At 71.0% G+C, this 57,671-nt stretch carries 48 protein-coding genes and 2 tRNA genes (2 of these 50 only partly in view); 43 read left to right on the forward strand and 7 right to left on the reverse strand.

Annotated features, from left to right (window positions below; genetic code table 11):
• Positions 1–1,959, reverse strand: the 5' portion of a protein-coding gene (locus tag ACF1B9_RS11600) for a glycosyltransferase family 2 protein (protein WP_391740824.1). It extends 81 nt beyond the left edge of the window; the window shows 1,959 of its 2,040 coding nt (coding positions 1–1,959); its start codon is at positions 1,957–1,959; the stop codon falls past the left edge of the window.
• Positions 1,960–2,478: 519 nt separating this feature from the next.
• Between ACF1B9_RS11600 and proB the strand changes: the two genes are divergently transcribed.
• From proB to ACF1B9_RS11625, 5 genes are all read left to right on the forward strand, one after another.
• A complete protein-coding gene (gene proB / locus ACF1B9_RS11605) occupies positions 2,479–3,612 on the forward strand; it encodes a glutamate 5-kinase (RefSeq protein WP_391795902.1) in 1,134 nt (377 codons plus the stop codon).
• Positions 3,613–3,756: 144 nt separating this feature from the next.
• Entirely contained in the window at positions 3,757–4,257 is a 501-nt protein-coding gene (locus ACF1B9_RS11610) for a hypothetical protein (protein ID WP_351079031.1), read from the forward strand.
• Between the two features lie 93 nt (positions 4,258–4,350).
• Positions 4,351–5,634 (forward strand): glutamate-5-semialdehyde dehydrogenase, encoded by a 1,284-nt coding sequence (locus ACF1B9_RS11615; protein ID WP_391740823.1) that lies wholly within the window; start codon positions 4,351–4,353, stop codon positions 5,632–5,634.
• 67 nt (positions 5,635–5,701) lie between these two features.
• Entirely contained in the window at positions 5,702–6,307 is a 606-nt protein-coding gene (locus ACF1B9_RS11620; RefSeq protein ID WP_391740822.1) for a hypothetical protein, read from the forward strand.
• 411 nt (positions 6,308–6,718) lie between these two features.
• On the forward strand, positions 6,719–7,846 hold the full coding sequence (locus tag ACF1B9_RS11625) for a hypothetical protein (RefSeq protein ID WP_391740821.1): 1,128 nt from the start codon (positions 6,719–6,721) through the stop codon (positions 7,844–7,846).
• Here ACF1B9_RS11625 and ACF1B9_RS11630 read toward each other — a convergent pair.
• Complete coding sequence (locus ACF1B9_RS11630) at positions 7,773–8,903, reverse strand: M48 family metallopeptidase (RefSeq protein WP_391740820.1); 1,131 nt, start codon at positions 8,901–8,903, stop codon at positions 7,773–7,775. The two genes, ACF1B9_RS11625 and ACF1B9_RS11630, sit on opposite strands and share 74 nt — an antisense overlap.
• Before the next feature lie 112 nt (positions 8,904–9,015).
• Between ACF1B9_RS11630 and ACF1B9_RS11635 the strand changes: the two genes are divergently transcribed.
• From ACF1B9_RS11635 to ACF1B9_RS11705, 15 genes are all read left to right on the forward strand, one after another.
• Positions 9,016–9,168, forward strand: coding sequence for a hypothetical protein (locus ACF1B9_RS11635; RefSeq protein ID WP_351079044.1), 153 nt, complete (start codon positions 9,016–9,018; stop codon positions 9,166–9,168).
• An 84-nt stretch (positions 9,169–9,252) separates the two neighbouring features.
• Positions 9,253–9,417, forward strand: a complete 165-nt coding sequence (locus ACF1B9_RS11640) for a hypothetical protein (protein WP_391740819.1) — start codon at positions 9,253–9,255, stop codon at positions 9,415–9,417.
• 38 nt (positions 9,418–9,455) lie between these two features.
• Positions 9,456–10,073, forward strand: a complete 618-nt coding sequence (gene nadD / locus ACF1B9_RS11645; RefSeq protein WP_391740818.1) for a nicotinate-nucleotide adenylyltransferase — start codon at positions 9,456–9,458, stop codon at positions 10,071–10,073.
• Positions 10,074–10,092: 19 nt separating this feature from the next.
• On the forward strand, positions 10,093–11,868 hold the full coding sequence (locus ACF1B9_RS11650; RefSeq protein WP_391740817.1) for an LCP family protein: 1,776 nt from the start codon (positions 10,093–10,095) through the stop codon (positions 11,866–11,868).
• 114 nt (positions 11,869–11,982) lie between these two features.
• Positions 11,983–12,414: a ribosome silencing factor gene (gene rsfS / locus ACF1B9_RS11655; protein WP_376210714.1), complete on the forward strand. Its 432-nt coding sequence runs from the start codon at positions 11,983–11,985 to the stop codon at positions 12,412–12,414.
• On the forward strand, positions 12,411–13,064 hold the full coding sequence (locus ACF1B9_RS11660) for a histidine phosphatase family protein (protein ID WP_391741092.1): 654 nt from the start codon (positions 12,411–12,413) through the stop codon (positions 13,062–13,064). The genes rsfS and ACF1B9_RS11660 overlap by 4 nt, the downstream gene beginning before the upstream one ends.
• A 236-nt stretch (positions 13,065–13,300) precedes the next feature.
• Positions 13,301–13,373: transfer RNA gene (locus ACF1B9_RS11665), tRNA-Ala, on the forward strand.
• 765 nt (positions 13,374–14,138) lie between these two features.
• Complete coding sequence (locus ACF1B9_RS11670) at positions 14,139–14,372, forward strand: hypothetical protein (protein WP_073723092.1); 234 nt, start codon at positions 14,139–14,141, stop codon at positions 14,370–14,372.
• A gap of 134 nt (positions 14,373–14,506) precedes the next feature.
• A tRNA-Ala gene (locus ACF1B9_RS11675) sits at positions 14,507–14,579 on the forward strand.
• Positions 14,580–15,077: 498 nt separating this feature from the next.
• Complete coding sequence (leuS, locus tag ACF1B9_RS11680) at positions 15,078–17,951, forward strand: leucine--tRNA ligase (RefSeq protein WP_391740816.1); 2,874 nt, start codon at positions 15,078–15,080, stop codon at positions 17,949–17,951.
• A gap of 199 nt (positions 17,952–18,150) precedes the next feature.
• Positions 18,151–18,906 (forward strand): hypothetical protein, encoded by a 756-nt coding sequence (locus tag ACF1B9_RS11685; RefSeq protein ID WP_391740815.1) that lies wholly within the window; start codon positions 18,151–18,153, stop codon positions 18,904–18,906.
• Positions 18,907–19,042: 136 nt separating this feature from the next.
• Positions 19,043–19,888 (forward strand): DegV family protein, encoded by an 846-nt coding sequence (locus tag ACF1B9_RS11690; RefSeq protein WP_376281614.1) that lies wholly within the window; start codon positions 19,043–19,045, stop codon positions 19,886–19,888.
• Between the two features lie 712 nt (positions 19,889–20,600).
• Positions 20,601–21,254 (forward strand): helix-hairpin-helix domain-containing protein, encoded by a 654-nt coding sequence (locus tag ACF1B9_RS11695; protein WP_391740814.1) that lies wholly within the window; start codon positions 20,601–20,603, stop codon positions 21,252–21,254.
• Positions 21,251–23,851: a ComEC/Rec2 family competence protein gene (locus tag ACF1B9_RS11700; protein WP_391740813.1), complete on the forward strand. Its 2,601-nt coding sequence runs from the start codon at positions 21,251–21,253 to the stop codon at positions 23,849–23,851. The genes ACF1B9_RS11695 and ACF1B9_RS11700 overlap by 4 nt, the downstream gene beginning before the upstream one ends.
• Positions 23,852–24,125: 274 nt before the next feature.
• Positions 24,126–25,010 carry a YceI family protein gene (locus ACF1B9_RS11705; protein ID WP_391740812.1) on the forward strand — a complete coding sequence of 295 codons (885 nt, stop codon included), beginning with the start codon at positions 24,126–24,128 and terminating at the stop codon, positions 25,008–25,010.
• A gap of 32 nt (positions 25,011–25,042) precedes the next feature.
• On the opposite strand, the gene ACF1B9_RS11710 is transcribed toward ACF1B9_RS11705, so the two are convergent.
• Positions 25,043–25,288 (reverse strand): hypothetical protein, encoded by a 246-nt coding sequence (locus ACF1B9_RS11710; protein WP_351079066.1) that lies wholly within the window; start codon positions 25,286–25,288, stop codon positions 25,043–25,045.
• Between the two features lie 288 nt (positions 25,289–25,576).
• Here ACF1B9_RS11710 and holA point away from each other — a divergent pair, with 288 nt between their 5' ends.
• Complete coding sequence (gene holA, locus ACF1B9_RS11715; RefSeq protein ID WP_391740811.1) at positions 25,577–26,563, forward strand: DNA polymerase III subunit delta; 987 nt, start codon at positions 25,577–25,579, stop codon at positions 26,561–26,563.
• A 339-nt stretch (positions 26,564–26,902) separates the two neighbouring features.
• Here holA and rpsT read toward each other — a convergent pair whose 3' ends face one another.
• Entirely contained in the window at positions 26,903–27,169 is a 267-nt protein-coding gene (gene rpsT / locus ACF1B9_RS11720; protein WP_124717766.1) for a 30S ribosomal protein S20, read from the reverse strand.
• 216 nt (positions 27,170–27,385) lie between these two features.
• Between rpsT and lepA the strand changes: the two genes are divergently transcribed.
• From lepA to hemW, 4 genes are all read left to right on the forward strand, one after another.
• Entirely contained in the window at positions 27,386–29,260 is a 1,875-nt protein-coding gene (gene lepA / locus ACF1B9_RS11725) for a translation elongation factor 4 (protein WP_391740810.1), read from the forward strand.
• 371 nt (positions 29,261–29,631) lie between these two features.
• Positions 29,632–31,521, forward strand: a complete 1,890-nt coding sequence (locus ACF1B9_RS11730; RefSeq protein WP_391795903.1) for an AMP-dependent synthetase/ligase — start codon at positions 29,632–29,634, stop codon at positions 31,519–31,521.
• A 210-nt stretch (positions 31,522–31,731) separates the two neighbouring features.
• On the forward strand, positions 31,732–33,663 hold the full coding sequence (locus tag ACF1B9_RS11735; RefSeq protein WP_391741090.1) for a SpoIIE family protein phosphatase: 1,932 nt from the start codon (positions 31,732–31,734) through the stop codon (positions 33,661–33,663).
• Between the two features lie 170 nt (positions 33,664–33,833).
• Positions 33,834–35,066: a radical SAM family heme chaperone HemW gene (hemW, locus tag ACF1B9_RS11740; protein WP_391740808.1), complete on the forward strand. Its 1,233-nt coding sequence runs from the start codon at positions 33,834–33,836 to the stop codon at positions 35,064–35,066.
• Positions 35,067–35,132: 66 nt separating this feature from the next.
• Here the strand turns inward: hemW and ACF1B9_RS11745 are convergent, their stop codons facing one another.
• A complete protein-coding gene (locus ACF1B9_RS11745; protein WP_391740807.1) occupies positions 35,133–35,954 on the reverse strand; it encodes a DUF3097 domain-containing protein in 822 nt (273 codons plus the stop codon).
• A gap of 25 nt (positions 35,955–35,979) precedes the next feature.
• Positions 35,980–36,702, reverse strand: coding sequence for an MBL fold metallo-hydrolase (locus ACF1B9_RS11750; protein ID WP_391740806.1), 723 nt, complete (start codon positions 36,700–36,702; stop codon positions 35,980–35,982).
• A 198-nt stretch (positions 36,703–36,900) separates the two neighbouring features.
• On the opposite strand from ACF1B9_RS11750, the gene hrcA reads away from it, so the two are divergent.
• From hrcA to ACF1B9_RS11795, 9 genes are all read left to right on the forward strand, one after another.
• On the forward strand, positions 36,901–37,917 hold the full coding sequence (gene hrcA, locus ACF1B9_RS11755; RefSeq protein WP_376210749.1) for a heat-inducible transcriptional repressor HrcA: 1,017 nt from the start codon (positions 36,901–36,903) through the stop codon (positions 37,915–37,917).
• Positions 37,918–39,054 carry a molecular chaperone DnaJ gene (dnaJ, locus tag ACF1B9_RS11760; protein ID WP_391740805.1) on the forward strand — a complete coding sequence of 379 codons (1,137 nt, stop codon included), beginning with the start codon at positions 37,918–37,920 and terminating at the stop codon, positions 39,052–39,054.
• Positions 39,055–39,178: 124 nt separating this feature from the next.
• The gene (locus ACF1B9_RS11765; RefSeq protein WP_391740804.1) at positions 39,179–40,255 is read left to right on the forward strand and encodes a nitronate monooxygenase; all 1,077 of its coding nucleotides are present in this window, start codon (positions 39,179–39,181) and stop codon (positions 40,253–40,255) included.
• Positions 40,252–40,998: a 16S rRNA (uracil(1498)-N(3))-methyltransferase gene (locus ACF1B9_RS11770; RefSeq protein ID WP_391740803.1), complete on the forward strand. Its 747-nt coding sequence runs from the start codon at positions 40,252–40,254 to the stop codon at positions 40,996–40,998. Before ACF1B9_RS11765 ends, ACF1B9_RS11770 begins: the two co-directional genes overlap by 4 nt.
• A gap of 116 nt (positions 40,999–41,114) precedes the next feature.
• Positions 41,115–41,648: a hypothetical protein gene (locus ACF1B9_RS11775; protein ID WP_391740802.1), complete on the forward strand. Its 534-nt coding sequence runs from the start codon at positions 41,115–41,117 to the stop codon at positions 41,646–41,648.
• Positions 41,649–41,728: 80 nt separating this feature from the next.
• Positions 41,729–44,995, forward strand: a complete 3,267-nt coding sequence (locus tag ACF1B9_RS11780) for a S41 family peptidase (RefSeq protein WP_391740801.1) — start codon at positions 41,729–41,731, stop codon at positions 44,993–44,995.
• 143 nt (positions 44,996–45,138) lie between these two features.
• Positions 45,139–45,498, forward strand: a complete 360-nt coding sequence (locus ACF1B9_RS11785) for a histidine triad nucleotide-binding protein (protein WP_391740800.1) — start codon at positions 45,139–45,141, stop codon at positions 45,496–45,498.
• 18 nt (positions 45,499–45,516) lie between these two features.
• Positions 45,517–46,425, forward strand: coding sequence for a ribonuclease Z (locus tag ACF1B9_RS11790; RefSeq protein WP_391740799.1), 909 nt, complete (start codon positions 45,517–45,519; stop codon positions 46,423–46,425).
• A gap of 90 nt (positions 46,426–46,515) precedes the next feature.
• Positions 46,516–47,508, forward strand: a complete 993-nt coding sequence (locus tag ACF1B9_RS11795; protein WP_391740798.1) for an adenosine deaminase — start codon at positions 46,516–46,518, stop codon at positions 47,506–47,508.
• On the opposite strand, the gene ACF1B9_RS11800 is transcribed toward ACF1B9_RS11795, so the two are convergent.
• Positions 47,472–48,830: an MFS transporter gene (locus ACF1B9_RS11800; protein ID WP_391740797.1), complete on the reverse strand. Its 1,359-nt coding sequence runs from the start codon at positions 48,828–48,830 to the stop codon at positions 47,472–47,474. The two genes, ACF1B9_RS11795 and ACF1B9_RS11800, sit on opposite strands and share 37 nt — an antisense overlap.
• A 339-nt stretch (positions 48,831–49,169) precedes the next feature.
• On the opposite strand from ACF1B9_RS11800, the gene ACF1B9_RS11805 reads away from it, so the two are divergent.
• The 9 genes from ACF1B9_RS11805 to ACF1B9_RS11845 form a co-directional block, all read left to right on the forward strand.
• Positions 49,170–50,294, forward strand: a complete 1,125-nt coding sequence (locus ACF1B9_RS11805; protein WP_391740796.1) for a carbohydrate kinase family protein — start codon at positions 49,170–49,172, stop codon at positions 50,292–50,294.
• Between the two features lie 141 nt (positions 50,295–50,435).
• Positions 50,436–51,464, forward strand: coding sequence for a PhoH family protein (locus ACF1B9_RS11810; protein WP_391740795.1), 1,029 nt, complete (start codon positions 50,436–50,438; stop codon positions 51,462–51,464).
• A 12-nt stretch (positions 51,465–51,476) separates the two neighbouring features.
• A complete protein-coding gene (gene ybeY, locus ACF1B9_RS11815) occupies positions 51,477–51,974 on the forward strand; it encodes an rRNA maturation RNase YbeY (RefSeq protein WP_351079104.1) in 498 nt (165 codons plus the stop codon).
• Positions 51,971–53,263: a hemolysin family protein gene (locus tag ACF1B9_RS11820; protein ID WP_391740794.1), complete on the forward strand. Its 1,293-nt coding sequence runs from the start codon at positions 51,971–51,973 to the stop codon at positions 53,261–53,263. Before ybeY ends, ACF1B9_RS11820 begins: the two co-directional genes overlap by 4 nt.
• The gene (locus tag ACF1B9_RS11825; RefSeq protein WP_391740793.1) at positions 53,260–53,613 is read left to right on the forward strand and encodes an MmcQ/YjbR family DNA-binding protein; all 354 of its coding nucleotides are present in this window, start codon (positions 53,260–53,262) and stop codon (positions 53,611–53,613) included. The genes ACF1B9_RS11820 and ACF1B9_RS11825 overlap by 4 nt, the downstream gene beginning before the upstream one ends.
• Positions 53,614–53,701: 88 nt before the next feature.
• Complete coding sequence (locus ACF1B9_RS11830) at positions 53,702–54,055, forward strand: cytidine deaminase (protein ID WP_391740792.1); 354 nt, start codon at positions 53,702–53,704, stop codon at positions 54,053–54,055.
• Between the two features lie 306 nt (positions 54,056–54,361).
• Positions 54,362–55,654 (forward strand): beta-xylosidase, encoded by a 1,293-nt coding sequence (locus ACF1B9_RS11835; RefSeq protein WP_391740791.1) that lies wholly within the window; start codon positions 54,362–54,364, stop codon positions 55,652–55,654.
• Positions 55,655–55,737: 83 nt separating this feature from the next.
• On the forward strand, positions 55,738–56,682 hold the full coding sequence (locus ACF1B9_RS11840; protein WP_391741089.1) for a WxL protein peptidoglycan domain-containing protein: 945 nt from the start codon (positions 55,738–55,740) through the stop codon (positions 56,680–56,682).
• 62 nt (positions 56,683–56,744) lie between these two features.
• On the forward strand, positions 56,745–57,671 hold the 5' portion of the coding sequence (locus ACF1B9_RS11845; protein ID WP_361440290.1) for a GTPase Era. The gene runs 102 nt beyond the window's last position; 927 of the gene's 1,029 nt are visible here — the first part of the coding sequence; the start codon lies at positions 56,745–56,747; the stop codon falls past the right edge of the window.

Below are 57,671 nucleotides of genomic sequence, written 5' to 3' on the forward strand. Positions count from 1 at the left end.
GGCACGCAGTGCCCGGCGGAGCCTGGCCTTCCTGCGCTTGGTGGTGATCCCGAGCATGATCCCGGGTTCGACCGCGGGCAGCTCGGAGGCGACGCCGACCCGGCCGCCCCTGCCGACGGTGACGTCACAGAGGTGCAACGGGGGGTTCTTGTCGCCGTCCAGCCGCACCGAGAGCTTCCAGGTGCCGGGCCGGACGCCGGGCGCTCGGTCGGGCACGGTGAGATGGGCCCGGCCCTCGGTGGGACGCAGCACGGTGCGCAGCTGGTGCGAGGTCCCGTCCGCCCCGTCCGCCGGGCTCAGCACGAGCGTGGTCGTGGAGGGCTTGGTGGTGGGGGTCGTGAAGAGGTCCAGCCGGAGCTCGGTGCGGCCACCGGGGGTCCGCCGGAGCGGACGGCCTTCGAGGTGGTCGGCCAGCTTCTTGCTGCGCCGGGCGACATCGAGGGTGAGGTTGCCGTGCGGGTCGGTGAAGTACGGGATCACCGCGCGGGCCGGGGAGCCCAGCGAGGCCGGCACACAGGCCGCGTCCACCTCCGGCGCCCGGTCGGCTCCGAGCCGGGCCTTGCGGACCAGTCCGAGGCCGCGCAGCGGCACCCACACGTCCCAGAAGCCGCGCGATACGCGGCCGCGCCCGTTGACCGCCTCCGAGGAGATCTGGCCGCTGCCGTGCAGGACGACCTCGCAGACGTCGTCGCCGAGCTCCTCGACCCGGGCCGTGAAGGTCGCGGGGCAGGACCACTCCACGGCCGTTTCGCGGTTGCGCATCGCCAGTTCGGCGGAGAACCCGTCCATGTCGTCGGTGACGTCCAGGAGTTCGCCGTCCGGCAGCAGGCCCTCGGTGATGTCGGGGTGCAGGAAGTAGCGCCCGTCGCGGCGCAGCAGGGTCAGCGGGGCCTGGTCGTCGCCGTGGACCAGTCGGCCGCTGAGGGTGAGGGTGATCCTGCCGTTCGGCTGCCAGGCGAAGTCCTCCAGGCGGGCCGCAGCCTTGACGGACGCGGCGAAGCGGGAGATCCGGACGAGGCCCTGGCGGTCGTTGTCGCGCAGCAGCGTGGAGCGCAGCCGGAGCACCGGGCCGAGCCCGTTGTGCACACCGTCGTCCATGAAGTCCGCGGCCAGGCCCTGGACGGCGTCGCACATCTCGTCGAGGTAGTCCGGCTCGTACTTGAGGACCGCGGGCTCGCTGAGGCGGCCGAGCATCTCGACGCGGTAGAAGCGGCGCAGCAGCCTGTCCCGGAACTCACCGGGCTCGGTGTTGTCCACGACGACGTCGAGGACCTCACGGAGGTTGCCGTAGTAGCCGGACGGGACGATCTTCGCGGAGCCGGCGTTCTGGCCGTCGTCCCGCCGGGAGTAGTAGTAGCAGGTGTAGCTGCCGAGGATCGAGACGACCTTGGCGGGGAAGTACGCCTGCATCATGTAGAGCTGGTCCTCGAGCCGGCGCTTGCCCTCGGGGTAGGCGATGCCGTTCTCGCGGAGGAACTCCGTACGGAACATCTTGTGCGGGGTGAGGCTGTCGTACAGGGGCGCGTCGTGCAGGGTGCACTTCTCGCGGTCCTTCTTGAAGACGCCGTGCGGCACGCCGCGGAAGTTGCTGGCCACCTTGCCGATGACGATGTCCGACCCGTTGCGGTGGCCCATGTCGTACAGACGCTGCAGGGCGCCGGAGGCGAGGTAGTCGTCCTGGTCGACGAACTGGACGTACTCACCCTTCGCCTCGGCCACACCGATGTTGCGGGGCTTTCCGGGCCAGCCGGAATTCGGGATGGTGATGACACGGAAATGCGGGTGCTCCACGGCCAGCTTCTCAAGCCGTTCACGAGTGTCGTCCGTCGAGCCATCGTTGACGAAGAGAACTTCGAAATCCCCTGCAGGGAGGGTCTGCTTCAGAAGCGAGTCGATGCAGGGGTCGATGTACTTGCCCGGGTTGTATACAGGAATGACGACACTTACTTTGACTGGCATCGCTGCTGTCCCATGTCTGGTAGAGGTTCCTCTGGCTGGCGGCGGGTGTGGGGCCTGTCCTGCTGAGAATGGGCAGAGGAAGTCGCCCGCCGTGCACCCTATCGGCTATTAGATGACCGGGACGCCCGGATGGTTGCCCGGTCGCGCGCACAGTGATTCTCCCGACAGTGTGCGGATGCCGTCCAAGGCTCTGAAGATTTATTCGATATTTACATTCGCTCGCCGAATGGAAGGGGCGGGCGCGCGGATCCGGAAGCACTACTTTCGGAATATGTGATTCCGGTAGCTTGGTTGCGCTACCGGGATCCGGTGGTCGGGGAGGCTCGGACCCCAGAGCTCGGGCCCGGAGGCTCGGCTGCCGGGGCCCGGGTCCGCAGGTGCGGGCTTCGTGGCTCCGGTCCGGTGGCGCGGGTTCCAGGGCTCGTTTCCGCAGGCCTCGGTCCAGAGGGCGAAACGCATGGGCGCCCCTTCCGTCGCTCGCGTAGATTGCGAGGGCTGGGCGAGGCCGAATCATTGGGGATGTACGTGTCAGGGGCAAGGCAGGGCGTCACAGAGGCCCGCAGGATCGTGGTCAAGGTCGGATCCTCATCCCTCACCACCGCGTCGGGCGGCCTCGACGCGGACCGCGTCGACGCGCTCGTGGACGTACTGGCCAAGGTGCGCAGCGGTGGGGAGCGCGAGATCGTGCTCGTCTCCAGCGGCGCCATCGCGGCCGGACTCGCCCCGCTCGGCCTGCACCGCCGGCCCAAGGACCTGGCCAGACAGCAGGCCGCGGCCAGCGTCGGCCAGGGACTGCTCGTCGCCCGCTACACCGCCTCCTTCGCGCGTTACGGCGTACGCGTCGGCCAGGTGCTGCTCACCAGCAACGACACCAGCCGCCGCGCCCACTACCGCAACGCCTACCGCACCCTCGACCAGCTGCTGGACATGGGTGCGCTGCCGATCGTCAACGAGAACGACACCGTTGCCACGGACGAGATCCGATTCGGCGACAACGACCGGCTCGCCGCACTGGTCGCCCATCTCGTCCGCGCCGACCTGCTGGTCCTCCTCTCGGACGTGGACGGCCTGTACGACGGCGACCCCAGTAGGCCGGGCACGTCGCGGGTCGCCGAGGTGGCCGGCCCCGAGGACCTCGCGGGCGTCACCATCGGCAGCGCCGGGAAGGCGGGCATCGGCACGGGCGGCATGGTGACCAAGGTCGAGGCTGCCCGGATCGCCACGGCCGCCGGAGTCCCGGTCGTCCTCACCTCGTCGAGCCGGGCCGCCGACGCCCTGGCCGGCCGCGACACCGGTACGTACTTCCACCGCACCGGACGCCGCTCCGCGGACCGGCTGCTCTGGCTCGCCCACGCCTCCACCCCGCAGGGCTCGCTGACCCTGGACGACGGGGCCGTCCAGGCGGTCGTCGAGCGGCACAGCTCGCTGCTGCCCGCCGGAATCGCGGCCGTCGAGGGCGAGTTCACCGCGGGTGACCCGGTGGAACTGCGCGACCTCGAAGGCCGCCCCGTGGCCCGCGGACTGGTCAACTTCGACGCCAAGGAGATCCCGCAGCTGCTCGGCCGCTCCACCCGCGATCTGGCGCGGGAACTGGGTCCGGCATATGAGCGCGAGGTCGTACACAGGGACGATCTCGTCCTCCTGCACCCCTGACAGACCCCCTGAAACGGCTGAAAGTCCAGCCTCAGGACGGAGACCTTCACCAAAACCGTCCCATTCTCGGCCGCGGGCTGGTCAACTTTGTAACGGGGACACAGCGGGGTACAGCACAGTGAACGCATTCACAGGAGGCCGCCGGTGAGACGAGCGCGCCCGGGGGCGCCACCCCGAGGAACGGGTGGCCGGGCCCTGACCAGCGTCGGAGCAGGTGCCGGCTTCGACGGGAGCCGGTCCATGGACCGCAGGGACGACCGGACCACCGGACCGGAGCCGACGACGGCGGGGGAGGAACGCACCCCGTCGAGACTCTGGCACATCACGCTCAGTGTCTCGGGCGCCGCGATCCCGCTGAAGGAGGTCAGACGCGGTCTCGAACAACTCGCGCACGACCACCCCTTCCTGCTGACCAGCCGGTACGCCGACGACCGTGCGGAGATCCGCTACTGGGAGGAGGCGCGCGATCTGCACGACGCGGCGGCCGTCGCGCTGCGGCTGTGGGGAGAGCACCGATCCACCGCCGGGCTTCCGCCCTGGGAGATCGTCGGCCTGGAGGTCATCGACCGCGAGACGTACCACCAACGCGTCGCCGAGGGATACGGGCCGCCCCCGGCGACCCCGGTCGGCGTCCACCCGTACTGAGCGCGGAGACGCCCTGGGAGACAGTTCCGGACAGTTGTCTCGCATCACGGGATACGTGACGGATGCCCGCAGTGTGCGCACTACTCTGCGGGCATGACCACGCTCTCGCCGTACGACAACATGTCCCCGGTCGCTCAGGCCGCCTACCGCGCACGCTCCGCCGCCGCCGACCTCGCGCCGCTGCCGCGCGCGGCGAAGGACGACGCGCTGCTGGCGATCGCGGACGCGCTGGAGGTGCGGACGGGCGAGATCGTCGCGGCCAACGCCGAGGACGTCGCCCGCGCCCGCGAGGCCGGGACCAGCGAGTCGATCGTCGACCGGCTCACCCTCACCCCGGAGCGGATCCGGGCCATCGCCGCCGACGTGCGGGACGTGGCGGCGCTGCCCGACCCGGTCGGCGAGATCGTCCGCGGCTCGACCCTGCCCAACGGCATCGACCTGCGGCAGGTCCGGGTGCCGCTCGGCGTCGTGGGGATCATCTACGAGGCCCGGCCCAATGTGACGGTCGACGCCGCGGCCCTCTGCCTGAAGTCGGGCAACGCCGTCCTGCTGCGCGGCTCGTCCTCGGCGTACGCCTCCAACGTCGCACTGGTCCGGGTGTTGCGCGACGCGGTCGGGGGATCCGGTCTCCCCGCCGACGCGGTGCAGCTGGTGCCGGGCGAGAGCCGCGATTCGGTACGGGAACTGATGCGGGCCCGTGGCCTCGTCGACGTCCTCATCCCGCGCGGCGGCGCCTCGCTGATCCGCACGGTGGTCGAGGAATCAACCGTTCCGGTCATCGAGACGGGCACCGGCAACTGCCATGTCTACGTGGACGCGCAGACCGATCTCGACATGGCCGTCGACATTCTGATCAATTCCAAGGCGCAGCGCCCGAGCGTCTGCAACGCGGCCGAGACGCTCCTGGTCCACAAGGACGTCGCCGCGCAGTTCCTGCCCCGCGCCCTGGACGCGCTGGCCGAGGCCGGGGTGACCGTGCACGGCGACGAGCGGGTGCTCGAACACGCCGAGGGGTGCAAGGCCACCGTGGTGGCGGCCACGCCGGAGGACTGGGAGACCGAGTACCTCTCGTACGACATCGCGGCGGCCGTCGTCGAGTCGCTGGACGCGGCCGTCGCGCACATCCGGCTCTGGTCCTCCGGGCACACCGAGGCGATCGTGACCACCTCCCAGGCCGCGGCCCGCCGCTTCACCCAGTTGGTGGACTCCACGACGGTGGCCGTGAACGCCTCCACCCGCTTCACCGACGGCGGTCAGTTCGGCTTCGGCGCCGAGATCGGTATCTCCACACAGAAGCTGCACGCCAGGGGTCCGATGGGGCTGCCGGAGCTGACCTCGACGAAGTACATCGTCACGGGCGACGGCCACGTGCGGTGACGGTCCGGGAGCGGTGAATGTTGCGGGCTCCCTGCCCAGAACGACCCGGCGAGGCTAGTCTGGAGCCGTGCCGGACGACGTGGGGGGCAGGCCGTTCCCGGACGGCTGGGAGCCCGACGACGACCGCGGGGGCGCGGACGAGGACTTCGCCTCCGTGGTGTTCGACGAGGACTTCGTACGGGCCGCCGAGTTCCATGAACCCACCGCGGTGGAGCGGCTGCTGGCGGCCGCGCAGGCGCGTGCCGAGGCCGAGGCGTCCCGTGCGCGGGCGGGCGGCGGCCCGCTGGACGACGAACTCCACGACGAGGCATACGGGCCGGGCGGCCTGTACGGCCGCGGGAGCGCCTACGACGACCCCCTGGACCCTGACGACGACGCGTACGGCAGCGGCCCCTACGGGCGCCACGGCGGTGCCCTGCGCCCCTACCGGGGCGCGGCGCGCTGGCACCGGCCGGTGGCCTGGCTGCTCGCCGTTCTGATGGGTATCGGAATGGTCGCGCTGGCCTTCAGTGCCGTTTACCGCAACACCTCGGGCAGCAGCCGTCAGGACCCCGCCCCGCCGCCCGCCACCACGGGTGTGGACAGCGCCCCGGGGCCCGTCCCCAGCGCCATCCCGTCGACCTCGGTCGGACAGCTCCGACCCACGGTCTCGGCGGTCCCCCGCACGGGCTGAGGACGCGGGTCCCGTCGGCTGAGGTTCCGTCCGAGGCGGCGTCCCCCGCGGCGGCGACCCGGCGCACGCCGCGTCTCCCGTGCGCCCGTCGCGCCCGCGTTCCCGGCGTCCCGCGACGGCCCCCGGGGCCCGCGACCGTTCGGAGGCTGCCCGGAGACCGTCCGCAGGGCGGTTCCCCGGGCTCCGGGGCAACTCTCGGACGGTTCTCTTGCCGCCCGGCGTTTACCCAGGTCCCAATCGACCTACCCTGAAGGTGTGACCCCTCTCTCCGAGGGGGCTTCTCACTCGTCCGTATGCGTAGTCGTACGACGTCATGCGAGTTCATGGCGGGCGGGCCCTGTCCGAAGCCATCCGGCCGAAGCAGAGCGAAGCGTTTCGGCCCCGGTCGGTGACGTGGAGTCGGGAGAAGTCATGGCAGACCGCGGAGAACCACCAGAAGGTCCGCCCGAGAACGCGCCGGGCGGCGGTGAGGACGAGTACAGGTCACTCGTCTTCGACGAGTCGTTCGTGCGTGCTGCCCGCCTGAAGGAGTTCTCCGCCGAGGAGCGTATGGAGGACCATGCCCCCGCCGTACGCAGTCTTCCGCTCCGGAGCCTGCGAGCGGGCTCCAGGGCCGTCATCGCCCTGGTGCTCCTCATCGCTCTGGCCTTCGGGACGGCCGTGTACATGGGCTTCCGCAACCCCTACACCGCGCCCGTCGGCCGAAGAGCCGAGCCGCTGAGGTCGACCGTCGTGCCCCTGGCCCCCCGGGACGCCGTACCCGGTGGAACCGCCGCCGGCCTCCTCGCGCGGAGCCCCGCCGCGCAGTTCGCCCATGGTGCCGCAGGCATCAATCTGCCGGCGGTCCGGGGGACGGACCACTTCTCGGACAGTGAGGTGGCGGCGGCCCTGACCACGGTCAAGGACTACCTGGTGGCGTCCTCGCTCGATCCCGACGTCCTCACGGGACACGCCGTGCGACCGGTGGAGCAGCTGCTCGACCCGGACCAGATGGCCCAGTTCAACCGCAGCATGAGCCGCCCCGACGACGACGGACAGCACGCCGCGACCGGCTGGCTGGTCCGGTTCGACCCGGCGAAAGTGGCGCTGGCCGGTCCGGACATACGGGTCCGGGGCACCCTGAGCTACACGGAGACGGGGTCGGACACCCTGGAGGTGGTGTCCGACCACACCTTCACCTACACGCTCCGCCCGGCCACCCCGGGGCCCCAACGCGCGGGCGGTGCCTCGCTCTTCACCGTACGGCGCGAGCTGCACTTCCGCTTCGAGCGGGAAGACCTGCGGCTGCACCGGCTGGAGCTGCGCACCAGCTATGTACAGGCCGGACCGCAGGCGTGCCCGACGGACACCACCGGTGCGTTGCGCCCGCTGCTCGCCGGGCAGCGGGCCCTCTCCCACGGCCCCGCGGGCACCGACCTGTATGCGACGGGCCGGCCCACAGCAGCTGTCTGCGGGACGCTGGCGGTCAGCTCTCCGCAGACCCCGGCTCGGGCTGATCAGGGTTCGGGGGCTCCTCCGGCCGAGCCGAGCCGCCCGTAGCGCCACCCTTGCCGGTGGCACCGCCGCCCTGACCGGTGAATTTGTCGCGGAGCTTGCCGCCGAGGTCCCCGGCGCCGCCCGCTATGTCACCGACCAGCTTCATCAGCGGATCCTTGCTGGTCCGCACCGAGTCCGCGTAGTGGGCCGCGGACTGGCGGAAGGAGTCCGTCACCGAGGTGTCCTTGTCCTCGTCGCGCCGCGGGTAGTGACCGTCCATGATCCGCTGGTGGTCGCGGCTCTCGGACCACTTCTTCAGCTCGGCGGCGCGCACCGTGGTGAAGGGGTGCGAGCGGGGCAGCAGATTGAGGATCTTGAGCACGGAGTCGCGCAGATCGCCGCCCTTCTCGTACTCGTCGGCCTGGGCGAGGAAAGCGTCCACATTCATCTCGTGCAGATGATTGCCGCCCGCGATCTTCATCAGACCGCGCATCGACGCCTGCAGATCCTGGCCGACGAGCAGCCCCGCCCGGTCGGCCGACAGCTCCGACTTGCGGAACCACTCGCGCAGTGCCGTCACGATCGCCATGATCGCGACATTGCCGAGCGGGATCCAGGCGACCTTCAGCGCGATACTGGTGAGGAACAGCAGGATCGTGCGGTACACGGCGTGGCCGGAGAGGGCGTGCCCCACCTCGTGGCCGATGACGGCCCGCATCTCCTCCTCGTCGAGCAGCTCCACCAGCCCCGTCGTCACCACGATGATCGGTTCGTCGAGACCGATGCACATGGCATTGGGCTGCGGGTCCTGGTTGACATACATCGGCGGGACCTTCTCCAGGTCCAGGATGTAACAGGCGTCTCGCAACATGTCGTTGAGATGGACGAACTGCGCGTCGCTCACACGGACGGAGTCGGAGAGGAAGAGCAGTCGCAGGCTGCGCTCCGGCAGCAGGCCACTCAATGTTTTGAACACGGTGTCGAAACCGCTCAGCTTGCGCAGGGCCACCAGGGCCGAGCGATCCGCCGGGTGTTCATAGGCCCGGGACGAGATTCCGGCGAATCGCCTGCGCTGGCGGCTCGGCACGCCCTCGTTGCTCTCGTGGCTGCGTTCGGTCATGAATTGGGCCCCCTGTTCGTACGAGACGTCGCTCGCCCCCCTGACAAATCCCAGCGTAGGTGCTGGGGCTACGGTGTGCGGGGGGCTGTGGATAACTGAGGAGACGCCCGACATGCCGCACACCGTTGCTCTGCTCGCCGCCGCATCCGGGGACCAGGGGCCCGGCAACACGCTCCGTATCGTGCTGCTCGCCTCGCTCGTCGGAGCCGGCCTGCTCGCCTGGTTCCTGCTCCGCGGATACCGCAACGACGACCACAACGACTGAGTCGGCGTGAGCGTGCCCGGGGCGCCCGCATACGATGTGCGCGACGTCTCCCTTCCGACTCCCGATCGATAGGTCCTGCCGAAGATGAGCCTCACGAGCACCGCGCACCAGCTGGTCACTCTCGCCGCCGAGGGCGGCGAGCACGGTGGCAACCACGAAAGCCTCAGCCCGTACGTCACCGGGGGCGGTGCGTTCGTCGTGCTGGTGCTCCTGCTGTGGATCACCACCCGCTTCAACCGCGACCGCTGAGGCAAAGGCGTACAGCTGTGCCAGTAGGCTCTGCACGCATGGGAGAGCAGGAAATGCCTACCGGCCGGGGAAAGCGCCGAATCGGCGTGATGGGCGGGACGTTCGACCCGATTCATCATGGACACTTGGTGGCGGCCAGCGAAGTGGCCGCCCAGTTCCACCTCGACGAGGTGATCTTCGTTCCGACCGGGCAGCCGTGGCAGAAGAGCCACAAGCACGTCTCCCCGGCCGAGGACCGCTATCTGATGACGGTCATCGCGACGGCGTCCAACCCGCAGTTCTCGGTCAGCCGGAGCGACATCGACCGCAGCGGGCCGACGTACACGATCGATACCCTGCGGGACCTGCGCGCGATCCACGGCGACGCGGACCTCTTCTTCATCACCGGCGCCGACGCGCTCTCCCAGATCCTCACCTGGCGGGACGCCGACGAGCTGTTCTCGCTCTCCCACTTCATCGGTGTGACCCGACCGGGGCATGTGCTCGCGGACCCCGGGCTGCCGGCGGGCGGGGTCTCGCTCGTGGAGGTTCCCGCGCTCGCGATCTCGTCCACGGACTGCCGTGAGAGGGTCGCGCAGGGGGATCCGGTCTGGTACTTGGTGCCGGACGGTGTGGTCCGCTACATCGACAAGCGCCAGCTGTACCGCGGCGACTGAGCCACGCAGAGGGGCACCGGTGAACGACCGACAGAACCCGTACGACCCGTACTACCAGCAGCCGCAGATCATCGGCTACGACGAGTACGGGCAGCCGGTGTACCAGCAGCCCGGACAGCAGGCGTACGACCCGTATGCGCCTCAGCCGCCGCAGCAGCAGTCACATCAGGCCGATCAGGGGTACGGATACGACCCGTACGCGCAGCCTCAGCAGCCGCACCCCGGGCAGCCGCAGCAGCAGTACGACCCGTACGGCTCCCAGCAGCCCCAGCAGCCCCAGCAGCCCCAGCAACCGCAACAGCCCCAGCAGCCCCAGCAACCGCAACAGCCGCAGCAGCAGGCATACGGCGGTTACGACGGCTACGGCTACGACACGGGCAGGCAACCCGCCGCGGTCGACACCACCCAGCAGTGGAACATCCCGCAGCAGACCGCCGCGCAGCAGGCCCCGCCCGCACCGGCACCGGTCACGCCGGAGCCCCGGCCGGAGCCCGACGCCGAGACCGAGCCGGAACCGGCCGTTCCAGGACAGCGCCGTGCCGACTACCGCACCGAACAGTTCTCCTTCATCGAAGAGCCCGACGAGGACTCCGAAGACGTCATCGACTGGCTGAAGTTCACCGAGAGCCGCAGTGAGCGGCGCGAGGAGGCACGGCGTCGCGGCCGCAACCGCATGGTCGCGCTGATAGTCGTGGTGGCCCTGATGGTGGTCGGCGGTGTCGGCTACCTCTGGTCCGCCGGAATGCTGCCGGGCCTCTCCGGCTCGGAGAAGGACAACACGGCCTCGACGGGCCCGCAGAAGCGGGACGTCATCGTGGTCCATCTGCACGACACCAAGAAGGGCGGCACCTCCACGGCGCTGCTCGTCGACAATGTGACGACCAAACAGGGGACCACCGTCCTGCTCCCCAACTCGCTCGTGGTCTCCGACGACGAAGGCGTCACGACCACCCTCGGCAAGTCCGTCGAGGACGATGGCGCCACCGGCACCCGCGGCTCCATCGACACCCTGCTCGGCACCAGGATCAGCGGCACGTGGCGGCTCGACACCCCCTATCTGGAGACCCTCGTCGATCTGGTCGGCAACATCGAGATCGACACCGACACCGAGGTGCCCGACACGAAGAAGGGTGCTTCCCCCCTGGTGAAGAAGGGCGAGGCACAGACCCTGAGCGGCCAGATGGCCGTCGCGTACGCCACCTACCGAGGGCCGGGCGAGGCCGAGACGAAGCAGCTCACACGGTTCGGGGAGGTCATGCGCGGCGTTCTGCGGAAGATCTCGGACGACCCGAAGGCCGCCACGGTCACCGTGCAGACGCTGGCGCAGATCCTCGACCCGTCCCTCCCGGAGAAGGATCTCGGTGCCTCGCTGGCGAAGCTCGCGCAGCGCGCCAAGATCGGCGACTACAAGACGGCACTCCTGCCGGTGCAGGCCGACGGCACGCTCACCGACGCGGCCACCGAGAGCGTCGTCAAGGACATCCTCGGCGGCACGGTGAAGGCCCCGGACGCCGACGCGGCGGTGCGGGTCGCAGTCAAGAACGCCACCGGCGACAAGGACGGCATGGAGTCCGCCCGGATCAAGCTGGTCAATGGCGGCTATTCCTTCGTCGGCGGCGGAACGGCCGAGACCGTGGCACTGTCCGAGGTCGTCTACAAGACCGCGGCGGACAAGGACAAGGCGACTCAGGCCGCGAAGACCCTGGGCCTGCCGACGAGCGCGGTCAAGCAGGGCAAGCCCGCCGCGAACGCCGATGTGTCCGTCGTGATCGGCCAGGACTACGTCATCAAATGACCGGGTCCGCACTGCGCGGATGACGTCGATTCGATCGTCGAACGTTCGCTGCGTGGGCTGTCGGCGGTCCGTGAGACCCTAGGGGTTGATCTGACCGCCGACGAAAGCCTGCTTGTGACCGCCACGGACCGCTCCATCGAGCTCATCAACGCCGCCGCCCAGGCGGCCGCCGACCGGCTCGCGCACGACATCATCGCGTACGACGTCAGCGACGTGCTGTCGATCACGGACGCCTTCCTGCTGGCCTCGGCCCCCAGTGACCGCCAGGTCAAGTCGATCGTCGACGAGATCGAGGAACGGCTCCAGAAGGAGCTCGGTGCCAAGCCGGTACGCCGTGAGGGCGACCGCGACGCGCGCTGGATCCTCCTCGACTACGTCGACATCGTCATCCACGTCCAGCACAGCGAGGAGCGGGTCTTCTACGCGCTGGAGCGCCTCTGGAAGGACTGCCCCGAGATCGCGCTCCCCGAGGACGCCGTCAAGACCCGCGGCAAGGCCGAGGAGCACGCCAGGCTCACCGGCAGCACGGAAGGTGAGCAGAGCTGAACGGCACCGGGAGCGGCAGGGGCCGCAGGATCGTCCTCTGGCGGCACGGCCAGACGGCATGGAATCTGGAGCGCCGGTTCCAGGGCTCCACGGACATCGCGCTCACCGAGACCGGTGTCGGACAGGCTCAGCGGGCCGCCCGGCTGCTCGCCTCGCTGAAGCCGGACGCGATCGTCGCCTCCGATCTTCAGCGGGCGACGGCCACGGCCGCCGAGCTCGCCGCGATCACCGGCCTCGAAGTCGCGCACGACGCGGGACTGCGCGAAACCTACGCGGGCGCCTGGCAGGGCCTCACGCACGAGGAGATCGTCGGGCAGTACGGCGAGCAGTACGCCGCCTGGAAGCGCGGCGAGCCCGTGCGCCGCGGCGGCGGTGAGCTGGAGACCGAGGTCGCCGACCGGGCCGCCCCGGTCGTGCTCGGACACGCCGACAAACTGCCCGACAGCGGCACGCTCGTCGTGGTGAGCCACGGCGGCACCATCCGCACCACCATCGGTCGGCTGCTGGGCCTGGAGTCGCACCACTGGGAAGGACTCGGCGGGCTCTCCAACTGTTGTTGGTCGGTGCTGGGCGAGGGGGCGCGCGGCTGGCGTCTGTTGGAGCACAACGCCGGCACTCTGCCCGAGCCGGTGCTCGGCGACGACACCTGACCAAGAGCTGACCCGTGATCCCTGGGCCCTTGGCCAGGGTCTTTCGTTTGGATCACGCCGGGCTCGGAGTGCCGGCGGCGTGGCGGGGGAGAGCCGGGGCCTGTCATTTCGGTGGTCGGGGCGGTGCTCGGAGTGCACCTCCGGGCGGCATCGGCCGGATTTCACTTTCTGGCTGGTCACAGGCTAAAGTTCTTCTTGTTCGCAGCGCGGAAACGCAGAGAAACACAGCGAACAGCGGGGCTATAGCTCAGTTGGTAGAGCGCCTGCATGGCATGCAGGAGGTCAGGAGTTCAATTCTCCTTAGCTCCACAATCAAGATCCCGTCCCCATCAGGGGGCGGGATCTTCGTTTCCCCTGACCCCCTCCCATCGCCCTTCCCGGTGCCACCGCGCCGTCATCTGCTGTCGGCTCTCCTCGTCGGCCGGGGCGCGGACCACGATCCGGCACTCCGGCAGCCCGTTGACGGTCAGTGGCATCGAAGTCGTCGGGCAGCCCGTCGACGGTCGGTGGCACCGAGGCCATCCCCTCCGGCGGTCGCCGCTCGGCGACTCGTCGCGGCCGGCCGCACCAGGTCCCACCCCCATGGGCGTGTTGACGGATGCGCCTTCTGAAGAGGCTGCCGACGTGGGCGGTGTCCGGGTGACCGTCACTCGGACAGCCAGGCTGATCGGTGCCGCGGCGTTCGGCTCGCTCCCTCTCAACCGCCTTGATACGTCCAGGAGACAGAGGCCGGGCATGCGCGGTGGGGACGGGCTCCCGCGCTGTCGGGGGCCGCGACGACAGGCGCGTGCGCGGGTCTCGTGCGGCGTCGGTGACGAGCCCGGCATCCGGTGGGCTGACCCCCTTGCGGGGTCATGGCAGAATCGGACCGCCGGAGGGGGCGACGGACCGAACGGGAGGGAGCGCGCGATGCCTGCGAGCCGCCACGAGGTCCCGGACCTGCTCCTTGTCCTCCAACGCCGCGCCCGTACCGGCCGTCCTGCCGTTGGCCCGTGCCGTGCGGCCCGCGTGCCCGGCGGGAACGGCGGAGCCCTCTGCGTGTGCACCGCCCGCGGCCAAAGCCGGAGCTGACTCATGGGTGCACACAGGCGGAAATGCGACTGGTGCGGCAGCGGTACGCCCATCGTCAGGGACATGGATCCGATCAATCCGGACTACCAGTACTGGTGCGAGGAGTGCGCGCGGGCGCTGATCATAAAGGGCGACCCGATCGAGACCTACCGCGAGCTGGAGGGGGAGCCGATCTACGGACGGCTGTTGGAGGAGCACTGCACCCTCAAGCGCTTCTACTCCTTCGCCACTGCCTGAGACCCTGCCTCAACGCATGGCCGAGGTGTTGTAAATCGGTCAAATAGGGCCAGGTGGGAATCGATTTGGTGGAGTGGCGGGGTCACCGGTAATGTTCTCGATGTCGCCAAGGGGAACCGGGCGGCACACGGCAAGGGGCTATAGCTCAGTTGGTAGAGCGCCTGCATGGCATGCAGGAGGTCAGGAGTTCAATTCTCCTTAGCTCCACAGTGAACAGACAAGAAGCGAGTCATCCTCCCAGGGTGACCCGCTTCTTGTGTATGCGCGTCAATTGCGCCCGCTGCCGCGAGCCTTCGACTCGGCGTGCACCGCGCGTCCGGGGCCGTGATCGCGCCGCCCGTGCTCGGAAGGCCTTGCGCGGCGTACCGGTCCGGCGGTGACCAGCATCGGCGGGCCCGTCCGGCGGGCCGAATCCGATCAGCTCCGCCGTCCGTCCCGCGCTCGGCGGGCCGAGGTTGCGCGTGTGCGGATCCGGTCGCGGCGCGGCCGTGCCCGGACCGGCTCCGGGTCCGTGCGGTACCCTGGCGCCATGCGTGCCGTACGCCTTCTGCTTAGCGAGCCGCGCTGATCAGTCCCGACCGGTGAGAATGCCTGGTCGGAATCGGCGCGGCGTCCCCTCCTGTGCGAGGGGATTTTTCGTTTCCGTAGACGCGTGTCCGTAGACGTGGGCGCCGGCAGATGACGATCGATGGAGCTTTGAGGATCATGAGCGAGACGAATTCCGCAGCCGAGACGGCTGCGCCGCACCGCTACACGGCGGCGATGGCCGCCGACATCGAGGCACGCTGGCAGGACTTCTGGGACGCCGAGGGCACGTACGAGGCGCCGAATCCGACCGGTGACCTGGCGGACGATCCGGAACTGGCCGCCAAGCCGAAGAAGTTCATCATGGACATGTTCCCGTACCCCTCGGGTGCGGGCCTGCACGTCGGTCACCCCCTGGGCTACATCGCCACCGACGTCTTCGCCCGTCACCAGCGGATGACCGGGCACAACGTGCTGCACACCCTGGGCTTCGACGCGTTCGGCCTGCCCGCGGAGCAGTACGCCGTGCAGACCGGCACGCACCCGCGGGTCTCCACCGAGGCCAACATCGAGAACATGACCGCTCAGCTGCGCCGGCTGGGCCTGGGTCACGACAAGCGCCGCTCGTTCGCCACGATCGAGTCGGAGTACTACAAGTGGACCCAGTGGATCTTCCTGCAGATCTTCAACTCCTGGTACGACACCGAGGCCGACCGGGCCCGTCCGATCGACGAGCTGGTCGCGCAGTTCGAGAGCGGTTCGCGTGCCACCCCGGACGGCCGTGACTGGAGCGCGCTGAGCGCCGCCGAGCGCGCGGACGTCCTGGGCGGGTACCGCCTGGCGTACGCCTCCGACGCGCCCGTCAACTGGTCGCCGGGTCTGGGCACCGTCCTGGCCAATGAGGAGGTGACGGCCGACGGACGCTCCGAGCGCGGCAACTTCCCCGTCTTCAAGGCCAAGCTGCGCCAGTGGAACATGCGCATCACCGCCTACGCCGACCGGCTGCTGAACGACCTGGACGGGCTGGACTGGCCCGAGGCCATCAAGCTGCAGCAGCGCAACTGGATCGGGCGTTCCGAGGGGGCGCGCGTCGACTTCCCGGTCGACGGCGCGGGCGCCATCACCGTCTTCACCACCCGCCAGGACACCCTGTTCGGTGCCACCTACATGGTGCTGGCGCCCGAGCACGAGCTGGTCGAGCGGATCATTCCGGCCGCCTGGCCCGAGGGCACCCACCCGGTGTGGACCGGCGGACACGCGTCCCCGGCCGAGGCAGTCACCGCGTACCGCAAGCTGGCCGCCGCCAAGTCCGACGTGGAGCGGCAGGCCGAGGCCAAGGACAAGACCGGTGTCTTCACCGGTGCGTACGCGACCAACCCGGTCAGCGGCGAGAAGGTGCCCGTATTCATCGCGGACTACGTCCTGATGGGCTATGGCACCGGCGCGATCATGGCCGTACCGGCACACGACGCGCGGGACTTCGCCTTCGCGCGCGCCTTCGAGCTGCCGATGCGCTGTGTCGTCGAGCCGTCGGACGACCGTGGCACGGACCCCTCGACCTGGGACGACGCCTTCGCCTCGTACGAAGCGAAGCTGGTCAACTCCGCCAATGACGAGATCTCGCTGGACGGTCTGGGGGTCGTCGACGCCAAGGCGAGGATCACCGAGTGGCTGAAGACGCACGGTGTCGGCGAGGGCACCGTCAACTTCCGGCTGCGCGACTGGCTGTTCAGCCGTCAGCGCTACTGGGGAGAGCCCTTCCCGATCGTCTACGACGAGGACGGCATCGCGCACCCGCTGCCCGAGTCGATGCTGCCCCTGGAACTGCCGGAGGTCGACGACTACTCGCCGCGCACCTTCGATCCCGAGGACGCCGACACCCAGCCCGAGACCCCGCTGTCCCGGAACGCCGACTGGGTCGACGTCACCCTGGACCTGGGCGACGGCAACGGTCCCAGGAAGTACCGCCGCGAGACCAACACCATGCCCAACTGGGCCGGTTCCTGCTGGTACGAGCTGCGCTACCTGGACCCGAACAACGACCGCAAGCTGGTCGACCCGGAGATCGAGCAGTACTGGATGGGCCCGCGCGAGGGGCAGCCGACCGGCGGCGTCGACCTGTACGTCGGCGGCGCCGAGCACGCCGTGCTGCACCTGCTGTACGCCCGTTTCTGGTCCAAGGTGCTGCACGACCTGGGGCACATCTCGTCCGCCGAACCGTTCCACAAGCTGTACAACCAGGGCATGATCCAGGCGTTCGTCTACCGGGACAGCCGCGGCATCGCGGTCCCGGCGGCGGACGTCGAGGAGCGCGACGGAAAGTTCTACTACCGGGACGAGAAGGTCAGCCGCGTCCTGGGCAAGATGGGCAAATCCCTGAAGAACGCCGTCACGCCGGACGAGATCTGCGCCGAGTACGGGGCGGACACGCTGCGCCTGTACGAGATGGCGATGGGCCCTCTGGACGTGTCGCGGCCGTGGGACACGCGCGCCGTCGTCGGCCAGTACCGACTGCTGCAGCGGCTGTGGCGCAATGTCGTCGACGAGGAGACCGGCGAGGTCACCGTCGTCGACACGGAGCCGGGCGAGGAGACGCTGCGGGCGCTGCACAAGGCGATCGACGGGGTCGGCCAGGACATGGCCGGGATGCGCTTCAACACGGCCATCGCCAAGGTCACCGAGCTGAACAACCACCTGACCAAGGCGGGCGGCCCGCTGTCCCGGAGCGTCGCCGAGTCGCTGGTGCGGCTGGTGGCGCCGCTGGCGCCGCACATCGCCGAGGAGCTGTGGCGGCGCCTGGGCCACACCGAGTCGGTCGTGCACCAGGACTTCCCGGTCGCCGACCCGGCATACGTCGTGGACGAGACCGTGACCTGCGTCGTACAGGTCAAGGGCAAGGTGAAGGCACGCCTGGAGATCTCCCCGTCGATCACCGACGAGGAGCTGGAAGCACTGGCCCTGGCCGACCCGGCCGTGGTCGCGGCGCTGGACGGTGCGGGCATCCGCAAGGTGATCGTGCGCGCGCCGAAGCTGGTCAACATCGTCCCGGCATGACGGCGCCGACGGTCGCCGCGTGAGGGTGTGCACCGTTCTCGCGTGACGTCCGTCGCGTAACCGCATGATGCCGTACGGCGATGTGGGGGCGTTCCCCTACGGGCAGGTTGGGGGTTCCGAAGGAACCCGCGGCCTGCCCTTTCCGTTTACCGTGGAGGGGCCGGCACCCGGCAGCCGAAACGACATCCGAGGGGCGCTCATGGAAGCCGTGATCCTGATTCTGGGGTTGCTCTTTTTCGCGTTCGTGGCCCTGGGCGTCTATGCGGGCGTCAAGGCCATCGGCGCGGCGAAGCGGGGCGTGGATCGCACGATCACCCAGGCACGCCGCACCGTCGAGGACACCACGCTGCGGGCGAAGAGCTACGGCCAGCCGGGCGTGGCCGGTGAGCTGGCCCAGCTGCGGCTCTCGCTGCGCACGTCCATGCGGGCCACACAGGAGGCACTGCAGACGGGCGTCGTGGAGGATGCCTCGCTCTCGGAGTCGCTGGGCCTCTTCCAGCGGCTGAGTGCGCACGGTCGGGAGCTGGACGACGACCTGAAGAGACTGGAGCGCGAACCCGACCGTGCGACGGTCGCCTCGCTGCTGCCGGGCCTGAAGCAGCGTACGGAGCGGATCACGCACTCGGCGGATTCGCTGCGCTGGGCCGCGCGCGACCGGGCGCGGCGGTTCGTCGAGGACGATCTGGACGCGCTGAACGCGCAGATCGACGTGGAGGCGGGGGCGCTGCGGCACTGGACGGTGGAGCCGGACGAGCCTGTCCGCGGGCAGGGACAGCCGCAGGGCGAGCGGCATGAGCCGGGGATCGGGCAGGCGCAGGGACAAGCGTGGGAGAGCCGGCGGGGGCAGGGGGCCGGGCCGGCCGACGATGCGGCCCAGGCGATCACGGCTCCGGACCCGCGACGACGGACCGCGTACCCGTGGCAGAAGACAGCCCGGCCTGAAACGACGAACTGAGCCCCGCCCGAAACGACGAACCGACTGAGACGTTCGTCGACCGGCGGCGACAGGATGCGGTCCGAAGAGATCGGGAGCGATCATTCGGTCGGGGTCGGACTGCCGAGCCGCGGACTCGCCAGGTAACCTCCCGCTCATGTCCCGCCATGTCGCGATCGTCACCGATTCCACGGCCTACCTGCCGCCCGAGGCGATGGAGCGGCACGGCATCACCGCGGTGCCGCTGACCGTCGTCCTCGGCGATCAGGCTCTGGAGGACGGCACCGAGATCTCGGCCCGCTCCCTCGCCCTGGCACTCCAGAAGCGTCGCCCCGTGACGACCTCCCGGCCCAGCCCGGAAGTCTTCGCCGCCGCGTACCGGGCGTCCGCCGAGGCAGGAGCCGAGGGCATCGTCTCGCTGCATCTCTCGGCCGAGATCTCGGGTACGTACGATGCCGCTCTGCTCGCCGCGAAGGATGCGCCGGTCCCCGTACGGGTCGTCGACACCGGGATGGTCGCCATGGCCCTCGGATTCTGCGCCCTGGCGGCCGCGGAGACGGCGGAGGCGGGCGGAAGCCTGGACGAGGCCGTCGCGGCGGCGGAGAAGCGGGCCGCGGGCACCTCCGCGTACTTCTACGTCGACACGCTGGATTATCTGCGCCGCGGCGGCCGTATCGGGGCCGCGCAGGCACTGCTGGGTTCGGCGCTCGCCGTGAAGCCGCTGCTCCAGCTGGACGGAGGCCGCATCGAACTGCTGGAGAAGGTACGAACGGCCTCGAAGGCGATCGCGCGCCTGGAGGAGATCGTCACGGAGCGGGCGGGAGGTGACCGGGTGGACATCGCCGTGCATCACCTGGCGGCACCCGAGCGGGCCGAGCGGCTGGCCGAGCGGTTGCGCGAGCGGGTGTCCGGCCTCGTCGAACTGCATGTCAGCGAGGTGGGTGCGGTGATCGGAGCGCACACCGGGCCCGGTCTGCTCGGGGCCGTGGTCTCGCCGCGCTGAAACCGGTCCGACGGCCCTGCTCATCGGCTTTCACTCGTCGGGGTGGTCGAGTTGTCCACAACTGGTGGTTTGTCCACCGGAATTGGGTCTGTTCGGCGAGTCCGGACGGATGTGCCTACCGTCGTGAGGCATGGCTCCCCGATCACATCGTGCAACCAGAGGAAGCGGCAGCGGTCCCGGCCGCGCCGGTGACGGCCCCGGTCCGGGCCCCGGACGACGGCGCTCCTCGCGTGGGCGAGCGGACGTAGCGGCGGCTTCGCGCGGTCGGGCGGACGCCCTCATGACAGGGGCGTACGGCGGACGAGTGGCGCGGCCCGCGTCGGGGACGGCAGTGGCTCCGGTTTCGGCGCACGCTTCCGCTTCGGGCCCTGCTTCCGTCTCCGCTGCGGCACCTGCGCCCTCTTCCACTTCTGTCCCTGCTGCGGTTCCTGCTGTTGCTTCTGCCCCGGCTCGGCCCCCGGGTCCTACTCCGACGTCGAGTTCCGCTGCCGGCAGGGCCATGGCCATGACCGCGGTGAGAGCCACGGCTTCCGCGTCGCCTTCGGCGGCTGCCCCGCCGGCGGCCTCGACGTCCACCCTGACGCCGTCACCGTCACCGTCACCGTCACCGACGCCGACCCCGGTGCCCCGGTCCGCTGCGCCGGGGCGGTGGGAGCGGACGGTTCCCGCGTTGCGGGAACGGATTCCGGTGTGGCTGCAGCTCAGATGCGGCGTGCAGCCGCGGACCCTCGCCGCGCTGGCCGTTGTCCTGGTCGCGGCCGCGGTCTTCGCCGCGGTGCATTTCTGGTCCGCGCGCCCTCATTCCGTACGCGTTCCTGATCCGGTCAACGAGGGTGTGCCCGGCAGGACTTCGAAATCGGTGGCGGCGGGCGACGCACTGCCCGAACCGTCACCCGGGCTGCCACCCGCGACAGGGCCGGACGGGCACGTCGTCGTCGATGTGAGCGGAAAGGTCCGAAAACCGGGAGTCCTTCGACTGCCGTCCGGCTCAAGGGTCGCCGATGCGCTGCGAGCGGCGGGCGGAGCCAGGCCCGGTGCCGATCTCGCGGGTCTCAACCGGGCTCGCGTGCTCATGGACGGGGAGCAGATCGTGGTGGGTGTCCCACCTGGCCCCGTCGGCACCGGCGGAGCTACGGGAGGAGTCGCTCCGGGGGCCGGCAGCGGGCCCGTGGCCGGACCGGTCAGTCTCAACCAGGCGACCGTCGAACAACTCGACACCCTGCCCGGTGTCGGCCCGGTTCTCGCCCAGCACATCATCGACTACCGCACACAGCACGGCGGGTTCCGGTCCGTCGACGAACTCCGCGAGGTCAACGGGATCGGCGATCGCCGGTTCGCCGACCTCCGGCCGCTGGTGGGGCCGTGAGTCCCCCGGACGTCCATGCGGCGGCATCGGGTCGACGGTCGGGTGTCTCCGACCCACGGCAGGAGGGTCCGCTCGACCTTCGTCTGGTCCCGCCGGCCATGGCGGCCTGGGCCGGAGCATCGCTCGCGCTGAGCGCGCCGGGGCGGTGGACGACGGTGGGCGTGATGCTCTGCGTCGGTGCGGCCATGGTGCTCCTGGCGATGCGGGGAGTTTCGGCGACCCGTGCGATGCGCAGCCGGCCGGCCGGCACCGAGGGAGGGGCTGCGCGGGGCGAAGACGCGGTGCGCAATCGGCGGCCGCGCAGCAACGCGGCCACAACCGTGACGGCCGCGGCTGCGGCGCTCCTCTGCGCGGCGGCCGGGGCCGCGTCGGCCGGCTTGCACCGTGCCGAGGCACAGCAGGGGCCGGTCCCGGGGCTGGCCCAGCGGTTCGCGAGGGTCGAGGCGGAGGTGACGGTGACGTCCGACGCCCGGTGGACCCTGCCCCGGGTGCGCGGCGATCACAGCATGCCCGCCTCGCTCCTCATGGACGCCGAGATCACAGCGTTGACCGGGCCCGACGGGGCGGTCACCCGATTGAGCACACCGGTGCTGGTCATCGTCCCGCCCGGCCGATCGACGGCCCGGTGGCAGCAGTTGCTCCCTTCCACACGCGTGCGCATCGGCGGTCGGCTGGCACCTTCGCCGCACGACGGGGAGCGCAATGCCGCCGTGCTGCGGCCGGAGGGCAAAGGCCCGCCCCGCGTCACCGGGCCGCCTTCCTCGGTCCAGCGCACGGCGGGTGCCCTGCGTGGCGGGCTGCGGCAGGCGACCGAGCGGCTCGATCCCGATGCACGGGCTCTCCTGCCGGGCCTGGTGGTCGGCGACACCTCACGGGTCACCCCGGAACTGCACGATGCCTTCCAGGCGGCCGACCTCACCCACCTGATGGCGGTCTCCGGTGCCAACCTGGCGATCCTGCTCGTCCTGCTGATCGGACCGCCGGGCACGGCGACGCGCGCCGAACGTCGAGGCCTGGCCCCCAGGTTGGGCATCTCGCTGCGGATGACCGCGTTGCTCGGCGGCGGGCTCACGCTCGCCTTCGTCCTCGTCTGCAGACCCGAGCCGAGCGTGCTGCGGGCCGCGGCCTGCGGACTGATCACGCTGCTCGCCATCGGCACGGGGCGCCGAAGGTCACTGATCCCCGCGCTGGCCGCCGCGGTCCTCCTGCTGGTCCTGTACGACCCGTGGATGGCGCGCAGTTACGGCTTCGTCCTCTCCGTCCTGGCCACCGGAGCCCTGCTCACCATCGCCCCGAAATGGAGCGACGCACTGCAGCGGCGTCGAGTTCCGCCCCGGCTTGCCGAGGCGCTGGCCGCGGCCGCCGCCGCTCAGGCGGTGTGCGCGCCGGTGGTCGTGCTGCTCGCCTCCCGGGTCAGCCTGGTGGCGATCCCGTGCAATCTGCTGGCCGAGTTCGCGGTGGCGCCCGCCACGGTTCTCGGGTTCGCCGCACTCGCCCTGGCACCGGTGGCCATGCCGGTGGCAGAGCTGCTCGCCCGGATCGCGGGGTGGCCGACCGGGTGGATCGCCTCGGTGGCCCGCACCGGGGCGGCCCTGCCCGGCGCGGAGATCGACTGGCCCGACGGCGGGAGGGGCGCGCTGCTGCTCGCCGGGCTGACGGCTCTCGTGGTGCTGTGCGCCCGCCGTATCGTGCGCCGTCCATGGGTCTGTTCGGCGGCCGTACTGCTGCTGCTCCTCGCGGTGTTGCGCCCCGTCCCGCTCACCCGGGTGCTGTCCGGATGGCCGCCGCCGGACTGGGCGTTCGCGATGTGTGACGTGGGGCAGGGCGACTCGCTGGTGCTGGCCGCGGGGGACGGCACGGGCGTGGTCGTCGACACCGGTCCCGATCCCCGGCTCGCCGACCGGTGCCTGCGCGACCTGGGCATCACCGAGGTGCCGCTCCTGGTGCTCACGCACTTCCACGCGGACCACGTGCGGGGCCTGCCCGGCGTGCTGCGGGGCCGGGCGGTGGGAGCGATCCAGACGACGAGCCTGGACGAACCGCCGGACCAGGTCGCGTTCGTACGGAGAACCGCTGCCGTGTCGCGCGTCCCTCTGGTGCGGGCCGTTCCCGGTGAGCGCCGCCGGATCGGGCCGCTCGACTGGCGGGTTCTCTGGCCGACGGGCGGTACGGGGGCGGGCGCCATCGGGGCGGGCGGCTCATCGGCGGCCCCGGGGGCCGGGCCCGTACCGCAGGAGCCGAACGACGCCAGCGTCACCCTGTACGTCCGGACCGGCGGGTTGACCCTGCTGCTCCTGGGCGACCTCGAACCTCCCGCCCAGCAGGGGTTGTTGCGCAGCCGTCCCGCGCTGCCACGGGTGGACGTCCTCAAGGTCGCCCATCACGGCTCCGCCCATCAGGACCCCGCTCTGCTGCGCAGCGCGCACCCGAGACTGGCCCTGGTGAGCGTCGGCAGGGACAACCCGTACGGTCACCCGGCCCCGCGCACCGTCGACGCGCTCAGAGCAGGCGGTGCGGTGGTGCTGCGCACGGACACGGACGGCGCGATCGCCGTGACGGGTGCCGGGGCCGGGCTGAGGGCGGTGAGCCGGTCGTGAGCCGCACCCCGGCGACCGCCTGCGCGGCCGCGCGTACGGCCGTGCAGGCGTACGGTCGCCGCGGCTCAGACCAGCCAGACCCCGTCGGCCATGAGATCCCGCCCGGCTAATTCGGACCTTCGGTAACACCTCTACTCAAGCTCCTGCGAGCCGCTCTGTTTGCCTCGAACGCCACAAGAGTGATCGAATGCATGCTCGTCGGTGGGCCGCTGCTCCGACGAGGACGTCCAGCCGCCAGGCCCCAAGGTGAATCGCCCCCGGGGGTTGGTGGAAGATGTTCGGCCGTTGGCTGGGAAACAAGGGAGCGGCGGGTGCCGCGCGCGGCAACGCCCTCTCCGGACTTGAGGTGCCGCGCACCGCCGGAGTGCTCAGTTGCCGAGTGCTCGATCCGGTCAACGAGATGGTGCCGCAGGCCGAGTTCGTCATCACGGACAGCGCGGGCCGCAAGGTCGTCGGCGGTGAGACGGACCCGTACGGCAGCGTCCTCGCCACGGTCCCCGCCGGTGAGTACCGACTGGCCGTCACGGCCGAGGGCTTCACTCCGTTCCACGGTGCGGCCACGGTCGTCGAGGGCGGCCACGCGAGCCTCGGCGATGTGACCCTGCAACTGTCCACGCCTCCGCAACTGCCCGATCCGGGCGAGTGGGAGGTCGAGCCGATGCACTCGCAGATCGGCTTCACGGCCCGGCACATCGGCATGGCGCGCATCCACGGCCGGTTCAACACCTTCGCCGGGGCCGTCCGGATCGCCGACCGCATGGAGGACTCGGCGATGCACGTGATCATCGATGCCGCGTCGATCGACACGAACGTCCAGATGCGCGACGACCACCTGCGCTCCAGCGACTTCCTCGATGTGGGCCGCTACCCGACGCTCGAGTTCTACAGTGACCGTTTCGTCCACCGCGGCGGTACCCGCTGGGGCGTGACCGGCGCGCTCACACTGCACGGCGTCAGCCGCACGGTCACGCTGGACACCCAGTACCTCGGTCTGGGCAACGGCCTGGAGGGCGAGACCCGCGCCGCCTGCCGGGCCACCACGGAACTGCACCGCGAGGACTTCACCCTCACCTGGCAGACCATGCTGGCACGCGGCATCGCGGCCGTCGGCTCCAGCATCTCCATCGACATGGACATCCAGATCGTCCCCAAGAGCTGAGCGAGGTCCCCGGTGCCTGTCCAGGACGACGTCTAAGGGGCTTCGAGCCAGCCCTCGTACTCCGCGGCGAACGCATCCAGTGCCGAGGCGTCCAGCCGCCCCGCCGGGTCCTCCACGACCACCAGCCACTGGGCGTCCTCGGCATCGTCCTCGCCGGCCAGCGCATCGCGTACGAGTTGAGGCTCCTCGGGCACCCCGAAACGGTCGGCGAGTTCTCCGGCCACCTCCTCCGCGGCCTCGCGGTCGGGCAGCACCAGCACATGTCTCACATCGCTCACCTGCTCATTCTCCCGTACGGCGTACACCGTGCGGTCCGGCCGGCACGGCCTGGCCGGGAGGGTGGCGCCGGGCGCCCAACGGCCTTTCATGCGCATGACGCTCTCGGGACAACGGGTACCGGCGACCACCGAAGGCGGCAGTGCGGCGTCCAGGCGTCGCAACTGGTCCGGTGCGAGTTCCAGGGGCGGCGAGGTTCTCCTCCAGCGTCGTCCGGCGCTTCGCGCCGGGGACGGGGCGGGGCAAGGGAGCCCGGTGGCTGTCAGTGCCCCATGGGATGCTGGACGGCGATGGCCACCAGAAGGAATTCCACCGACGACCCGCTCGCCCCCGTCACGCTCGCCGTGGGACAGGAGGACCTGCTCCTCGACCGTGCCGTGCAAGAGGTGGTGGCGGCGGCCCGCGCCTCCGATCCCGACACGGACGTCCGCGACCTCACCTCCGACCAGCTCCAGCCCGGCACCCTCGCCGAGCTGACGAGCCCGTCGCTCTTCGCCGAGCGCAAAGTGGTGATCGTGCGCAACGCGCAGGACCTCTCCGCCGACACGGTCAAGGACGTCAAGGCGTACCTGGGCGATCCGGTCGAGGAGATCACTCTCGTGCTGCTGCACGCCGGCGGCGCCAAGGGCAAGGGGCTGCTGGACGCGGCGCGCAAGGCCGGGGCACGGGAGGTCGCGTGTCCGAAGACGACCAAGCCGGCCGAGCGCCTCTCGTTCGTACGGTCGGAGTTCCGGGCGCTGGGGCGCTCGGCGACCCCTGAGGCGTGCCAGGCGCTGGTCGACTCCGTCGGCAGCGACCTGCGGGAGCTGGCGAGCGCTGCCTCGCAGCTCGTCGCGGATGTCGAGGGCACGATCGACGAGGCGGTCGTGGCCCGTTACTACACGGGCCGTGCGGAGGCTTCGAGCTTCACGGTCGCCGACCGGGCGGTGGAGGGTCGGGCGGCGGAGGCGCTGGAGGCCTTGCGTTGGTCGCTGTCGACCGGGGTGGCGCCCGTGCTGATCACCAGTGCGCTGGCGCAGGGCGTACGCGCGATCGGCAAGCTGTCGTCGGCGCGCGGGGGCCGGCCCGCCGACCTCGCGCGTGAGCTGGGCATGCCTCCGTGGAAGATCGACCGGGTGCGCCAGCAGATGCGCGGCTGGACGCCGGACGGCGTGGCGGTGGCGCTACGGGCAGTCGCCGACGCGGACGCGGGCGTCAAGGGGGGCGGCGATGATCCGGAGTACGCGTTGGAGAAGGCCGTGGTCGCGGTGGCGCGGGCGGCTCGGTCGGGGCGGTAGGCGGTGTCGCCGAACTGCCGTCGTCCGCCGAAGGCCGGGCGCAGGCCTGGCTGGTGCGGTCGTCCCCGTCGACCGGCACGGGCTGCCGTCGCTCGGTGCCGTACGGACGGACTCGGTGGTTCACCCCGCCCACTGATCCATGGCGGGCGGGCCGGACCGGGACCCCGTACGCCGAAGGCCCCGGCCTCGCTCTGGGGGAGAGCGGAGATCGGGGCCTTCGGTTCACGCTTGGTGCGCCGCACCCGCGTGGCGAACGCAGGTTCGGTGTGCGGCGCGGGGGCCGGGCAGGGACGGGAGAGAGGGCCCGCTGGTCCGTTCCGGCGGTTACATCAGAGAAGCTCAGCCCTGGAGGGAGGCAACCTTGGAGGCCAGCGCCGACTTCTTGTTGGCGGCGGCGTTCTTGTGGATGACACCCTTCGAGACGGCCTTGTCGAGCGCGCGGGAGGCGTCGCGAGCGGCCGTGGTGGCCTTCTCGACGTCACCGGCGGCGGCAGCCTCACGGGCCTTGCGGATAGCGGTCTTGAGCGAGGACTTGACGGCCTTGTTGCGCAGGCGCGCCTTCTCGTTCGTCTTGTTCCGCTTGATCTGGGACTTGATGTTCGCCACGAAAAGAGCCTTTTCAGGTTCGTTGGATCTTCGATGTGAGCCCCACGGCCTGAGAGAGTCGCGAGGCACAGCTGTCAACGGTACCAGCACCGCTCCCACCGGCCCAAACCGGTCTTCGCCCCGCAACCATGGGACGATGGAGGCTACGTATCGATCCGACCGAACCGACATCGACCCGAGACACGGCGTTCGGCGTCTCAAGAATCAGGACCCTGCGTGCCCGCGACTCCTACCAACGTGCCCGAGCCGAGCCGTACCGACCCGGCGCTGATCCGCAACTTCTGCATCATCGCGCACATCGACCACGGCAAGTCGACCCTTGCCGACCGGATGCTTCAGCTGACGGGCGTGGTCGACCAGCGGCAGATGCGCGCCCAGTACCTCGACCGGATGGACATCGAGCGCGAGCGCGGCATCACCATCAAGTCCCAGGCGGTTCGACTGCCCTGGGCGCCCGAAACGGGTGAGGACCAGGGGCGCACCCATGTCCTCAACATGATCGACACCCCGGGCCACGTGGACTTCACCTACGAGGTCTCCCGTTCGCTCGCCGCCTGCGAGGGCACGATCCTGCTGGTCGACGCCGCGCAGGGCATCGAGGCCCAGACGCTGGCCAACCTCTACCTGGCGATGGAGAACGACCTCACCATCGTCCCGGTGCTCAACAAGATCGACCTGCCTGCCGCGCAGCCGGAGAAGTTCTCCGAGGAACTGGCGAACCTCATCGGCTGCCGGCCGGAGGACGTGCTCAAGGTCTCGGCGAAGACCGGCCTCGGTGTGGAAGCGCTGCTCGACCGCGTGGTCAAGGACGTCCCGGCCCCGGTCGGCAAGGCCGACGCCCCCGCCCGCGCGATGATCTTCGACTCGGTCTACGACTCGTACCGCGGCGTCGTCACGTACGTCCGTGTCGTCGACGGCCAGCTCAACAAGCGCGAGCGCATCAGGATGATGTCGACCGGCGCCACCCACGAGCTGCTGGAGATCGGTGTCTCCTCGCCGGAGATGACCCCGGCCGACGGCCTCGGTGTGGGCGAGGTGGGCTACATCATCACCGGGGTGAAGGACGTCCGGCAGTCCAAGGTTGGTGACACCATCACCTCGCTGAGCAAGGGCGCGACCGAGGCGCTGGGCGGCTACAAGGACCCCAAGCCGATGGTGTTCTCGGGCCTGTACCCGCTGGACGGCTCGGACTACCCGGACCTGCGCGAGGCGCTCGACAAGCTCCAGCTCAACGACGCCGCCCTGGTGTACGAGCCGGAGACCTCCGCCGCGCTCGGCTTCGGCTTCCGCGTCGGCTTCCTCGGTCTGCTCCACCTCGACGTGATCCGCGAGCGGCTGGAGCGCGAGTTCGGCCTCGAACTCATCGCCACCGCCCCCAACGTGGTCTACCGCGTCGAGATGGAGGACGGCACCGAGCACACCGTCACCAACCCGAGCGAATTCCCCGAAGGCAAGATCGACAAGGTGCACGAGCCCGTCGTGCGCGCCACGGTCCTGGCCCCCAGTGAGTTCATCGGCGCGATCATGGAGCTCTGCCAGAACCGGCGCGGCACCCTGCTCGGCATGGACTACCTGTCCGAGGACCGGGTCGAGATCCGCTACACCCTGCCGCTCGCCGAGATCGTCTTCGACTTCTTCGACCAGCTGAAGTCCAAGACGCGGGGTTACGCCTCTCTCGACTACGAGCCCACCGGCGAGCAGTCCGCCCAGCTCGTCAAGGTCGACATCCTGCTGCACGGCGACAAGGTCGACGCGTTCTCCGCGGTCACGCACAAGGACAAGGCGTACGCGTACGGTGTGCGGCTCGTCGCCAAGCTGCGCGAGCTGATCCCGCGGCAGAACTTCGAGGTGCCGATCCAGGCGGCCATCGGCTCCCGCGTCATCGCCCGTGAGACGGTCCGCGCCATCCGCAAGGACGTCCTCGCCAAGTGCTACGGCGGTGACATCTCCCGTAAGCGGAAGCTGCTGGAGAAGCAGAAGGAAGGCAAGAAGCGGATGAAGATGGTCGGCAATGTGGAGGTACCGCAGGAGGCCTTCATCGCCGTGCTGTCGACGGACGAGTCGGGCGGGGACGGCAAGGCCAAGAAGTAGCGTCCCTCGCGGGGCCGAGGAGTTCCTCGGAGCCCCGGCTCCGACCCCGGCCCCTACCCGGTGGTGGCCCGACGGGCCCCTGTGTCGCACCGCGCCGCGACACGGGGGCCCGTTCGTTATGAAGCGGCGGCCCATTGCCCCTTACGCCGCGGACGTGGGCGCTCTACCCTGATCACGGCCTCGTAGTTACTCGCCAGTTAAACAAGCGGGACCGAGCACCGCAGGACCGAACACAGGCCTCCCGCCGAATACACGGACGTACACAGGAACACGCACAGGAACACTCGTAGGAACACGCGCAGGAACGCTCGTAGGAACAAGCAGCAACCAGCAGCCGGTCGTGAAGCACTGCCGCAGGCCCGGAGGATGTCGTGAGCGACACACAGACCTTGATCGAGAACCGACCGCCCTCCGTGGCGAACCTCTTCGTCGACCGCGTGGCGGCCACTCCGGACGAGGAGGCCTACCGCTACCCCGTCCCCGCGGCCACCGGCGAGGGGCCCGACGAGTGGAAGTCGCTGAGCTGGGCGCAGGCCGCCGAGCGGGTCTACGCCGTCGCGGCCGGGCTGATCGATCTGGGCGTGCGACCGGAGGAGCGCATCGCGCTCGCGGCCGGAACCCGGGTGGAATGGATCCTCGTCGACCTCGGTGTGATGTGCGCGGGCGCCGCCACCACCACGATCTACCCGTCGACCAACGCCGAGGAGTCGGCGTTCATCCTCTCCGACTCCGAGAGCCGGGTGCTGATCGCCGAGAACGCCGGCCAGCTGGCCAAGGCCCGTGAGCGGCGCACGGAGCTGCCGAACCTCGCCCACGTCGTCGTCATCGACCCCGAGGGCGCCGGACCCGCCGAGGGCGACCCGGAGGGCTGGATCCTGACCCTCGCCGATCTGGAGGCCCGCGGCGCCGAGCATCTGGCGAAGCACCCCGACGCGGTCGAGGAGCGGGTCGCCGCGATCACGGCCGGCCAGCTCGCCACGCTGATCTACACCTCGGGCACCACCGGCCGCCCCAAGGGCGTGCGCCTGCCGCACGACAACTGGTCGTACATGGCCAAGGCCACCGTGGCGACCGGCATGATCAACAAGGACGACGTCCAGTACCTCTGGCTGCCGCTCGCGCACGTCTTCGGCAAGGTCCTCACCTCGGGCCAGATCGAGGTCGGCCACGTCACCGCCGTCGACGGCCGGGTCGACAAGATCATCGAGAATCTTCCGGTGGTCCAGCCGACGTACATGGCCGCCGTCCCCCGCATCTTCGAGAAGGTCTACAACGGTGTCGCCGCCAAGGCGCGGGCCGGTGGTGGGGCCAAGTACAAGATCTTCCAGTGGGCGGCCGAGGTCGCCCGCGAGTACGCGGTGGTCTCGCAGGACAACTTCCGGCGCACCGGCACGGCCTCCGTCCCGTTCGCACTCGGTGCCAAGCACAAGGTCGCCGACACCCTCGTCTTCGCCAAGATCCGCGAGGCCTTCGGCGGGCGGCTGCGCGCCTGCATCTCCGGTTCCGCGGCCCTCGCCCCCGACATCGGCCACTTCTTCTCGGGCGCCGGCATCCACATCCTGGAGGGCTACGGCCTCACCGAGACCAGCGCCGCCTCCTTCGTCAACCCGGGCGAGGCCTACCGCACCGGCACCGTCGGCAAGCCCCTCCCCGGCACCGAGGTACGGATCGCCGACGACGGCGAGATCCTGCTGCGCGGCCCCGGCCTGATGGAGGGCTACCAGGGGCTGCCGGAGAAGACCGCCGAGGTGCTGGAGGCGGACGGCTGGTTCCACACCGGCGACATCGGAGAGCTGTCCGTGGACGGCTATCTCCGGATCACCGACCGCAAGAAGGACCTGATCAAGACGTCCGGCGGCAAGTACATCGCCCCGGCGGAGGTCGAGGGGCAGTTCAAGGCGGTCTGCCCGTTCGTCTCCAACATCCTGGTGCACGGCGCGGACCGCAACTTCTGCACCGCCCTGATCGCGCTCGACGAGCCGACCATCCTCGGCTGGGCCGCCGAGAACGGCCTGGGCGGGAAACCGTACGCCGAAGTGGTGGCCTCCGCACAGGTCGTCGAGCTGATCGGGGGCTACGTGAGGCGGCTCAACGAGGGGCTGCAGCGCTGGCAGACCATCAAGAAGTTCCGGCTGCTGCCCCGCGATCTCGACATCGAGCACGGCGAACTGACGCCCAGTCTGAAGCTGAAGCGGCCGGTCGTGGAGCGTGAGTACAAGGACCTCATCGACGACATGTACGTGGGGTCCCGCGAGGCCTAGGTGCACGGGTCCTCGCGGACCGGTCGCACGGTGCGGCTGCCTCGGTTCCTCCTCGCTCACTTTCTCTGCTCACTTCGGCAACTCGTCGCTTGTGGGCATGGTCCATCTGTCACTCTGTCGGTGTCGTCAGCGGCGCCCAGCGAGAAACAGACAGAACGAGAACAGACAGAGCGAGAACAGGTCAGGAGCCGCACCGTGGGGCCCATTCCCTTGCAGCGGGACATAGTTCAGCGTCCCGGTACCACCGCCGACCATGCGGACGCACGACCGGTCGCCCGCACGTCCCTGCCCGGAAACCTCCTCGCACCCTCCGCCGGCCGCCGCTTCGTGCGGGCCGCTCTCACCGAGTGGACCGGACTCGGACTGCCGGCGGCCGTGGGTTTCAGCGAGCGCCTGGCCGATGACGCGGAGGTCGTCGTCAGCGAACTCGTCACCAATGCGGTCGTGCACGCCGGGACCAACGTCGAGCTGCTCTGCCGGCTGGAGGAGACCACCGAGGACGAGGCGGCGGCCCTGGTACTGGAGGTCTCCGACCACCACCCGGCCCGTGCCGTGCGCAGCGAACGCAAGGAGGACGACGGCGGCACGACGGGCGTGACGCAGGACGGGGTCCTCACCGTCGTTGACGGGCCCGCCGAATACGGTCGCGGGCTCCAGCTCGTCGGCACCCTCGCCGAGCGCTGGGGCATCACCTACCGCACCGGCCTCAAGACCGTCTGGGCGCGCCTCCCCGTCGACGACTGGAACCCGTTCCCCGGATCGTCCACCGACCCGGGCTTCCAGCAGGGGCTGCGCGCCGCCGAGCTGCTCGCCCCCACCGCCCGGCGGGCGCTGCGCGACGACGCGGACTGGGCCGGCCGCGGCGCGCTGTCGTTCCTGGCCGAGGCCTCGGACCTGCTCGCCGGCCAGCTCGACGAGGACATCGTGGCGGCGCTGGCCGGACAGTTACTCGTGCCCAGACTCGCCGACTGGTGCGCGGTCTGGCTGGAGCCCGAGAACGGCGGTCCCTCGGCCGTCCCCCGGCTCGCCAGTGTCTGGCACCGGGACGAGGCCGAGACCGGGCCGCTGCGCACGGCGCTGGAACAGGACCCGATCCGGCTGCCCGAACGGGTGGGCACCGGACCCGTCTCCATGCCCTGGCCGGGTGGCGAGGAGGACGGCGGTCAATCCGACGGACATGCCGCCGGGTCCGCCCTCGCCTACCGGATCACCTCGGGCGGCCGGACACTCGGCGCCGTGCTCCTGGGCCGGGAGGGGCTGGCACGTGTCCCCGACGAAGTGACCGCCCTGATCGAGGACTTCGTACGCCGCGTCGGCCTCGCCGTGGGCGCCGCCCGCGCCTACACCCGGCAGGCCACCATCAGCCGCATCCTGCAACGGGCGCTGCTGCCCGGCAAGGTCGCCGACATACCGGGCGTCACCAGCTCCCTGGTCTACGAACCCAGCGACGACGGGGTCGTCGGCGGCGACTTCTACGACATCTTCCCGTGCCCCGGCGACCGCTGGTGCTTCGTCCTCGGCGACGTCCAGGGCAGCGGCCCGGAAGCCGCCGTCGTCACCGGCCTCGCCCGGCCCTGGCTCCGGCTGCTGGCCCGCGAGGGGTTCGGCGTCGGCGAGGTGCTCGACCGGCTCAACCGGCTGCTCCTCGACGATGCGATGGAGGCCGCCGAGGCGGCCGCGCTCATGGTGGCCGCGGCGGGCGGCCAGCAGACGGCGGACACCGGACAGTCCCGCTTCCTCTCCCTGCTGTACGGGGAACTCGTGCCGCTGCCCGACGGCGGCGTGCATTGCACCCTCGCCAGCGCGGGCCACCCGCTGCCGCTGCTGCTGCGGCCCGACGGCGAGGTACGCCCGGCCGCCGAGCCGCAGATGCTGCTCGGGATCTTCGACGATGTCGCGTACGAGAGCCAGAGCTTCGACCTGGCACCCGGCGACAGCCTGCTGTGCGTCACGGACGGCGTGACGGAACGGCGCTGCGGGCCGCTCATGTTCGACGACGGGGACGGCCTGGCCCTCGCACTCGCCGACTGTGCCGGGCTGTCGGCGGACGGGATCGCGGACCGGATCAAGCGGGCCGTGCACGAATTCGCCGAGCGGCCGCCCGATGACGATCTGGCCCTGCTGGTGCTCCAGGCGGGGTGAGGACGAGAACGAGGGGACGAGGGAACGAGGGGAGAGCAGGGGAAGGACGAAAGGACGGGCGGGACGGGACAGTGCGGTCGCCGAGAGAGCCGTGCGGTCCGTGGGCGCCGTCGTTCCGTGATCACGGGCGTGGCTCGGAGGTTCCCGGGCGGCGAGCGACAATGGGCGGTATGCCTTCCGTACTGCCCGATGGTGAACCCGTACCCGACGACGGGGCGCTGCCCCGCCATGCCCTGGAAGGCGCCGCAGACCGGCCGCTCGGCTTCTACCTGCATGTGCCCTACTGCGCGACCCGCTGCGGCTACTGCGACTTCAACACCTACACCGCCACCGAGCTGCGCGGCTCCGGCGGCGCCCTGGCTTCGCGCGACAATTACGCGGCCCATCTGATCGGCGAGGTCCGCCAGGCCCGCAAGGTCCTGGGCGACGATCCGCGTCCCGTCCGTACGGTCTTCGTCGGCGGCGGTACGCCGACCCTGCTGGCCGCCGCGGACCTGGTGCGGATGCTGGGAGCGATCCGCGAGGAGTTCGGGCTGGCGGACGATGCCGAGATCACCACCGAGGCCAATCCGGAGTCCGTCGGTCCGGCGTATCTGTCCGAGCTGCGGGAGGGCGGCTTCAACCGGATCTCGTTCGGGATGCAGAGCGCGCGGCAGCATGTGCTGAAGATCCTGGACCGTACGCACACGCCGGGACGGCCCGAGGCGTGTGTCGCCGAGGCGCGGGAGGCGGGCTTCGAGCACATCAACCTCGACCTGATCTACGGCACGCCCGGGGAGTCCGACGACGACTGGCGGGCCTCGCTGGACGCGGCGATCGGAGCGGGGCCGGACCATGTGTCGGCGTACGCGCTGATCGTCGAGGAGGGTACGCAGCTGGCCCGCCGGATCCGGCGCGGCGAGATCCCGATGACCGATGACGACGCCCACGCGGACCGGTACCTGATCGCGGACGAGGCCATGGCCGCGGCGGGCTTCTCCTGGTACGAGGTGTCGAACTGGGCCCGTACGCCCGAGGGCCGCTGCCTGCACAACGAGCTGTACTGGCGCGGCGCCGACTGGTGGGGCGCCGGTCCCGGGGCGCACAGCCATGTCGGCGGGGTGCGCTGGTGGAACGTCAAGCATCCGGGGGCGTACGCGCAGGCCCTGGCCGAGGGGCGGTCGCCCGGCGCCGGGCGCGAGATCCTCTCCGCGGAGGACCGCCGGGTCGAGCGCATCCTGTTGGAGCTGCGGCTCGTGGACGGCTGCCCGCTGTCGCTGCTGGCACCGGCGGGGCTGGCCGCGGCGAGGCGGGCGGTGGACGACGGGCTGCTGGAACGCGGGCCGTACGGGGCGGGGCGGGCGGTGCTCACCCTGCGCGGGCGGTTGCTGGCGGACGCGGTGGTGCGGGACCTGGTGGACTGAGGGGCGGGAACGGGGCCGGGCTCCGCCCCCCGGCCCCCGGCCCCCGGCCCCCGGCCCCCGGAGAAGCTACTCGGGCGGCGCCGTCACGAAGTCGATCAGATGCTCCACCGAGCCCAGCAGCGCCGGCTCCAGGTCCCGGTACGAGCGCACCGTGGAAAGGATCCGCTGCCAGGCCGCCCCCGTGTTCTCCGGCCAGCCCAGCGAGCGGCACACGCCCGTCTTCCAGTCCTGGCCGCGCGGCACCACCGGCCATGCCGGAATGCCCACGGACGACGGCTTCACCGCCTCCCACACGTCGATGTAGGGGTGGCCGACCACCAGTACGTCCGCGTCCGAGACCCGGTCCGCGATCCGGGACTCCTTGGAGCCGGGGACCAGGTGGTCGACCAGGACGCCGAGCCTGGCGTCCGGGCCGGGGGAGAACTCGCGCACGAGGGCGGGGAGGTCGTCGATGCCCTCCAGGTACTCGACGACCACGCCCTCGATCCGCAGGTCGTCGCCCCAGACCCGCTCGACCAGCTCCGCGTCGTGGCGGCCCTCCACATAGATCCGGCCCGCCCGCGCCACCCGGGCGCGCGCGCCGGGGACCGCGACCGACCCCGAGGCCGTACGTGTGGGGCGCCCGGGACCGGCGGCCGACGGGCGCACCAGCGTGACCACCCGGCCCTCCAGCAGGAAGCCGCGCGGCTCCATCGGGAACACCCGGTGCTTGCCGAAACGGTCCTCCAGGGTCACGGTCGGACCCTGGGCCGTCTTCTCACAGCGGATCACCGCACCGCAGAATCCGGTGGAGACCTCCTCCACGACCAGATCGGGCTCGGCGGGGACCTCGGGAACGGGGGCGGACCTCTTCCACGGCGGGGTCAGGTCCGGCTGATAGCTGCGCATCGGATGACGATAGGACGACAACATCTCACGACACGCCGAAGAGCGCGGCCAGCCGGTCGCGCTGGGCCCTGACGAACGCCGCGTCCACCACCGCCCCGTGCCCCGGGACGTACACCGCGTCCTCGCCGCCGAGCGCCAGCAGCCGGTCCAGCGCGGCCGGCCAGCGGGACGGCACCGCGTCCCGGCCCGCCTGCGGTTCGCCGGACTCCTCGACCAGGTCGCCGCAGAGCACCACCGTCGGGGAGCCGGGGACGAGCGCCACCAGATCGTGACCGCTGTGGGCGGGGCCCACGTTCGCCAGCAGCACCTGACGGCCGCCGCCCAGATCGAGGGTCCATTCGTCGCACACCTCGTGGTGCGGCGCCATCAGCACACCGGCGGCCTCCACCGCGTCGTGCTCGGGCACCCCGTGGCGCACCGCGTCGGCGCACAGCTCGTCCGCCCCGCGCTTCAGGAGCCCGGCCATGCCGACCGCTCCGTACACCTGGGCGCCGGAGAAGGCCGCGGTACCCAGCACATGGTCGAAATGAGGGTGGCTGAGTGCGATATGCGTCACCCTCCGGCCGAGCAGGGCCTGTGCCTGGGCCCGCACCTGCGCCCCCTCGCGGAGCGTCGATCCGGTGTCGTAGAGCAGCGCGCCGTCCGTTCCGGCCACCAGCGCGACCGTCGCATCCCACCCGGGAAGCCGCCGCCGGCCCACTCCGTGACCGAGTCGCTCCCAGCCGAACTCTTCCCAAGAGGCGTTCATACCGCGACGCTATCCGCAAAAGACCTGCACGGTCTCGCGGCAGGGTGGCCGGTCGCCCTTGCTAGGCCCCCACTCGTCCGCCGTACACTGGCCGGGGGGTTGCTGGCACTCACATCGACAGAGTGCCAGGAGGATTCCTGGGAAAGTATCAGGAACGGCCCGAGAACCACCGAGGAAACACAGCTGGAGGTGTGCGCGATGCTCAGCGAACGCAGACTCGAAGTGCTGCGCGCCATCGTCCAGGACTATGTCGGCACCGAGGAGCCTGTTGGCTCCAAGGCGCTCACCGAACGGCACAAGCTGGGGGTCTCCCCGGCCACCGTCCGCAACGACATGGCGGTGCTGGAGGACGAGGGCTTCATCGCCCAGCCCCACACCAGCGCGGGACGCATCCCGACGGACAAGGGCTACCGGCTCTTCGTCGACAAGCTCGCGGGCGTCAAGCCCCTCTCGTCGCCGGAACGTCGCGCCATTCACAACTTCCTCGACGGCGCGGTCGACCTCGACGACGTCGTGGGCCGCACCGTTCGGCTGCTCGCGCAGCTGACCCGGCAGGTCGCCATCGTGCAGTACCCCTCGCTGACCCGGTCCACGGTGCGGCATGTGGAACTGCTCTCGCTGGCGTCCGCCCGGCTGATGCTCGTGCTGATCACGGACACCGGCCGGGTCGAACAGCGCATGATCGACTGCCCCGCTCCGTTCGGTGAGACCTCTCTCGCCGATCTGCGGGCCCGGCTCAACAGCCGGGTCGTCGGGCGCCGTTTCACGGACGTCCCGCAGCTGGTGCAGGACCTGCCGGAATCCTTCGAGAGCGAGGACCGGGGAACCGTGTCCACCGTGCTCTCCACCCTGCTCGAAACCCTCGTCGAGGAGACGGAGGAGCGGCTGATGATCGGCGGCACCTCCAACCTCACCCGGTTCGGGCACGACTTCCCCGTGATGATCCGGCCGGTGCTGGAGGCATTGGAGGAGCAGGTCGTGCTGCTGAAGCTGCTCGGCGAGGCCAAGGACTCGGGCATGACCGTACGGATCGGGCACGAGAACGCCCACGAGGGGCTCAACTCCACGTCCGTCGTCGCGGTCGGCTACGGTTCGGGCGACGAGGCAGTCGCCAAACTCGGCGTGGTCGGACCGACCCGCATGGACTACCCCGGAACGATGGGAGCGGTACGCGCAGTGGCACGTTACGTCGGACAGATCCTGGCGGAGTCGTAAGTGGCCACGGACTACTACGCCGTACTCGGCGTGCGCCGCGACGCATCTCAGGACGAGATCAAGAAGGCATTCCGGCGGCTCGCCCGTGAGCTGCATCCGGATGTGAACCCCGATCCGAAGACCCAGGAGCGGTTCAAGGAGATCAACGCCGCCTACGAGGTGCTGTCGGACCCGCAGAAGAAGCAGGTCTACGACCTCGGTGGCGACCCGCTGTCCGCCTCCGGCGGCGGTGGCGCGGGCGGATTCGGGCAGGGCGGCTTCGGCAACTTCTCCGACATCATGGACGCGTTCTTCGGTGCGTCGTCGCAGCGCGGGCCCCGTTCGCGCACCCGGCGCGGCCAGGACGCGATGATCCGGCTGGAGATCGATCTGGCGGAGGCCGCGTTCGGCACCACCAAGGACATCCAGGTCGACACGGCCGTCGTCTGCGCGACCTGCAACGGCGAGGGCGCCGCGCCCGGCACCTCCGCCCAGACCTGTGACATGTGCCGAGGCCGCGGTGAGGTCTCCCAGGTCACCCGGTCCTTCCTGGGCCAGGTCATGACCTCGCGGCCCTGCCCGCAGTGCCAGGGCTTCGGCACGGTCGTGCCGACCCCCTGCCCGGAGTGCGCCGGCGACGGCCGCATCCGCTCGCGGCGCACGCTCACCGTGAAGATCCCCGCCGGTGTCGACAACGGCACGCGCATCCAGCTCGCGGGCGAGGGCGAGGTCGGCCCCGGCGGCGGTCCGGCCGGCGATCTCTACGTGGAGATCCACGAGCTGCCGCACCCGGTGTTCCAGCGCCGCGGCGACGATCTGCACTGCACGGTCACCATCCCCATGACGGCGGGCGCGCTCGGCACCAAGGTGCCGCTGGAGACGCTCGACGGACTGGAGGAGGTCGACATCAGGCCCGGCACCCAGTCCGGACAGTCCGTCCCGTTGCACGGGCGCGGCATCACGCATCTGCGGGGCGGCGGGCGCGGCGATCTGATCGTGCACGTCGAGGTGATGACCCCGACGAAGCTGGACCCGGAGCAGGAGCGACTGCTGCGGGACCTGGCGAAGCTGCGTGGCGAGGAGCGGCCCACCGGCCAGTTCCAGCCCGGACAGCAGGGGCTCTTCTCCCGGCTGAAGGACGCCTTCAACGGCCGCTGACGGTTCCCGCACACCGTTCCTGACCGCCGGACGGGCTCGCTCGCCGAGCCCGTCCGGCGTTTAAGGGCAAAGTGGACCGCAGGCCGCGCACGCCGAGGCGTGCGGGACGTGACACGATGCGGTCATGTCATCCGTGTTGACCGATCTCTGCCGGTATCCGATCGTGCAGGCCCCGATGGCGGGTGGCGCGTCCTGTCCGCAGCTCGTCGCCGCCGTCGCCGAAGCGGGCGGGCTGGGTTTCCTCGCCGCCGGGTACAAGACCGCGGACGGCATGTACAACGAGATCAAACAGCTGCGCGGGCTGACCGGTCAGCCCTTCGGCGTCAATCTCTTCATGCCGCAGCCGGGGCTCGCCGACCCGAGCGCCGTCGAGGTGTACCGGCACCAGCTCGCCGGTGAGGCCGCCTGGTACGAGACCCCGCTCGGCGACCCGGACTCCAGCGGCGGCGACGACGGCTACGAGGCCAAGCTCGCCATCCTTCTGGAGGACCCGGTCCCGGCCGTCTCCTTCACCTTCGGCTGCCCGACCCGCGACACCCTCGACGCGTTCGCCGGAGCCGGCACGTACACGGTGGTGACGGTCACCACGCCCGAGGAGGCCCAGACCGCCCAGTGGGCGGGCGCCGACGCGGTCTGCGTCCAGGGCACAGAGGCGGGCGGCCACCAGTCCACCCACCGGGACGACCCGCAGACCGACGGCACCGGGACAGGACTGCTCTCCCTGGTGGCCCAGGTCCGCGAGACGGTACAGGTGCCGATCATCGCCACGGGCGGGCTGATGCGCGGATCCCAGATCGCCGCGGTGCTCGCCGCGGGCGCGGAGGCGGCGCAGCTCGGCACGGCCTTCCTCGTCTGCCCCGAGTCCGGGGCGCATCTGCTGCACAAGCAGGCACTGACCAACCCGCTGTTCGTACGGACCGCCCTGACCCGGGCTTTCTCCGGCCGCCCGGCCCGGGGCCTGGTCAACCGTTTCATGCGTGAGCACGGTCCGTACGCCCCGGCCGCCTACCCGCAGGTCCACTATCTGACCGCCGGGCTGCGCAAGGCGGCGGCCAGGGCCGGGGACGCCCAGGGCATGGCGCTGTGGGCGGGGCAGGGGCATCGGATGGCACGCGAGCTGCCCGCCGGCCGGCTGGTCGGCCTGCTCGCCGAAGAACTGGACGCCGCACGGACGGCAGTGAGCACAGGGAGTACGCAGTGACCGCACCGGTCTTCGTCGTCGAACAGGTTCCCGACGGGCCCGAGTTCGTCCTGGAAGGGGCCGAGGGCCGCCACGCCGTGTCGGTGAAGCGGCTGCGCGCGGGCGAGGACATCGTGCTGACGGACGGCCACGGCCGTTGGACGGAGGGCGTCGTCAGGGCCGCCGAGGGAAAGGACCGGCTCGTGGTCACCGACCTGGTGGCCGTCCACGAGGAGCCCCGGCCCGCACCCCGTATCACCGTCGTCCAGGCCCTGCCCAAGGGCGACCGCGGCGAGGTCGCCGTCGAGACGATGACGGAGACCGGCGTCGACGCGATCGTGCCCTGGCAGGCATCGCGCTGCATCACGCAGTGGAAGGGCGACCGCGGCCTCAAGTCCCTGGCGAAATGGCGCAACACCGCCCGGGAGGCGGGCAAGCAGTCGCGCCGGGTCCGCTTTCCCGAGGTCGCGGACGCACTGACGACCAGACAGGCTGCCGCGCTCGTGGCCACGGCGGACTTCGCCGCCGTCCTGCACGAGGAGCGGGGGTACGACAGCGAGCCGCTGGCCACCGCCCAACTCCCCACCCAGGGCGAGATCGTGCTGGTCGTCGGCCCCGAGGGCGGGGTCTCACCGGATGAACTGGAGGCCTTCGCCGCGGCGGGCGCCCGGATCTGCCGGCTCGGGACGAGCGTCCTGCGCACCTCGACGGCCGGCACGGCGGCAACGGCACTGCTGCTGGGGCGCACCGGCCGCTGGTCGTGAGACGCCGCCGGTCGTGAGACCGCCCCGTCCGAGCCCCCTTTCGTGCGCCGGAGCCACCCCCGGTGTGGCCGCAAGCCGTCTACCGCCCCGCGGGGGAACGGTGGGAAGCTGCCCGTATGGGGACATCAAGGGCATGGGGTCAGGGAAGTATCCGTCGCTTTCTGGCCGCGTCCGCACTCGCGGGCGCGGCGGTCGCAGGTGTCGTGGCCTGTGAACCCGCGGGCGGGCTGAACTCCGCATCCATCGCCGTGACCACCGACCGGACCGGCACCAGCGCCCTGGAGCGCAACGGGGTCGATGTCCAGTGGCTGAGCTGCACGGCCGACGTCGTGGGGGACCGGATCGGGGGCGCGTCGCCGTCCGCCTCCGCGCGCCGGAGCGCAAACGTCGACTGCACCGGGAGGACCGGCAAGGGCAAGGCCATCACGATCGCCGGCCAGGTGACCGAGGCGCTCGACGGGCGGTGTGTGCGTGGGGACCTGACCGGGAAGGCCGCCGGAAGGGTCGTCTTCCGGGCAGATGTGCTCGGCAACTGCACCGCGGTCCCGTCGCCCGTTGCCGTGAACCCGCCCCTCGGCGGCGGCAACGGCGGCGCCCGGCCGACGGTCACCGTGACGGTCACGGTGACCGAGACGCCCCTGCGCAAGTGATCGCGCCCGCTGTGCGGCCACCCGGCGGACTCCGGCCAACTCGGTTCCGCGGAGCACGCCCGCGGCCTAGGCTGATCGGTGTGACGCAGCCTGCCTACCTCCGATACCCCCATGTCCAGGGCGATTTGATCGCCTTCACCGCCGAGGACGATGTCTGGCTGGCGCCGCTGGACGGCGGCCGGGCCTGGCGCGTCAGCGCCGACAACCGACCGGTCACCAACCCGCGGATATCTCCCGACGGAACCCGGGTCGCCTGGACGTCCACCCGGGACGGGGCCCCGGAGGTGCACATCGCGCCGGTCGACGGCGGCCCCTCCGAGCGGCTCACGTACTGGGGCGACGCCCGGACCTCCGTCCGCGGCTGGACGCCCGAGGGCGACGTGCTGGTCATCAGCGCCCAGGGGCAGGCGTCGATGCGGCGCAGCTGGGCCAGGGCCGTCCCGGTCGACGGCGGTCCCGCGCGGACCCTGCCGTACGGGCCGGTCGGCTCCCTCGCGTACGGGCCCGGCGGACGGATCCTGCTGCTCTCGGCCACGATGGGGCGCGAGGCCGCCACCTGGAAGCGCTACCGGGGCGGCACCGCGGGCAAGTTGTGGATCGCGGCAGAGGGCGCGGGCGACGGCCCGGCGGAGTTCGTACGGCTGCACGAGGACCTCGACGGGAACATCGAAGCCCCGATGTGGGTGGGCGGCGGGGCCCTTGCCGGCCGACCGGAGTCGCGCACGTCGGAACGGGTCGCGTTCCTCTCCGACCACGAAGGGGTCGGTGCGCTCTACTCCTCGCTCCCCGACGGTTCGGACCTGCGCCGCCACAGCGGCATCGAAGGCTTCTACGCCCGTCACGCGACCACCGACGGCACCCGCGTCTGCTACGCCTCCGCCGGTGAACTCTGGCTGCTGGACGACCTCGAAGGAGCCGAACCCCGCCGACTCGACATCCGGCTCGGCGGCCAGCGCGCCGACCTCCAGCCGCACCCCGTGCACGCGGGCAGCCACCTCGACTCCGCGTCCCCGGACCGTACGGGACGCGGCAGTGCCGTCGCGACGCGCGGTGCCGTCCACTGGGTCACCCACCGCGAGGGCCCGGCCCGCGCGCTCGCCGTCGAACCGGGAGTACGGGCCAGGATGCCCCGCGCCTTCCAGGCGGACGGCGACCAGCACGCCGTCTGGGTCACCGACGCCGAGGGCGACGACGCCCTGGAGTGCGCCCCCGCCACCGGCACCGCACCGGGCGCCGTGCCGCGTCGCCTCGCCGCAGGCCGTATCGGCAGGGTCCTCGACCTCGCCGCGGCACCGGACGGCAGCCGGTTCGCCGTCGCCGCGCACGACGGACGGGTGCTGATCGTCGAGCGGGAGAGCGGTGAGGTCCACGAGGTGGACCGCAGCGAGCACGGCGACGTCTCCGGGCTCGTCTTCTCGCCCGACTCCTCCTGGCTGGCCTGGTCGCACCCCGGACCCGATCCGCTCAGACAGCTCAAACTCGCGCACCTCGCGGATCTGTCCGTCGCCGAGGCCACCCCGCTGCGTTTCCGGGACTTCGCCCCCGCGTTCACCACCGACGGCAAGCACCTCGCGTTCCTCTCGGAGCGGTCCTTCGATCCGGTCTACGACGCCCACGTCTTCGATCTGGCGTTCATCGGCGCCTGCCGTCCGCATCTGCTGACGCTCGCCGCCACCACGCCCTCACCGTTCGGGCCGCAGCGCCACGGCCGCCCGACCGAGAAGGAGAAGGGCGGCGACGGCGAGGACAACCCGACCGCGCTGCCCGTCACCCGGATCGACCTCGAAGGACTCGCCGAGCGGATCGTGCCGCTGCCCGTCGAGGCCGCCAGCTACTCCACGCTGCGGGCCGCCAGGGACGGGCTGCTGTGGCTGAGCCACCCGGTGACCGGGGTGCTCGGCACGAGCGGCGCCACGCCCGACTCCCGGCGGCCCGAGACCGTCCTGGAACGGTACGACCTGGAGAAGCTGCGCTGCGAGGAACTCGCCTCGGACGTCGGCGGTTTCGAGGTCAGCGGCGACGGCAAGCGGATCGTCCTGCGGACCCGGGGCAAGCTGCGCGTCGTGCCGTCCGACAGCCGCGTACCGGCCGGTGACGACGACCACGACGGCGACAGCAGCGTCACCGTCGACCTCTCCCGGATCCGCCGGATCCTCGACCCGGCCGCCGAGTGGCGTCAGATGTACGACGAGGCCGGGCGCATCATGCGGGACAACTTCTGGCGTCCCGACATGGGCGGTGTCGACTGGGACGGAGTCCTGGACCGCTACCGCCCGGTGCTGGAGCGCGTCGCCACCCACGACGACCTGGTGGACCTGCTGTGGGAGGTGCAGGGAGAGCTCGGCACCTCGCACGCCTATGTGACGCCGCCCGGCGGATGGCGCGACGACTCGACCCGGCAGGGGCAGCTCGGCGCCAACATCTCCCGTACGGACGAAGGAAGTTGGCGCATCGACCGCATCCTGCCCTCCGAGACCTCCGACCCGGCGGCCCGGTCGCCCCTGACCGCACCCGGGGTGGCGGTGCGCGTCGGGGACACGATCCTCGCCGTCGACGGGCAGCCGGTCGACCCGGTGACCGGACCCGGACCGCTGCTCACCGGTTCGGCCGGCAAGCCGGTCGAGCTGACCGTGTCGCCGGTGGACGGCGGCTACCCGCGCCATGTCGTCGTCGTGCCGGTCGCCGACGAGGAGGCGCTGCGCTACCACGCATGGGTCGCCGACCGGCGGGCCTACGTCCACGAGCACTCCGGCGGACGCCTCGGCTACCTCCATGTGCCCGACATGGTCGGCTCGGGCTGGGCCCAGCTCCACCGCGATCTGCGCCTCGAAGTGGCCCGCGAGGGGCTGGTCGTGGACGTCCGCGAGAACCGCGGCGGCCACACCTCGCAGCTGATCGTGGAGAAGCTCGCCCGGCGCATCGTCGGCTGGGACATGCCGCGCGGGATGCGGCCGTACAGCTACCCGGAGGACGCGCCGCGCGGCCCCGTGGTGGCCGTCGCCGACGAGTTCTCCGGCTCGGACGGCGACATCGTGAACGCCGCGATCAAGGCGCTGAGCATCGGGCCGGTGGTGGGTACGCGTACCTGGGGCGGGGTGGTCGGCATCGACAGCCGCTACCAGCTCGTCGACGGGACGTCGGTCACCCAGCCCAAGTACGCGTTCTGGTTCGAGGGTTACGGCTGGGGCGTGGAGAACCACGGGGTCGATCCCGATGTCGAGGTCGTGATGACGCCGCAGGACCACGCGGCGGGGCGCGATCCGCAACTGGACGAGGCGATCCGGATCGCACTGGCGTCGCTGGCACAGACGCCGGCGAAGCGGGCGCCGGAGCCGCCGGGGGTGTAGGGGGCGGACGCGGGAGGGGGGCGAGTGCGCCTGCGGTCGGCAGGTCAGCCCGCCCGCCCCTTCCCGGTACGGGGAACGAGCCCGCCGTCGGCGCCCCGATACCATGCCGTACAACGATCACCACCGACCGAGGAGCCGACCCCATGGCGGGAGAACCGCAGCCCGACTGCCTGTTCTGCAAGATCGTCTCGGGTGACATCCCGGCAACCATCGTCCGGGAGACCGACACCACCGTCGCCTTCCGGGACATAAACCCTCAGGCCCCCACCCACGTGCTCGTCATCCCCCGCGTCCACTACCCGGACGCCGCCGCCCTCGCCGCGGCCGAGCCGGGGGTCGCCGCCGACATACTGCGCGAGGCCGGCCACGTCGCTGCCGACGAGAAGATCGTGGAAAGCGGCTACCGGGTCGTCTTCAACACCGGCTCCGGCGCCGGCCAGACCGTCTTCCACGCGCACGCCCACGTCCTGGGCGGTCGCGGACTGCAGTGGCCCCCCGGCTAGAACGGTCGATCGCACACCGTGTCCGTACGCGAACTCGTGGTCCTCGGCACCGCCAGCCAGGTCCCGACCAGACACCGCAACCACAACGGCTATCTGCTGCGCTGGGACGGCGAGGGCATCCTCTTCGACCCGGGTGAGGGCACCCAGCGCCAGATGCTGCGGGCCGGCGTCGCCGCGCACGACATCGACCGGATCTGCGTCACGCACTTCCACGGCGACCACTCGCTCGGCCTGGCCGGGGTGATCCAGCGGATCAACCTCGACCAGGTCCCGCACCCGGTCACCGCGCACTACCCGGCGAGCGGGCAGCGCTTCTTCGAGCGGCTGCGGTACGCGACCGCCTACCGCGAGACCGTCGAGCTCACCGAGGCCCCGGTCGCGGCCGACGGGGTGCTCGCGGCCACGGACGCGTACACGCTCAGCAGCCACCGGCTCTCGCACCCCGTCGAGTCGTACGGCTACCGGCTGGTCGAACCCGACGGACGCCGCATGCTGCCCGCCAGACTCGCCGAGCACGGCATCAAGGGGCCCGACGTCGGCCGGATCCAGCGCGAGGGTTCTCTCGGCGGTGTCACGCTCGACGACGTCTCCGAGCACAGGCGGGGCCAGCGGTTCGCGTTCATCATGGACACGAGGCTCTGCGACGGCGTGCACGTGCTGGCCGAGGGATGCGATCTGCTGGTCATCGAGTCGACCTTCCTCGACGAGGACGAACGACTCGCCACCGACCACGGCCATCTGACCGCCGGCCAGGCGGGCCGGGTGGCCCGGGACGCGGGCGTACGGCACCTCGTGCTGACCCACTTCTCGCAGCGCTACGACGACCCGGCCGTCTTCGAGACGCAGGCCCGCGCCGCGGGGTTCGAGGGCGAACTGACCGTCGCCCGCGACCTCGGCCGGGTTCCCGTACCCACCCGGCGCCTCTGAACAGGGCGGCCGCCCCGCCACCTCTGAACACGGGTGTCCACCGGCACCCGCGAACACATCAGCACCACCCTTTGTGAGCGTGAAAGACCCGTGCACCTCCCCAAAGCCGAACTCCACCTCCACATCGAAGGCACCCTCGAACCCGAGCTGGCCTTCGCGCTCGCCGAACGCAACGGCGTGACGCTGCCGTACGCGGACACCGAAGAGCTGCGCACCGCCTATCTCTTCGACGATCTGCAGACCTTCCTCGATCTGTACTACGCCCTGATGGCGGTGCTCCGGACCGAGGAGGACTTCGAGCAGCTCGCCGACGCGTATCTCACCCGCGCCGCGGCCCAGGGCGTCCGGCACGCGGAGATCTTCTTCGACCCGCAGGCCCACACCGCCCGCGGCGTCCCGATCGGCACCGTCGTCGAGGGGCTCGGCCGGGCGCTGGACCGCAGCGAGGAGAAGCACGGCATCTCCACCCAGCTGATCATGTGCTTCCTGCGCGACCAGTCCGCCGAGTCGGCGCTTCAGACCCTTCAGGCCGCGAAGCCGTATCTGCACCGGATCAGCGCGGTCGGCCTGGACTCGGCGGAGGTCGGGCATCCGCCCGTCAAGTTCCGCGAGGTGTACGAGGCGGCCGGGGCGCTCGGGCTGCGCAAGGTCGCCCACGCCGGTGAGGAGGGCCCGCCCGAGTACATCCGCGAGGCCCTGGACGTCCTCGGGGTCGAGCGGATCGACCACGGGCTGCGCTGCATGGAGGACGCGGACCTGGTGAGGCGGCTCGTCGCCGACCGGGTGCCGCTCACCCTGTGCCCGCTGTCCAACGTACGGCTGCGCGCCATCGACACGCTGGAGGAGCATCCGCTGCGGGCCATGATGGACGCCGGACTGCTGTGCACGGTGAACTCCGACGACCCCGCCTACTTCGGCGGCTACGTCGGGGACACCTTCCACGCCGTCCACGAGGCGCTCGGTCTGGACCACGAGCAGCTGCGCACCTTGGCCCGCAACTCCTTCGAAGCGGCCTTCCTCGACCACGACGAGGAGCGCAGGGCGCGCTATCTCTCCGAGGTCGAGGCGTACGCGTTCGACTGACCGGCCACGCCGGACGGGCCGGCCGTGCGGAACGCGTTCCTGACGGGGCGCCTGCGGCGCAGCGCGGGCAGGCTGATCTCCGTGACGGCCTGCTCGGGCGAGCCCAGCTTGGGTACGGCGCCGGGCACCGCGCCGGTGGTGACGGCGAGCAGCGCGGCCGGGGCACCGCCCCTGCGCCGCACCGATCCCGGCACCAGCGGCCGGCCGCCGGTGTGCAGGGCGACGGCCGTGACCGGGGCCGCGACCAGGAGTGTGACGGCGCCGAGGATCAGACCCATGACCGGGTAGCCGGCCTGCTCGGACAGCACACTGCCGAGGACCGGTCCGCAGGCCACCCCGACGGATGAGGCCGAACCTGCGAGGACCGCCCAGCGGCCCCGCACGTCCAGGGAAGCGGCCAGTCCGATCAGGTACGACAGGACCACCGGGTAGACGGTGTTCCACAGGATCTCGCCGGTCGCGAACGAACCGAGGCTCCCGGCCGACGAGCTGAGCACGATGCTCGCCGCGATGACCACGGTGCCCAGACCGATCGGCACCGCCCGGCCGAGCCGGGCGCCCAGCACCCCGGCGCCCATCACACCGAGCAGGCCCGCACCGAGCGCGGCGGCGAACACCGCGCCGATGGTGACCTCGGAGAGACCGGCCTGGACCACCCCGATCCGGCTGCTGACGCCCCACAGCGCGTTCTGCGCCATGGACCAGACGAGCATGCCGCCCGCCAGCACCAGACCGGAGCGCCGGTGCGGCAGCCGGCCGACGACGGGGGCCGCGGGACCGCCGGGCGCGGGGCCGCCGAGCCGTGCGGTGGCGGGCCAGACGAGCAGGGCGACCAGGGCGATCGAGGCGAACGGCAGCCGGTGGCCGCCGCCGAGGTGCGGGATCGTCAGATAGAGGGCGCCCGCCGTCGCGGAGACGCTCAGCAGACCGAGCGACGAGGTCCGGTGCGGATCGCGCTGGGCCGCGATGCCCGCGGCGGCCACGGCGGTGGCCGTACCGGAGCCGAAGCCGCCGATCATCGCGCCCATGACCACCAACGGCACGGAGCCCGCCAGCGCGGCGCAGCCGTACCCCGCCATGGCCAGCACCAGCCCGATCCGCGCCGGGCGCCGCGGCCCGTACGTCTCGACCCGGCCCGCCAGCGTGAATCCGGCCGTGGCCGAGCTCACCAGCAGGGCGCTGCCCACCAGCCCGGCCTGGGCGGTACTGAGGCCCAGATGGACGGAGAGCCGCCCGACGATGGTGGGGAGCAGATAGGCGGCGAGGTAACCGGCGGTGAACACGGCGACCAGGGGCCACGCGGCGCGAGGGCGCGAGGACATGGGCGTTCCTGAAGACATGCCGAAGGAGGCAGAGAAGGCAGGGGAGGGCAATGCGGGACATACAGGGGGAGACGGTGCACGCGTCGGCAACTGCCGCCAACGGGGCTCGCGGGCCAATTTGTATCAACTGCGCCCAGCCCACCGAAAGCCGCTTCAGTGTGATCTGAGTCACATATGTGTTTACGCTTTGAGTGCTCGGGTAGACGCTCATATTTGCGCAGGTCAGAACCCTTGGGTGAGGAGCCGGCGCGAGCCCCGGGGACGGGGCGGCGCGGACCCTCCGGATACAGGAGCGGATCGGGCACACTGGCCGCATCTGCCACGACCGGGGAGCGCAAGGTGAGCACGGACATTCCAGCCATCGACCCACTGGACGGGCTGCGTGCCCCGCAGGACCCGGACTGCGACGTCTTCCTCACCGGCACGGTCTTCCTCGACATCATCTTCACCGGCCTGGACAGCGCCCCGGTGCGCGGTACCGAGTCCTGGGCGCGCGGCATGGGCTCCAGCCCCGGCGGGGTCGCGAACATGGCCACCGCGCTCGCACGGCTGGGCCTGCACACCTCACTGGCAGCGGCGTTCGGCGACGACCACTACGGGGAGTACTGCTGGGACGCCCTGGAGCAGGGCGAGGGCATCGACCTGTCCATGTCGCACACCGTCCCCGGCTGGCACTCACCGGTGACCGTCTCCATGGCGTACGAGGGCGAACGGACGATGGTCTCGCACGGCCACGAGGCCCCGGGCCCCGAAAGAACCCTCGGCGCCCTGCTCCCGGCCGAGGAGTCCGTCTTCCCGCGCTGTCCGCCCCGCGCGCGGGCCGCCATCGCCTCGCTCGTCCCCGGGCGCAGCGAGCCCTGGGTCGCCAAGGCCGCCGGGAACGGTGCCCGGATCTTCGCCGACGTCGGCTGGGACGAGACCGGCCGCTGGGACCTGGACGCCCTGGCCGACCTGGAACACTGCGAGGCGTTCCTGCCCAACGCCGAGGAGGCGATGCGCTACACCCGCACCGACTGCCCGCGCGCCGCCGCCCACGCCCTGGCCGAACGGGTACCGCTCGCCGTGGTCACCCTGGGCTCGGAGGGCGCGTACGCGGTGGACGCGGCGACCGGGGCGAGCGCCGAGGTGCCCGCCATCGAGGTCGAGGCGCTGGACCCGACCGGGGCGGGCGACGTCTTCGTCGCCGGCTTCGTCACCGGCACCCTGGCGGACTGGCCGCTGGCCGATCGGCTGGCCTTCGCCGGACTGACCGCGGCGCTCTCGGTGCAGGAGTTCGGCGGTTCGCTGTCGGCACCGGACTGGGAGGAGATCGCCGCCTGGTGGCAGCAGGTGCGCACCTTCGCGGACCAGGACCCCGCGGCGCTCCAGCGGTACGCGTTCCTGGAGGAACTGCTGCCCGCGGCCGCCAGGCCGTGGCCGCTGCGCCGGGCCGTCCCGACGATCGGCTTCCGCCGTCCGGCCTGAACGGGGGCAGTTGTGTTCGCAGCCCTGTGCGAAAAAGCTCTCGGTGTTGTCGGTGGCCAAGTCGTAGGCTTGGTTATCCAGAGGTTGTCGATCGGCGAGAACCCTGCAACAGGAGGTATGTGCAGGCCACAGAGCCGGCCCATGACTCAGACACCCACAGCCCAGACCCTGGCGCCGGGGCAGGCGCGAGCCCAGTTCACCGTACCGGCCAAGCATCCGATGGTGACCGTCCTGGGCTCCGGTGACGCCCTGCTGCGCGTGATCGAATCGGCCTTCCCGGCGGCCGACATCCATGTCCGGGGAAACGAGGTCAGCGCCGCCGGAGACGCGACGGAAGTCGCCCTGATCCAGCGCCTGTTCGACGAGATGATGCTGGTGCTCCGCACCGGTCAGCCGATGACGGAGGACGCAGTGGAACGCTCGATCGCGATGCTCAGGGCGAGTGAGAGCGGCGAGGGGGACGGTCAGGAGACGCCGGCCGAGGTGCTCACCCAGAACATCCTCTCCAGCCGCGGTCGCACCATCCGTCCCAAGACGCTCAACCAGAAGCGGTACGTCGACGCGATCGACAAGCACACGGTCGTCTTCGGCATCGGCCCTGCGGGTACCGGCAAGACCTATCTCGCCATGGCGAAGGCGGTCCAGGCCCTGCAGTCCAAGCAGGTCAACCGGATCATCCTGACCCGGCCCGCCGTCGAGGCGGGCGAGCGGCTCGGCTTCCTGCCGGGCACGCTCTACGAGAAGATCGACCCGTATCTGCGTCCGCTCTACGACGCCCTGCACGACATGCTCGACCCCGATTCGATCCCGCGGCTGATGGCGGCGGGCACGATCGAGGTCGCGCCGCTGGCCTACATGCGTGGCCGCACGCTCAACGACGCGTTCATCATCCTCGACGAGGCGCAGAACACCAGCGCCGAGCAGATGAAGATGTTCCTGACCCGGCTCGGCTTCGATTCGAAGATCGTCGTCACCGGTGACGTCACCCAGGTCGACCTGCCGAACGGGACCAAGAGCGGTCTGCGCCAGGTCCAGGACATCCTCGAAGGCATCCAGGACGTGCACTTCTCCCGGCTCACCTCCCAGGATGTCGTCCGGCACAAGCTCGTCGGCCGTATCGTCGACGCGTACGAGAAGTACGACAACCGAGACAGCCACAACGGGAAGTAGTCGCGCCGCACCATGTCGATCGACGTCAACAACGAGTCCGGAACCGAGGTCGACGAGCAGGCGATCCTCGACATCGCCCGCTACGCGCTCGCACGGATGCGGATCCACCCGCTGTCCGAACTCTCGGTGATCGTGGTGGACACCGACGCCATGGAGCAGCTCCACATCCAGTGGATGGACCTGCCGGGGCCGACGGATGTCATGTCCTTCCCGATGGACGAACTCCGTCCGCCGTCCAAGGACGACGAGGAGCCCCCGCAGGGGCTCCTCGGTGACATCGTGCTCTGCCCGGAGGTCGCCAAGAAGCAGGGCGAGGACGCGGAGACCCGGCACTCCATGGACGAGGAGCTCCAGCTCCTCACCGTCCACGGAGTGCTGCATCTCCTCGGGTACGACCACGAGGAGCCGGACGAGAAGGCCGAGATGTTCGGCCTCCAGGCCGCGATCGTGGACGGCTGGCGCGCCGAGCGCGGCCTGACCGGTCCCTCGCCCGCGCCCACCGTCTCGTGAGCGTTCCTCTCGTCCTCGGTGCCGTTCTGCTGGTCGTCGTCGGCTGGCTGGCGGCCTGCGCGGAGGCGGGCATCGCCCGCGTGTCCAGCTTCCGGGCCGCCGAGGCCGTCCGCTCCGGGCGGCGCGGCGGTCAGAAGCTCGAACAGGTCGCGGCCGATCCGACCCGGTATCTCAACGTCGCCCTGCTGGTGCGGGTCGCGTGCGAGATGTCGGCCGGTGTGCTCGTCACCTACGCCTGTCTGAAGGAGTTCCCGCAGACCTGGGAGGCGCTGGCCGTCGCGATGGCCGTGATGGTCCTCGTCTCCTATGTCGCCATCGGCGTGTCACCGCGCACCATCGGCCGCCAGCACCCGCTGAACACGGCCACCGCCGCCGCCTACGTGCTGCTGCCGCTGGCCAGGGTCATGGGCCCGATTCCGCAGCTGCTGATCCTCATCGGCAACGCGCTGACGCCCGGCAAGGGGTTTCGCAAGGGACCGTTCGCCAGCGAGGCCGAACTGCGGGCGCTGGTCGACCTCGCCGAGGCGGAGTCGCTGATCGAGGACGAGGAGCGCCGCATGGTGCACTCCGTCTTCGAACTCGGTGACACGCTCGTGCGCGAGGTCATGGTGCCTCGGACCGACCTGGTCTGCATCGAGCGCTACAAGACGATCCGGCAGGCGCTGACCCTGGCGCTGCGCTCCGGCTTCTCGCGGATCCCGGTCACCGGGGAGAACGAGGACGACATCGTCGGCATCGTGTACCTCAAGGACCTGGTCCGCAAGACGCACATCAACCGCGAGTCGGAGGCCGATCTGGTCTCCACGGCGATGCGGCCGGCGGCGTTCGTGCCCGACACGAAGAACGCCGGCGATCTCCTGCGCGAGATGCAGCAGGAGCGCAGCCACGTCGCCGTCGTGATCGACGAGTACGGCGGCACCGCGGGCATCGTCACCATCGAGGACATCCTCGAAGAGATCGTCGGCGAGATCACCGACGAGTACGACCGTGAACTCCCGCCGGTCCAGGAGCTGGAGAACGGCTGCTTCCGGGTGACCGCTCGCCTCGACATCGGCGACCTGGGGGAGCTGTTCGGCCTCGACGAGTTCGACGACGAGGACGTGGAGACGGTCGGCGGTCTTCTCGCGAAGGCGCTCGGACGGGTTCCGATCGCCGGTGCTTCCTCGCCGGTCGACCTGCCCGACGGCCGCCGGATCCGGCTGACCGCGGAGTCCCCGGCGGGGCGCCGGAACAAGATTGTCACGGTGCTGGTGGAGCCCGTGGAGCCGGAGAGGTTGGAGGAGGGGTGACTCCGCATCAGCTGAGGGCCTTCTGCCTGGAGTTCAACGCGAGCGTCGAGGAGTTCCCGTTCGGGCCGGAGGCGTCCGTCTTCAAGGTGCTCGGCAAGATGTTCGCGCTCAGCACGTTGGACGCGCGTCCGCTGACGGTGAACCTCAAGTGCGATCCGGACGAGGCGGTGCGGCTCCGCGAGGAGTACGACGCGGTGGTGCCCGGCTGGCACATGAACAAGCGGCACTGGAACACGGTGACGGTGTCCGGGGTGCCGGACCAGGTGCTCCGTGAGCTCATCGAGGACTCCTACGACCTGGTGGTGGCGGGCCTGCCGAAGGCGGAACGGCTGCGACTGGACCGGGCGTAGGACGCTGCGGGGCGGGGCCTTCGGCGCGCAGTCGGTCACGGGAAGGGGCGGGGCGGGGAACGGGCCCTTCGGTTCGTATGCTCGGCACATGACTGAGAGCACCGACCTCGGCCCCGAGGACCGCAAGATCGTCACGCTGGCGCGCAGCGCCCGTGCCCGCAACGGCGTGCCGGAGGGCGCGGCCGTACGGGACGAGACCGGACGGACGTATGTCGCGGGCACCGTCCGACTGGAGTCGCTGAAGCTCAGCGCCCTGCAGACCGCCGTGGCGATGGCCGTGGCCAGCGGCGCCACGTCGCTGGAGGCGGCCGCGGTCGTCTCCGAGGCGCAGACCCCGTCGGACGCGGACCGCGCCGCGGTACGGGACCTGGGCGGCCCGGACACCCCGGTCCTGCTCGCCGGGCCCGACGGCGTGCTGCGGGTCAGCGTGACGGCGGGCTGACGGCGACAGGATCCGCACCTGGCGTGCGAACGCCCCGCACCCCGCCGGTGCGGGGCGTTCGCCCATCAGGTGGGAGGAACGCGGATCTTGACACCATCTGATGGTCCATCAGTCGGTGCGTTTCGCTTCCATTGACTTCTTTTCGGCCGGAGTCGTCAATGGGCCCCCTGTCGGCGCAGAAGAGCCGCTGCGCCGCATCCGGCAGGAGGGGGCTCCATGCGTCCGACCGTTCGAAGCATCAGCATGCGAAGATCCGGCGCGCGAAGACGTTCCGGGCGCAGCCGTCGCTGGGGTGCCGCGCTGGGCGTGGGCGCGCTCGTCGTGGCCGGGGGCGGGGGACTCGCGGGCCCCGCGCAGGCCATGGTGACGGCCTCCGTGCCGGTGGACTTCCCCACCCACTGCATCCCGCCGGCCATCGCGGGCCTCCCGCCGATCGACGGGCCGACCAAGGCCGAGATCACCGTCGACAACGCCGCACCCACGGTGGGCGACACCGTCACGGTCACGTACACCGTCGTCAAGCCCGCCGCGGGCAACCCGGTCGATCTGGCCCTGCCCGCCGACATCATGACGCCGACCGGCAAGGTCACCGTCGGCGGCGCGCAGTCCGCGAGCATCACCGTCGCGGGCCCGAAGAAGAACGCCCCGGTACCCGGCAAGGGCGACTTCCCTTCGTTCTCGATGACCGGCACGTTCACGGTCACCGCGCCAGGACAGATCACGCTGTCGCCCGGTGACTACAACATCCACACCAGCTACATCATGGAGCTGGACACCCCCTGCACGGTGACGGATCCGCCCGCCCCCGTCTCCGAGACGATCCTCGCGACGGACGGCGGCGGCCAGGTCAACGAGCGTGCCATCCAGCTGGGCGCGGCATCCGGCAAGGCGGGCGACGCGGTCACCGTGACCGGGTCGAAGTTCACCGCGGGCGCGGACATCACGCTGGCGGGCCGGGCCGGGGACAAGCAGACCGCCGACACGGCCACCGTCAAGGCGGACGGCTCCGGCCGCTTCAGCGGCCGGCTCACCGTCAACGATCCGGCGACCACCGGCATCGTCGCCTACGAGGGCGGTGGCTGGGACGCGGCCAAGGGCGCGGGCCCGCAGGCCTACACCGTCACCGGGGGCGGCGGCGGGATCCCGGACGGCAGCCAGCGGCTCGACGCGTCCGTGAAGGCGGGCACGCTGTCCATGGTCCAGGCCGGGGACACGGTCGAGATGTCGGCGGTCGACTTCGGCAGGGGCGGTGCCTCCCGCGGCTCCCTGCAGACGGTGACGGTCGAGGACTACCGCGGCGGGCCCGCCGGCTGGTCCCTGACCGGAAAGGTCACCGACTTCAAGGGCCCCGGCGGCGCCACGATCGGGGCGTCCGAACTCGGCTGGACCCCGGTCTGCGCGACGAAGGCCGGAAGTCCCAGCACCTGTGCGGCCGGTTCCCAGGGGCCGGTCGGCAGCGCGGGCGCCACGCTGGCGTCCACGCCGAACGGGACCTTCACCGGCGGCGAGTTCACCGTCGACGCCCGGCTCGCGCTGAACGTACCGGCGTACACCGCCCCCGGCGCGTACTCCGGCGTGCTCACCCTCACCCTCGCGTGACCGAGCAGCCCCGACCGATCCGGTGGACCGGGCGCGCACCCGCCCGGACCACCGACCACACGACCACCCGGGGGTCCCGCACCGTGCGCAAGCTGTCCGTACTCCTCCTGGCCGGCGCCCTGCTGCTGACCGGCGCCCCCGCCGTCCACGCCGCGGACAACGGCAGCTGGTCGGTCTACCCGGCCACCGCCCGGGCCGGTCAGCGCCCGTACTTCTACCTCTCCGCCGACCCCGGCGCCACGCTCGACGACCGGGTCACCGTCACCAACAAGACGGACCGGCCGCAGACCTTCCGGCTGTACGCCGCCGACGCCTACAACACCCCGCGCGACGGAGGCTTCGCCGTCCGTGCACAGAACGAGAGACAGCGCTCGGTCGGCGCCTGGGCGAAGACCGACCGCGACCGGATCACGGTTCGGGCGCACGGCTCGGTCACCGTGCCGGTCACCATCACCGTCCCCGAGGACGCCGAGCCGGGCGACCACCCCGGCGCCCTCGTCGCCCTCGACGAACGCATCGACCCCGCCGACGCGGGGGCCGTCGCCGTCGGCATCCGCAAGGCGGTCGGTGCCCGCATCTACCTGCGGGTGAACGGGCCGACCATGCCCGCGCTCTCCGTCGACGACGTGAAGGTCGAACACACCCAGCCACTGGTCCCGGGCACCGGGAAGAGCCGGGCCGTGATCTCGTACACGCTCCACAACCGGGGCAACGTCACCCTCAACCCCAAGGTCGCCCTCAGGGCCGAGGGCCTCTTCGGCCGCACCCTGCTCGCCCGCGACCTGAAGAAGATCCCCTCCGAGCTGCTGCCCCGCCAGCAGGTCCGGCTCACCGAGCAGTGGGCGGACGCGCCCCAGCTGGAATGGGGCGAGATCGAGGTGACCGCGAGCGCCCGCGAGACCCGCGAGTCCGCCGCCGTCGGGTACTTCGCCCTGCCCTGGCTGATGGCCGGGATCCTGCTGGTGATCGTCGGCGCGGGCGCGGGACTGTGGATCCGGGCCCGTCGGAGCCGTACCGGCACGGCCTGAGGCGACGCGCGACAGGCCCCGGCGCGCCCCTTGGTACGGCGGGGCCGCCGGGATCGGGGACAATGGGCGCCATGAGCGTTCGACCTGACACAGAAGCCGCTGCACAGCAGGCTGCGAACAACGCCCCGCACCGGGCCGGTTTCGCCTGCTTCGTGGGCCGCCCCAACGCGGGCAAGTCCACCCTCACGAACGCTCTGGTCGGCCAGAAGGTGGCGATCACCTCCAATCGGCCCCAGACCACCCGGCACACCGTGCGCGGCATCGTGCACCGCGAGGACGCGCAGCTGATCCTGGTCGACACCCCGGGCCTCCACAAGCCGCGCACCCTGCTCGGCGAGCGTCTCAACGACGTCGTGCGCACCACGTGGGCCGAGGTCGACGTCATCGGCTTCTGCCTGCCGGCCGACCAGAAGCTGGGCCCCGGCGACAAGTACATCGTCAAGGAACTCGCCGGCATCAAGAAGACCCCGAAGATCGCTGTCATCACCAAGACCGACCTGGTCGACTCCAAGCAGCTCGCCGAACAGCTGCTCGCCGTCTCCCGCCTCGGTGAGGAGCTCGGCTTCGAGTGGGCCGAGATCATTCCGGTCTCCGCGGTGAAGGCGGAGCAGGAGGCGGGACGCAGTCCCTCGAACAAGGGCGGTGGTGGGAGAGGGGCCGGCCAGGTGGACCTGCTGGCCGATCTGATCGCCCCGCTGCTGCCCGAGAGCCCGCCGCTCTACCCGGAGGGCGACCTCACCGACGAGCCCGAGATGGTCATGGTCGCGGAGCTGATCCGCGAGGCCGCGCTCGAAGGCGTACGGGACGAGCTGCCGCACTCCATCGCGGTGGTCGTCGAGGAGATGCTGCCGCGCGAGGACCGCCCGGCGGACAAGCCGCTGCTCGACATCCATGCCAACGTCTACATCGAGCGCCCCAGCCAGAAGGGCATCATCATCGGCCCGAAGGGCAAGCGGCTGAAGGACGTCGGCACGAAGTCGCGCAAGCAC

This window comes from Streptomyces sp. NPDC014727 (genome assembly GCF_043083485.1).
Taxonomy (GTDB): Bacteria; Actinomycetota; Actinomycetes; order Streptomycetales; family Streptomycetaceae; genus Streptomyces.

Bases quoted from the DNA above. Each gene is read 5' to 3' on its own strand.
- proB (WP_391795902.1), top strand. From the start codon at position 2,479: ATGTACGTGTCAGGGGCAAGGCAGGGCGTCACAGAGGCCCGCAGGATC.
- ACF1B9_RS11615 (WP_391740823.1), top strand. From the start codon at position 4,351: ATGACCACGCTCTCGCCGTACGACAACATGTCCCCGGTCGCTCAGGCC.
- ACF1B9_RS11625 (WP_391740821.1), top strand. From the start codon at position 6,719: ATGGCAGACCGCGGAGAACCACCAGAAGGTCCGCCCGAGAACGCGCCG.
- ACF1B9_RS11630 (WP_391740820.1), bottom strand. From the start codon at position 8,903: ATGACCGAACGCAGCCACGAGAGCAACGAGGGCGTGCCGAGCCGCCAG.
- ACF1B9_RS11635 (WP_351079044.1), top strand. From the start codon at position 9,016: ATGCCGCACACCGTTGCTCTGCTCGCCGCCGCATCCGGGGACCAGGGG.
- ACF1B9_RS11640 (WP_391740819.1), top strand. From the start codon at position 9,253: ATGAGCCTCACGAGCACCGCGCACCAGCTGGTCACTCTCGCCGCCGAG.
- nadD (WP_391740818.1), top strand. From the start codon at position 9,456: ATGGGAGAGCAGGAAATGCCTACCGGCCGGGGAAAGCGCCGAATCGGC.
- ACF1B9_RS11670 (WP_073723092.1), top strand. From the start codon at position 14,139: ATGGGTGCACACAGGCGGAAATGCGACTGGTGCGGCAGCGGTACGCCC.
- leuS (WP_391740816.1), top strand. From the start codon at position 15,078: ATGAGCGAGACGAATTCCGCAGCCGAGACGGCTGCGCCGCACCGCTAC.
- ACF1B9_RS11685 (WP_391740815.1), top strand. From the start codon at position 18,151: ATGGAAGCCGTGATCCTGATTCTGGGGTTGCTCTTTTTCGCGTTCGTG.
- ACF1B9_RS11690 (WP_376281614.1), top strand. From the start codon at position 19,043: ATGTCCCGCCATGTCGCGATCGTCACCGATTCCACGGCCTACCTGCCG.
- ACF1B9_RS11705 (WP_391740812.1), top strand. From the start codon at position 24,126: ATGTTCGGCCGTTGGCTGGGAAACAAGGGAGCGGCGGGTGCCGCGCGC.
- holA (WP_391740811.1), top strand. From the start codon at position 25,577: ATGGCCACCAGAAGGAATTCCACCGACGACCCGCTCGCCCCCGTCACG.
- hemW (WP_391740808.1), top strand. From the start codon at position 33,834: ATGCCTTCCGTACTGCCCGATGGTGAACCCGTACCCGACGACGGGGCG.
- ACF1B9_RS11745 (WP_391740807.1), bottom strand. From the start codon at position 35,954: ATGCGCAGCTATCAGCCGGACCTGACCCCGCCGTGGAAGAGGTCCGCC.
- ACF1B9_RS11750 (WP_391740806.1), bottom strand. From the start codon at position 36,702: ATGAACGCCTCTTGGGAAGAGTTCGGCTGGGAGCGACTCGGTCACGGA.
- hrcA (WP_376210749.1), top strand. From the start codon at position 36,901: ATGCTCAGCGAACGCAGACTCGAAGTGCTGCGCGCCATCGTCCAGGAC.
- ACF1B9_RS11765 (WP_391740804.1), top strand. From the start codon at position 39,179: ATGTCATCCGTGTTGACCGATCTCTGCCGGTATCCGATCGTGCAGGCC.
- ACF1B9_RS11775 (WP_391740802.1), top strand. From the start codon at position 41,115: ATGGGGACATCAAGGGCATGGGGTCAGGGAAGTATCCGTCGCTTTCTG.
- ACF1B9_RS11785 (WP_391740800.1), top strand. From the start codon at position 45,139: ATGGCGGGAGAACCGCAGCCCGACTGCCTGTTCTGCAAGATCGTCTCG.
- ACF1B9_RS11800 (WP_391740797.1), bottom strand. From the start codon at position 48,830: ATGTCCTCGCGCCCTCGCGCCGCGTGGCCCCTGGTCGCCGTGTTCACC.
- ACF1B9_RS11810 (WP_391740795.1), top strand. From the start codon at position 50,436: ATGACTCAGACACCCACAGCCCAGACCCTGGCGCCGGGGCAGGCGCGA.
- ybeY (WP_351079104.1), top strand. From the start codon at position 51,477: ATGTCGATCGACGTCAACAACGAGTCCGGAACCGAGGTCGACGAGCAG.
- ACF1B9_RS11830 (WP_391740792.1), top strand. From the start codon at position 53,702: ATGACTGAGAGCACCGACCTCGGCCCCGAGGACCGCAAGATCGTCACG.